The 56,225-nt window shown below is 55.4% G+C and carries 53 protein-coding genes, 2 tRNA genes, 2 rRNA genes and 1 pseudogene; 30 read left to right on the plus strand and 28 right to left on the minus strand.

Annotation, left to right across the window (positions count from 1 at the left end; translation table 11 throughout):
• From ABLV08_RS03540 to dkgB, 4 genes are all read left to right on the plus strand, one after another.
• A 23S ribosomal RNA gene (locus tag ABLV08_RS03540) occupies window positions 1–1,171 on the plus strand; the annotation flags it as partial.
• A 190-nt stretch (window positions 1,172–1,361) separates the two neighbouring features.
• Window positions 1,362–1,477, plus strand: a 5S ribosomal RNA gene (gene rrf / locus ABLV08_RS03545).
• Between the two features lie 56 nt (window positions 1,478–1,533).
• Window positions 1,534–1,610: transfer RNA gene (locus ABLV08_RS03550), tRNA-Asp, on the plus strand.
• Between the two features lie 167 nt (window positions 1,611–1,777).
• Window positions 1,778–2,581, plus strand: coding sequence for a 2,5-didehydrogluconate reductase DkgB (gene dkgB / locus ABLV08_RS03555; RefSeq protein WP_032712664.1), 804 nt, complete (start codon window positions 1,778–1,780; stop codon window positions 2,579–2,581).
• A gap of 48 nt (window positions 2,582–2,629) precedes the next feature.
• Here dkgB and yafC read toward each other — a convergent pair whose 3' ends face one another.
• Complete coding sequence (gene yafC, locus ABLV08_RS03560; protein WP_015368133.1) at window positions 2,630–3,532, minus strand: DNA-binding transcriptional regulator YafC; 903 nt, start codon at window positions 3,530–3,532, stop codon at window positions 2,630–2,632.
• A gap of 104 nt (window positions 3,533–3,636) precedes the next feature.
• Here yafC and ABLV08_RS03565 point away from each other — a divergent pair, with 104 nt between their 5' ends.
• The 3 genes from ABLV08_RS03565 (at window position 3,637) to ABLV08_RS03575 (ending at window position 6,585) form a co-directional block, all read left to right on the plus strand.
• On the plus strand, window positions 3,637–4,827 hold the full coding sequence (locus ABLV08_RS03565; RefSeq protein WP_015368132.1) for an MFS transporter: 1,191 nt from the start codon (window positions 3,637–3,639) through the stop codon (window positions 4,825–4,827).
• Between the two features lie 103 nt (window positions 4,828–4,930).
• Window positions 4,931–5,728, plus strand: a complete 798-nt coding sequence (locus ABLV08_RS03570; RefSeq protein ID WP_015704463.1) for an endonuclease/exonuclease/phosphatase family protein — start codon at window positions 4,931–4,933, stop codon at window positions 5,726–5,728.
• 86 nt (window positions 5,729–5,814) lie between these two features.
• Window positions 5,815–6,585 (plus strand): class I SAM-dependent methyltransferase, encoded by a 771-nt coding sequence (locus ABLV08_RS03575; protein WP_032707483.1) that lies wholly within the window; start codon window positions 5,815–5,817, stop codon window positions 6,583–6,585.
• Window positions 6,586–6,639: 54 nt separating this feature from the next.
• Here the strand turns inward: ABLV08_RS03575 and mltD are convergent, their stop codons facing one another.
• Window positions 6,640–8,007, minus strand: coding sequence for a murein transglycosylase D (mltD, locus tag ABLV08_RS03580; protein WP_032705449.1), 1,368 nt, complete (start codon window positions 8,005–8,007; stop codon window positions 6,640–6,642).
• Window positions 8,008–8,078: 71 nt separating this feature from the next.
• Window positions 8,079–8,834, minus strand: a complete 756-nt coding sequence (gene gloB, locus ABLV08_RS03585) for a hydroxyacylglutathione hydrolase (protein ID WP_015704465.1) — start codon at window positions 8,832–8,834, stop codon at window positions 8,079–8,081.
• 33 nt (window positions 8,835–8,867) lie between these two features.
• On the opposite strand from gloB, the gene ABLV08_RS03590 reads away from it, so the two are divergent.
• Window positions 8,868–9,590 (plus strand): class I SAM-dependent methyltransferase, encoded by a 723-nt coding sequence (locus ABLV08_RS03590; RefSeq protein ID WP_015704466.1) that lies wholly within the window; start codon window positions 8,868–8,870, stop codon window positions 9,588–9,590.
• On the opposite strand, the gene rnhA is transcribed toward ABLV08_RS03590, so the two are convergent.
• Window positions 9,587–10,054 (minus strand): ribonuclease HI, encoded by a 468-nt coding sequence (rnhA, locus tag ABLV08_RS03595; RefSeq protein ID WP_015368126.1) that lies wholly within the window; start codon window positions 10,052–10,054, stop codon window positions 9,587–9,589. The genes ABLV08_RS03590 and rnhA overlap by 4 nt on opposite strands.
• Before the next feature lie 64 nt (window positions 10,055–10,118).
• On the opposite strand from rnhA, the gene dnaQ reads away from it, so the two are divergent.
• Window positions 10,119–10,850, plus strand: a complete 732-nt coding sequence (gene dnaQ, locus ABLV08_RS03600; RefSeq protein ID WP_015368125.1) for a DNA polymerase III subunit epsilon — start codon at window positions 10,119–10,121, stop codon at window positions 10,848–10,850.
• A 133-nt stretch (window positions 10,851–10,983) separates the two neighbouring features.
• Window positions 10,984–11,060, plus strand: a tRNA-Asp gene (locus ABLV08_RS03605).
• A 60-nt stretch (window positions 11,061–11,120) separates the two neighbouring features.
• Here ABLV08_RS03605 and ABLV08_RS03610 read toward each other — a convergent pair.
• Window positions 11,121–12,002, minus strand: a complete 882-nt coding sequence (locus ABLV08_RS03610; RefSeq protein WP_348855577.1) for a LysR family transcriptional regulator — start codon at window positions 12,000–12,002, stop codon at window positions 11,121–11,123.
• A 103-nt stretch (window positions 12,003–12,105) separates the two neighbouring features.
• Between ABLV08_RS03610 and eamB the strand changes: the two genes are divergently transcribed.
• Complete coding sequence (gene eamB / locus ABLV08_RS03615; RefSeq protein ID WP_032707488.1) at window positions 12,106–12,696, plus strand: cysteine/O-acetylserine transporter; 591 nt, start codon at window positions 12,106–12,108, stop codon at window positions 12,694–12,696.
• Between the two features lie 30 nt (window positions 12,697–12,726).
• Here the strand turns inward: eamB and ABLV08_RS03620 are convergent, their stop codons facing one another.
• Together ABLV08_RS03620 and fadE are read right to left on the minus strand one after the other, a co-directional pair.
• Entirely contained in the window at window positions 12,727–13,497 is a 771-nt protein-coding gene (locus ABLV08_RS03620; RefSeq protein ID WP_182015136.1) for an amidohydrolase, read from the minus strand.
• A 168-nt stretch (window positions 13,498–13,665) separates the two neighbouring features.
• Window positions 13,666–16,110, minus strand: coding sequence for an acyl-CoA dehydrogenase FadE (fadE, locus tag ABLV08_RS03625; protein WP_015368121.1), 2,445 nt, complete (start codon window positions 16,108–16,110; stop codon window positions 13,666–13,668).
• A gap of 240 nt (window positions 16,111–16,350) precedes the next feature.
• Between fadE and lpcA the strand changes: the two genes are divergently transcribed.
• Both lpcA and ABLV08_RS03635 read left to right on the plus strand, forming a co-directional pair.
• Complete coding sequence (gene lpcA / locus ABLV08_RS03630; protein WP_004099149.1) at window positions 16,351–16,932, plus strand: D-sedoheptulose 7-phosphate isomerase; 582 nt, start codon at window positions 16,351–16,353, stop codon at window positions 16,930–16,932.
• Between the two features lie 96 nt (window positions 16,933–17,028).
• Window positions 17,029–17,796, plus strand: a complete 768-nt coding sequence (locus ABLV08_RS03635) for a class II glutamine amidotransferase (protein WP_015368120.1) — start codon at window positions 17,029–17,031, stop codon at window positions 17,794–17,796.
• On the opposite strand, the gene dpaA is transcribed toward ABLV08_RS03635, so the two are convergent.
• Entirely contained in the window at window positions 17,767–18,507 is a 741-nt protein-coding gene (dpaA, locus tag ABLV08_RS03640) for a peptidoglycan meso-diaminopimelic acid protein amidase (RefSeq protein WP_015704469.1), read from the minus strand. The genes ABLV08_RS03635 and dpaA overlap by 30 nt on opposite strands.
• Before the next feature lie 409 nt (window positions 18,508–18,916).
• On the opposite strand from dpaA, the gene ABLV08_RS03645 reads away from it, so the two are divergent.
• From ABLV08_RS03645 to nqrM, 7 genes are read left to right on the plus strand one after another with little or no spacing between them, the layout of a single operon-like run.
• A complete protein-coding gene (locus ABLV08_RS03645; RefSeq protein ID WP_047057049.1) occupies window positions 18,917–20,263 on the plus strand; it encodes a Na(+)-translocating NADH-quinone reductase subunit A in 1,347 nt (448 codons plus the stop codon).
• 3 nt (window positions 20,264–20,266) lie between these two features.
• On the plus strand, window positions 20,267–21,505 hold the full coding sequence (locus ABLV08_RS03650; RefSeq protein ID WP_047057051.1) for an NADH:ubiquinone reductase (Na(+)-transporting) subunit B: 1,239 nt from the start codon (window positions 20,267–20,269) through the stop codon (window positions 21,503–21,505).
• A complete protein-coding gene (locus ABLV08_RS03655) occupies window positions 21,498–22,292 on the plus strand; it encodes a Na(+)-translocating NADH-quinone reductase subunit C (protein ID WP_015704472.1) in 795 nt (264 codons plus the stop codon). The genes ABLV08_RS03650 and ABLV08_RS03655 overlap by 8 nt, the downstream gene beginning before the upstream one ends.
• Window positions 22,285–22,923, plus strand: coding sequence for an NADH:ubiquinone reductase (Na(+)-transporting) subunit D (locus ABLV08_RS03660; protein WP_002889716.1), 639 nt, complete (start codon window positions 22,285–22,287; stop codon window positions 22,921–22,923). The genes ABLV08_RS03655 and ABLV08_RS03660 overlap by 8 nt, the downstream gene beginning before the upstream one ends.
• A gap of 6 nt (window positions 22,924–22,929) precedes the next feature.
• Window positions 22,930–23,526, plus strand: coding sequence for an NADH:ubiquinone reductase (Na(+)-transporting) subunit E (gene nqrE, locus ABLV08_RS03665; protein ID WP_015368115.1), 597 nt, complete (start codon window positions 22,930–22,932; stop codon window positions 23,524–23,526).
• 12 nt (window positions 23,527–23,538) lie between these two features.
• A complete protein-coding gene (nqrF, locus tag ABLV08_RS03670) occupies window positions 23,539–24,762 on the plus strand; it encodes an NADH:ubiquinone reductase (Na(+)-transporting) subunit F (protein WP_049053753.1) in 1,224 nt (407 codons plus the stop codon).
• A gap of 2 nt (window positions 24,763–24,764) precedes the next feature.
• Complete coding sequence (nqrM, locus tag ABLV08_RS03675; protein WP_015368113.1) at window positions 24,765–24,980, plus strand: (Na+)-NQR maturation NqrM; 216 nt, start codon at window positions 24,765–24,767, stop codon at window positions 24,978–24,980.
• A 56-nt stretch (window positions 24,981–25,036) separates the two neighbouring features.
• On the opposite strand, the gene ABLV08_RS03680 is transcribed toward nqrM, so the two are convergent.
• Complete coding sequence (locus ABLV08_RS03680; RefSeq protein ID WP_063402672.1) at window positions 25,037–25,897, minus strand: glycerophosphodiester phosphodiesterase family protein; 861 nt, start codon at window positions 25,895–25,897, stop codon at window positions 25,037–25,039.
• A gap of 159 nt (window positions 25,898–26,056) precedes the next feature.
• Here ABLV08_RS03680 and dinB point away from each other — a divergent pair, with 159 nt between their 5' ends.
• Both dinB and ABLV08_RS03690 read left to right on the plus strand, forming a co-directional pair.
• The gene (gene dinB, locus ABLV08_RS03685; RefSeq protein WP_015704475.1) at window positions 26,057–27,112 is read left to right on the plus strand and encodes a DNA polymerase IV; all 1,056 of its coding nucleotides are present in this window, start codon (window positions 26,057–26,059) and stop codon (window positions 27,110–27,112) included.
• Window positions 27,113–27,114: 2 nt separating this feature from the next.
• On the plus strand, window positions 27,115–27,576 hold the full coding sequence (locus ABLV08_RS03690; RefSeq protein WP_077204116.1) for a GNAT family N-acetyltransferase: 462 nt from the start codon (window positions 27,115–27,117) through the stop codon (window positions 27,574–27,576).
• Between the two features lie 205 nt (window positions 27,577–27,781).
• On the opposite strand, the gene pepD is transcribed toward ABLV08_RS03690, so the two are convergent.
• Window positions 27,782–29,239, minus strand: coding sequence for a cytosol nonspecific dipeptidase (gene pepD, locus ABLV08_RS03695; RefSeq protein WP_032712675.1), 1,458 nt, complete (start codon window positions 29,237–29,239; stop codon window positions 27,782–27,784).
• Between the two features lie 257 nt (window positions 29,240–29,496).
• Here pepD and gpt point away from each other — a divergent pair, with 257 nt between their 5' ends.
• The 4 genes from gpt (at window position 29,497) to ABLV08_RS03715 (ending at window position 34,438) form a co-directional block, all read left to right on the plus strand.
• Window positions 29,497–29,955, plus strand: coding sequence for a xanthine phosphoribosyltransferase (gene gpt / locus ABLV08_RS03700; RefSeq protein ID WP_002889733.1), 459 nt, complete (start codon window positions 29,497–29,499; stop codon window positions 29,953–29,955).
• Between the two features lie 107 nt (window positions 29,956–30,062).
• Complete coding sequence (gene frsA, locus ABLV08_RS03705) at window positions 30,063–31,307, plus strand: esterase FrsA (protein ID WP_015368041.1); 1,245 nt, start codon at window positions 30,063–30,065, stop codon at window positions 31,305–31,307.
• Between the two features lie 57 nt (window positions 31,308–31,364).
• Complete coding sequence (gene crl / locus ABLV08_RS03710; RefSeq protein ID WP_045380819.1) at window positions 31,365–31,763, plus strand: sigma factor-binding protein Crl; 399 nt, start codon at window positions 31,365–31,367, stop codon at window positions 31,761–31,763.
• Window positions 31,764–32,173: 410 nt separating this feature from the next.
• Entirely contained in the window at window positions 32,174–34,438 is a 2,265-nt protein-coding gene (locus ABLV08_RS03715; protein ID WP_348855581.1) for an FdhF/YdeP family oxidoreductase, read from the plus strand.
• A gap of 77 nt (window positions 34,439–34,515) precedes the next feature.
• Here the strand turns inward: ABLV08_RS03715 and ABLV08_RS03720 are convergent, their stop codons facing one another.
• The 4 genes from ABLV08_RS03720 to ABLV08_RS03735 all read right to left on the minus strand — a co-directional run bounded on the left by ABLV08_RS03720 (window position 34,516) and on the right by ABLV08_RS03735 (window position 37,187).
• Window positions 34,516–34,728, minus strand: coding sequence for a DUF1471 domain-containing protein (locus ABLV08_RS03720; RefSeq protein WP_045388411.1), 213 nt, complete (start codon window positions 34,726–34,728; stop codon window positions 34,516–34,518).
• Between the two features lie 157 nt (window positions 34,729–34,885).
• A complete protein-coding gene (locus ABLV08_RS03725; protein ID WP_348855582.1) occupies window positions 34,886–35,302 on the minus strand; it encodes an SRPBCC family protein in 417 nt (138 codons plus the stop codon).
• A gap of 32 nt (window positions 35,303–35,334) precedes the next feature.
• A complete protein-coding gene (locus ABLV08_RS03730) occupies window positions 35,335–36,132 on the minus strand; it encodes an SDR family oxidoreductase (RefSeq protein WP_045380855.1) in 798 nt (265 codons plus the stop codon).
• Window positions 36,133–36,176: 44 nt separating this feature from the next.
• On the minus strand, window positions 36,177–37,187 hold the full coding sequence (locus tag ABLV08_RS03735; protein WP_049047569.1) for an aldo/keto reductase: 1,011 nt from the start codon (window positions 37,185–37,187) through the stop codon (window positions 36,177–36,179).
• 149 nt (window positions 37,188–37,336) lie between these two features.
• Here ABLV08_RS03735 and ABLV08_RS03740 point away from each other — a divergent pair, with 149 nt between their 5' ends.
• Window positions 37,337–38,230 (plus strand): LysR substrate-binding domain-containing protein, encoded by an 894-nt coding sequence (locus ABLV08_RS03740; RefSeq protein ID WP_047040554.1) that lies wholly within the window; start codon window positions 37,337–37,339, stop codon window positions 38,228–38,230.
• 108 nt (window positions 38,231–38,338) lie between these two features.
• Window positions 38,339–38,707: a hypothetical protein gene (locus ABLV08_RS03745; RefSeq protein WP_045380858.1), complete on the plus strand. Its 369-nt coding sequence runs from the start codon at window positions 38,339–38,341 to the stop codon at window positions 38,705–38,707.
• Between the two features lies 1 nt (window position 38,708).
• Here ABLV08_RS03745 and csiR read toward each other — a convergent pair whose 3' ends face one another.
• The 12 genes from csiR to ampR form a co-directional block, all read right to left on the minus strand.
• Complete coding sequence (gene csiR / locus ABLV08_RS03750; RefSeq protein WP_015368060.1) at window positions 38,709–39,401, minus strand: DNA-binding transcriptional regulator CsiR; 693 nt, start codon at window positions 39,399–39,401, stop codon at window positions 38,709–38,711.
• Window positions 39,402–39,446: 45 nt separating this feature from the next.
• Window positions 39,447–40,847 (minus strand): GABA permease, encoded by a 1,401-nt coding sequence (gene gabP / locus ABLV08_RS03755; RefSeq protein ID WP_045380860.1) that lies wholly within the window; start codon window positions 40,845–40,847, stop codon window positions 39,447–39,449.
• Window positions 40,848–40,960: 113 nt separating this feature from the next.
• Window positions 40,961–42,244 carry a 4-aminobutyrate--2-oxoglutarate transaminase gene (gabT, locus tag ABLV08_RS03760; RefSeq protein WP_015368062.1) on the minus strand — a complete coding sequence of 428 codons (1,284 nt, stop codon included), beginning with the start codon at window positions 42,242–42,244 and terminating at the stop codon, window positions 40,961–40,963.
• A gap of 14 nt (window positions 42,245–42,258) precedes the next feature.
• The gene (gene gabD, locus ABLV08_RS03765) at window positions 42,259–43,707 is read right to left on the minus strand and encodes an NADP-dependent succinate-semialdehyde dehydrogenase (protein WP_015368063.1); all 1,449 of its coding nucleotides are present in this window, start codon (window positions 43,705–43,707) and stop codon (window positions 42,259–42,261) included.
• A 22-nt stretch (window positions 43,708–43,729) separates the two neighbouring features.
• Complete coding sequence (gene lhgO / locus ABLV08_RS03770; protein WP_182015131.1) at window positions 43,730–44,998, minus strand: L-2-hydroxyglutarate oxidase; 1,269 nt, start codon at window positions 44,996–44,998, stop codon at window positions 43,730–43,732.
• Window positions 44,999–45,025: 27 nt separating this feature from the next.
• Complete coding sequence (gene glaH / locus ABLV08_RS03775) at window positions 45,026–46,003, minus strand: glutarate dioxygenase GlaH (protein WP_045380863.1); 978 nt, start codon at window positions 46,001–46,003, stop codon at window positions 45,026–45,028.
• A 262-nt stretch (window positions 46,004–46,265) separates the two neighbouring features.
• A complete protein-coding gene (locus tag ABLV08_RS03780) occupies window positions 46,266–46,970 on the minus strand; it encodes an EAL domain-containing protein (RefSeq protein ID WP_015704499.1) in 705 nt (234 codons plus the stop codon).
• A gap of 9 nt (window positions 46,971–46,979) precedes the next feature.
• Window positions 46,980–48,014 (minus strand): fimbrial protein, encoded by a 1,035-nt coding sequence (locus ABLV08_RS03785; RefSeq protein ID WP_047042450.1) that lies wholly within the window; start codon window positions 48,012–48,014, stop codon window positions 46,980–46,982.
• Window positions 48,015–48,033: 19 nt separating this feature from the next.
• The gene (locus ABLV08_RS03790) at window positions 48,034–50,559 is read right to left on the minus strand and encodes a fimbria/pilus outer membrane usher protein (protein ID WP_047054991.1); all 2,526 of its coding nucleotides are present in this window, start codon (window positions 50,557–50,559) and stop codon (window positions 48,034–48,036) included.
• Between the two features lie 90 nt (window positions 50,560–50,649).
• Window positions 50,650–51,333: a molecular chaperone gene (locus ABLV08_RS03795; protein WP_026612391.1), complete on the minus strand. Its 684-nt coding sequence runs from the start codon at window positions 51,331–51,333 to the stop codon at window positions 50,650–50,652.
• Between the two features lie 55 nt (window positions 51,334–51,388).
• Complete coding sequence (locus ABLV08_RS03800; RefSeq protein ID WP_015368070.1) at window positions 51,389–51,916, minus strand: fimbrial protein; 528 nt, start codon at window positions 51,914–51,916, stop codon at window positions 51,389–51,391.
• Window positions 51,917–52,373: 457 nt separating this feature from the next.
• Window positions 52,374–53,252: a LysR family transcriptional regulator AmpR gene (gene ampR / locus ABLV08_RS03805; RefSeq protein WP_348855585.1), complete on the minus strand. Its 879-nt coding sequence runs from the start codon at window positions 53,250–53,252 to the stop codon at window positions 52,374–52,376.
• A 142-nt stretch (window positions 53,253–53,394) separates the two neighbouring features.
• Between ampR and ampC the strand changes: the two genes are divergently transcribed.
• The gene (ampC, locus tag ABLV08_RS03810) at window positions 53,395–54,540 is read left to right on the plus strand and encodes a CMY2-MIR-ACT-EC family cephalosporin-hydrolyzing class C beta-lactamase (protein ID WP_348855587.1); all 1,146 of its coding nucleotides are present in this window, start codon (window positions 53,395–53,397) and stop codon (window positions 54,538–54,540) included.
• Window positions 54,541–54,805: 265 nt separating this feature from the next.
• Here ampC and ABLV08_RS03815 read toward each other — a convergent pair whose 3' ends face one another.
• Together ABLV08_RS03815 and ABLV08_RS03820 are read right to left on the minus strand one after the other, a co-directional pair.
• Window positions 54,806–55,156, minus strand: coding sequence for a DUF1493 family protein (locus ABLV08_RS03815; RefSeq protein ID WP_149270714.1), 351 nt, complete (start codon window positions 55,154–55,156; stop codon window positions 54,806–54,808).
• Window positions 55,150–55,257: pseudogene (locus ABLV08_RS03820) on the minus strand (STM2901 family protein); the annotation flags it as partial. The pseudogene ABLV08_RS03820 and the gene ABLV08_RS03815, both read right to left, overlap by 7 nt.
• A 152-nt stretch (window positions 55,258–55,409) precedes the next feature.
• Here ABLV08_RS03820 and ABLV08_RS03825 point away from each other — a divergent pair.
• Entirely contained in the window at window positions 55,410–56,036 is a 627-nt protein-coding gene (locus ABLV08_RS03825) for a helix-turn-helix domain-containing protein (protein ID WP_348855589.1), read from the plus strand.
• The last annotated feature ends 189 nt before the right edge of the window (window positions 56,037–56,225 follow it).

Here is a 56,225-nt window from a genome sequence, read left to right on the forward strand (position 1 = left end):
TGGAGCTGAAATCAGTCGAAGATACCAGCTGGCTGCAACTGTTTATTAAAAACACAGCACTGTGCAAACACGAAAGTGGACGTATACGGTGTGACGCCTGCCCGGTGCCGGAAGGTTAATTGATGGGGTTATCCGTAAGGAGAAGCTCTTGATCGAAGCCCCGGTAAACGGCGGCCGTAACTATAACGGTCCTAAGGTAGCGAAATTCCTTGTCGGGTAAGTTCCGACCTGCACGAATGGCGTAATGATGGCCAGGCTGTCTCCACCCGAGACTCAGTGAAATTGAACTCGCTGTGAAGATGCAGTGTACCCGCGGCAAGACGGAAAGACCCCGTGAACCTTTACTATAGCTTGACACTGAACATTGAGCCTTGATGTGTAGGATAGGTGGGAGGCTTTGAAGCGTGGACGCCAGTCTGCGTGGAGCCAACCTTGAAATACCACCCTTTAATGTTTGATGTTCTAACGTTGGCCCCTTATCGGGGTTGCGGACAGTGTCTGGTGGGTAGTTTGACTGGGGCGGTCTCCTCCCAAAGAGTAACGGAGGAGCACGAAGGTTAGCTAATCCTGGTCGGACATCAGGAGGTTAGTGCAATGGCATAAGCTAGCTTGACTGCGAGCGTGACGGCGCGAGCAGGTGCGAAAGCAGGTCATAGTGATCCGGTGGTTCTGAATGGAAGGGCCATCGCTCAACGGATAAAAGGTACTCCGGGGATAACAGGCTGATACCGCCCAAGAGTTCATATCGACGGCGGTGTTTGGCACCTCGATGTCGGCTCATCACATCCTGGGGCTGAAGTAGGTCCCAAGGGTATGGCTGTTCGCCATTTAAAGTGGTACGCGAGCTGGGTTTAGAACGTCGTGAGACAGTTCGGTCCCTATCTGCCGTGGGCGCTGGAGAATTGAGGGGGGCTGCTCCTAGTACGAGAGGACCGGAGTGGACGCATCACTGGTGTTCGGGTTGTCATGCCAATGGCATTGCCCGGTAGCTAAATGCGGAAGAGATAAGTGCTGAAAGCATCTAAGCACGAAACTTGCCCCGAGATGAGTTCTCCCTGAGACTTTAAGTCTCCTGAAGGAACGTTAAAGACGATGACGTTGATAGGTCGGGTGTGTAAGCGTAGCGATACGTTGAGCTAACCGATACTAATGAACCGTGAGGCTTAACCTTACAACGCCGAAGATGTTTTGGCGAAAGAGACACAAATTTCAGCTTAGATTCAGAGTCCGAAGTATTTTGCGCTGAGACAAGGCGGCAAACGAAGCGATGGAAGGAGCATACTGAAGTATGTGACTGACATTCGCGAGAGCAGCCAACGCAGTATGAGCGCAAAAGACACAGGACGAGCACAAAGAATTTGCCTGGCGGCACTAGCGCGGTGGTCCCACCTGACCCCATGCCGAACTCAGAAGTGAAACGCCGTAGCGCCGATGGTAGTGTGGGGTCTCCCCATGTGAGAGTAGGGAACTGCCAGGCATCAAATTTGCAGTAAAACCGGGGCATTAAACCGGTAGATGTAGAAAAAATTCGGTGGAGCGGTAGTTCAGTCGGTTAGAATACCTGCCTGTCACGCAGGGGGTCGCGGGTTCGAGTCCCGTCCGTTCCGCCACTTATTAAAAGCCCTGAGCATTTGCTCAGGGCTTTTTTGTTTTCTCCATTCCAATTATTGCTAAATCAGCAAAAATCCTCTGCATTTATCGATCTTTTTCCCAACCCAACCTTCACCCATAATGGCCTCAGTTAAGCGAAACGAATAATTAACGAGGAACATCAATCATGACAATCCCTGCATTTGGTCTTGGCACTTTCCGTCTGCAAGACGACGTAGTCATCAACTCTGTAAAAATGGCGCTGGAGCTGGGCTATCGTACTATCGATACCGCACAGATCTATGAAAACGAAGCCGCTGTTGGCCAGGCTATCGCGGAAAGCGGCGTGCCGCGTGATGAACTGTTCATCACCACCAAAATCTGGATCGAAAACCTGAGTAAAGACAAGCTGATCGCCAGCCTGAAAGAGAGCCTGCAGAAGCTGCGCACCGATTATGTTGATCTGACGCTGATTCACTGGCCGTCGCCGAACGATGCGGTTGCTGTTGAAGAGTTTATGGCTGCGCTGATGGAAGCGAAGAAGCTGGGTCTGACCCGACAGATCGGTATCTCTAACTTCACTATTCCACTGATGGAACGTGCGATCGCTGCCGTTGGCGCTGAAAATATCGCGACCAACCAGGTTGAACTGTCTCCGTACCTGCAGAACCGTAAAGTGGTCGATTGGGCGCGTGAACACGGGATCCACATCACCTCTTACATGACGCTGGCCTACGGTAAGGCGCTGAAAGATGAAGTGATTGCCCGTATCGCGGCGAAACATAATGCGACCCCGGCACAGGTTATTCTGGCGTGGGCGATGGGAGAAGGTTATGCGGTTATTCCATCTTCCACCAAGCGTGAAAATCTGGCGAGCAACCTGAAAGCGCTGGATCTGAAGCTGGATGATGAAGATCGTAAAGCGATTGCCGCGCTGGATTGCAACGACCGTCTGGTAAGCCCGGAAGGTCTGGCGCCGAAGTGGGATTAATCCACCGATTCCGGCAGGCGGTTGACGCCGCTGCCGGACGATAGTTTCTTACAGCTCCTTCGGGAGCTGTTTGACGTGCTCACTCAGAAAGTCAATAAATGCCCTGATACGCGTGCTGACGGCTCTGTCGCTGTAATACACCGCACTGAAAGGCATCTCCACCGGCAAGCGCTTGTCGGCAAGTAGCTCCACAAACTCCCCGCTGGCAATCTCTTTATCCACCATATAATCCGATAGACAGGCAATACCATTGCCGCCAAGACAGAGCTGTTTTAGCGTTTCGCCACTGTTAGAGGTAATTTCGCAACCGACTTCCAGTAATTGGCCATCGCTGGCGGCAATAGGCCAGGTATTTAACGAGACAGGCTCGGTGAACCCCAGGCAGAGATGATCCGCAAGATCTTCCGCATTCACCGGCGTGCCGTAGCGGGCGATATAATCAGGCGAGGCGATGATCTTGCGATAGCTGGTGAACAGCGGGCGGGCGCGCAGGCTGGAATCGGTTAGGGTACCCACGCGGATCGCGACGTCGACTTTACGTTCTATAAGATTAATGAAGGTTTCCGAGGAGACCAGCGAGAGCGTCATTTCTGGATAACGTTCGCGAAACGGTTTTACCAGCGGCATTAAAAAATGCAGCATCACCGGGGTGGCGGCATCAACGCGAAGCAATCCGCGAGGGGTGGTGCGCGTCTCCAGAAGCTCGTTCTCAGCAGCCGCCATCTCCTGCAACACCACCTGCATGCGGCGGAAATAACGCTCGCCTTCTTCTGTCAGGCTCAGCTGGCGCGTGGTCCGGTTTAACAAACTAACGCCTAGCTTTGATTCCAGCTTTTTGACTGCCCGGCTGACGGCAGAGTTTGCCTGCCCGAGCTGCTCGGCCGCCCGGCTAAAACTGCCGCTTTCCACTACGGCGACGAAGATAGCGATCTCTTCTGACGTGGCTCTCATTGTTGCACCTATAGCAAAATTCTATTGAGATTTTGATGGTTTTTGTTATTTAAACATCCCTTCATACTACGTGTCATCTTAATCCTGATGCTACGGAGTAAATTATGCCACTGGCGCTACTTGCATTAACCATCGGTGCCTTTGCTATTGGCACTACCGAATTTGTGATCGTCGGTCTGGTACCGACCATCGCCGAACAACTGGCTATCTCGCTGCCGTCTGCGGGCCTGCTGGTTTCCATCTATGCGCTAGGCGTGGCGATTGGCGCCCCGGTGCTGACCGCGTTAACCGGGCGTATGCCGCGTAAGCAGCTCCTGCTGGCGTTAATGGTGTTGTTTACCGCCGGTAACCTGCTAGCGTGGCAGGCTCCGGGTTATGGAACTTTGATTATGGCCCGCCTGCTGACCGGCCTGGCGCATGGCGTATTCTTTTCTATCGGCTCGACGATTGCCACCAGCCTGGTGCCAAAAGAGAAAGCCGCCTCGGCCATTGCTATCATGTTCGGCGGCCTGACGGTCGCGCTGGTAACCGGGGTGCCTTTCGGGACGTTCATCGGTCAGCATTTTGGCTGGCGGGAAACGTTCCTCGCGGTATCGATTCTGGGCGTCATTGCGCTTATCAGCAGCCTGATCCTGGTGCCGAATAATATTCCGGGCCGCGCCGGCGCCAGCCTGCGCGATCAGATGAAAGTCTTGACCCATCCGCGCCTGTTGATGATCTACGCGATTACCGCGCTGGGCTATGGCGGCGTGTTTACCGCATTTACTTTCCTCGCGCCGATGATGCAGGAGCTGGCTGGCTTTAGCCCGTCTGCGGTCAGTTGGATCCTGCTGGGTTACGGTATCTCCGTCGCTATCGGTAACGTATGGGGCGGTAAGCTCGCCGATAAACATGGCGCTGTCGCCGCGTTGAAATTTATCTTCGCTGCGTTGGTGGTGCTGTTGCTGGTCTTCCAGTTCACGGCCAATCTGCACTACGCCGCTCTGGCAACGGTACTGGTGATGGGCATTTTCGCCTTCGGCAACGTTCCGGGTCTGCAGGTCTATGTGGTACAAAAGGCTGAACAATACACGCCGGGCGCCGTTGATGTTGCTTCTGGTTTGAACATCGCAGCCTTTAATATCGGTATTGCCCTTGGTTCGGTCATTGGTGGACAGACGGTCGAGCTGTACGGTCTGGCGCAGACGCCGTGGATTGGCGCGCTGATTGTGCTGGTTGCTTTGCTACTGGTCGTACTGAGCGGTCGTTTAGATAAATCTCCACGCCGTTCGGCAGCCGTTTCTCTCGAAGGATAAGGCTTTCTCGCAAATTGCATTGAAAGTGTATGGGAAAATCCCTATAACAGAAGAACCAGCCGCAGTCGGGCTGGTTTCCTGTTATCGAGGTTGAATGCCCAAATTGCGAAAGAATACCTATGCCATGCGCTATGTCGCCGGACAACCCGCGGAGAGAATCTTGCCTCCGGGGGCGTTTGCGGGCGTCAGTCCGGTTTATCCCGCCGGCGCGCCATTAAGCAGCGATGAGAAAATTCGCGTGCTGGTGTGGAATATCTTTAAGCAGCAGCGTGCAGAATGGCAGTCAGTGCTCAAAAATTTCGGCAAAGACGCGCATCTGGTCCTGTTGCAGGAGGCGCAAACCACCCCAGAACTGGTCAGGTTCGCGACTTCAAACTATCTGGCCGCCGATCAGGTGCCGGCGCTGGTATTGCCGCAGCATCCTTCCGGCGTGATGACGCTGGCCTCCGCTCACCCCATCTATTGCTGTCCCTTGCGCGAGCGCGAACCTATTTTACGTTTGCCTAAATCGGCGTTAGTGACCGTTTATCCGCTGCCCGATGCGCGGCTGTTAATGGTGGTGAATATCCATGCGGTTAATTTTAGTCTTGGCGTCGATGTCTATAGTAAACAGCTGCTGCCAATTGGCGATCAGATTGCCCATCACAGCGGGCCGGTAATCATGGCTGGTGATTTCAACGCCTGGAGCCGCCCGCGGATGAACGCGCTGTACCGCTTTGCGCGTGAGATGTCGTTACGCGAAGTTCGTTTCTCTGACGATCAGCGCCGCCGCGCGTTTGGTCGCCCGCTCGATTTTGTGTTCTACCGCGGCTTAAGCGTGCACGATGCCTCCGTGCTGGTGACCCGCGCTTCCGATCACAACCCGCTACTAGTCGAATTCAGTCCCGGCAAGCCTGATTAATTAAGGTATGTCAGGCCTGCCATCGGGCAGGTCTGCGTTCAGCACGATGCTGCCCTTTATTACTCAAACCACCGAAGGACAACACAATGACAACACGCTCTCATCATGACAACGTCGAAAAGCAGTTTGGCTCACAGGCAAGCGCCTATCTGACCAGCGCCGTACACGCCTCCGGGCGCGATCTGCAGCGTCTGGCGGAACGGCTGGCGGATTTCCCGCAGGCAACGTTGCTGGATATGGGATGCGGGGCAGGGCACGCCAGTTTTACCGCTGCCGGCCAGGTAGCGCAGGTTACCGCGTATGATTTATCGAGCCAGATGCTGGAGGTTGTCGCTCAGGCGGCAAAAGACAAAGGCTTTACTAACATCGTCACTCAGCAGGGATATGCTGAAATGCTGCCGTTTGCCGACGCCAGTTTTGATGTGGTGATTAGCCGCTACTCCGCTCACCATTGGCATGATGTCGGCCAGGCGCTGCGCGAGGTGAAACGCGTGCTGAAGCCGGGCGGGGTGATGATCATGATGGACGTAATGTCTCCGGGGCATCCGGTACGTGATGTCTGGCTGCAGACCGTAGAGGCCCTGCGCGACACCTCGCACGTGCGTAATTACTCCAGCGGCGAGTGGCTGGCGCTGGCCAACGACGCAGGCCTGGCGATCAATCATTTATTGACCGATCGTCTGCCGCTGGAATTTAGCTCCTGGGTCGCGCGGATGCGCACGCCAGAAGCGCTGGCGGAGGCGATTCGCTTATATCAGCAGAGTGCATCGGCGGAGGTTAAAGCCTACTTCGAATTACAGCAGGATGGATCGTTTACCAGCGATACCATCATGTTTGAAGCGCATAAAGCAGTGTAGCGCTGGCAATAAAAAAGGCACCGGGGAATCGGTGCCTTTCTCATTATTCTGAAATCAGGATTCAGGTCTGTCGTTGTTCTTCACAAACAGCGTTAGCTGATCCCCAGGCTTCAGGTTATCGGTATCGCTGTTCCAGCGCATAACGTCGCGGATATTGACGCCGTGGCGTTTTGCGATGCTCGATAGCGAGTCGCCCTTACGAACACGATAGGTGATGCTATCATTGTTGTTCGCCAGACGTTGCGCGCTGCTGCCTGCGCCGACAACCAGATTCTGTCCAACTTTCAACCCTGAACCGCGCAGGTTGTTCCACTGCTGCAGATCCCTGGTGGTGACGCCGAGACGCGAAGCAATCCCGGAAATCGTATCGCCAGAACGTACCTTGTAGCTATGGCTGGTCAGCGGCGTATTGTCAGCTAGCTGCGTCGGCTGTACGGCGGCAATGTCGCCAGAGGCCAGAGACTCACGCAGTTGAGCCGCGTGCTTCTGAGGCACCATAACGTACTTTGGCCCGCTAGCGCCAAGCGTTGAACCCTTTACGCCGGCGTTAAAGGTTTTCAGCTTGCTGACCGGCATTCCTGCCATGTCCGCGAGCTGAGAAATCTCAACCGGACTATCGAGGCGAACGCGCGCCAGCGCACGGCTTTCATCAGCCGTTGGCAGCTTCACGCCGTAACGCTTGCTGTTTTTGAGAATATCGCTCAAAGCCAGCATTTTTGGCACGTAGACCTTGGTTTCACGCGGCAGCGAGAGCGACCAAAAATCGGTGGGTTTACCACGCGAACGGTTCGCCTTCACGGCCTTCATTACCCGGCCTTCGCCGCTGTTATATGCTGCGACGGTCAGTAACCAGTCGCCGTCGAACATTTTGTTCAGACGTTGCATCATGTCCAGCGCCGCGGTAGTGGACGCGACGACATCACGACGCGCATCGTAACTGCGGGTCTGTTTTAAACCATAATTGCGCCCTGTGCTCGGAATGATCTGCCAAATGCCTGCGGCATTGGCGCCAGACGTTGCGTGTGGGTCAAAAGCGCTCTCCACTATGGGTAGTAATACCAGTTCCATTGGCATGTTACGTTTCTTAACTTGCCCGGCTATCCAGTACATATACGGTTCAGCCCGTAAAGTTACATCGTGGAGATAGCTCTTATTACGTAAGTACTTCTGTTTCTGTTCGCGAATCCGGGGGTTTTCCGGAATACCCATCTTTAGCTCGTCGCTTATGGAAGTCCACAGATCCTGGTCTTGCGCGTAGAGGGTTCCATCATCTAACCATCGCGCCTGACTTGTGAACTTGCCTGCTTCCCCTTGACCAGCTGCAGAAAGGCTCTGTGCTCGCTGTTCTACGGTGCCGTCGTGCTTCGACGCCTGGCACCCTACCAGCAGGACAGAGGCGAGTAATATCGCTCGTGCCTTCATGTGTGTGTCAATAGTTGCTTAAAAGACGAGCAAGGATAACGGTGAAGGCCGAGGATGACAAGCGTTAAATCTCAGAAGTCATCTTTCTTTGACCTTAACCATGCAAATCTCTGCGCTGAGTGTTGCAAATTTGTTTCTTTGGATATTTCTTTAATTAAATCATTGTCATCCGTACGTAAAAATAAATTTATACGGCGTTCATTTTTCAGAGTAACGGGTAGTGTCTTTTGGTTTTTTGCGCGTAACTCCTTAACTTTATGGTAGTAATCCTTTATATCCATATCATCTGGCAGGATACTCAATGCAAACTTCATGTTTGCTAAAGTGTACTCATGTGCGCAACAAATTAGGGTGTCAGCGGGAAGCGCATTTATTTTCATAAATGATTGATACATTTGATCTGCTGTACCTTCGAACAGCCTGCCGCAGCCGCCGGAAAACATTGTATCGCCACAAAATAGATAAGGTTTGCTGTAGAAACAGATATGTCCTAATGTGTGACCTGGCGTGGCGAAAATAGAAAATTCGTGACCCAAAAGAGTAATGCTATCGCCATCAGATACAATATCCGTGCTTCCCTTATCCTGGGTTTCTGCCGGCCCGTAAACCACAAGTTGCGGAAATTTTTGCCGCAGTTCTTTCACGCCGCCAACATGATCATGGTGATGGTGGGTTAACAAAATCGCTTCTGGCTGCCAGTTGTTTTCTTCAATGGCCGCGAGTACCGGCGCGGCTTCACCGGGATCGACTATCACACAACGACGGCTATCGTCGCTAACAACCCAGATGTAGTTGTCCTGAAATGCAGGAATACTGATAAGATTCATAAATTACCTCTCAAAGCGTTGCGGAAGGTTGCGATGAAGCCGGCAAGGATACCTCATACAATTACAGCTCCAGAGCATTGGTCCAGTATGCCGTGGGGTGAATACTATCGCGAGTCGCTGGAACGGCATATGAAACCGTGGCTGGCTAAATTATATGGCTTTCATCTACTTAAGATTGGCAATCTGAGCGCGGAAATCAATACCGAAGCCTGCGCGATCTCCCATCAGGTGAACGTTTCGCTGGGGGGAAGTCCGATCCAGGTCAAAGCCGACCCGCTGTCTCTTCCTTTCGCCGCCAAATCGGTGGATGCCTGTTTACTGGCGCATACTTTGCCATGGTGCAGCGATCCGCACCGGCTGTTGCGCGAAGCTGACCGCGTGCTGATTGACGATGGCTGGATGATTTTGACTGCTTTTAACCCGCTGAGCCTGATTGGATTGCGCAAAGTGACGCCGGTTCTGCGAAAAACTATCCCCTATAACAGCCGGATGTTTACCATGACGCGACAGCTTGACTGGCTGGCGCTGCTCAATTTTGAGGTGCTGCACTACGGTCGCTATCAGGTGCTGCCCTGGTCGAAGCAGGGGGGAAAAATGCTAAGTACTCATCTGCCTGCTTTGGGATGTTTGCAAATGATCGTCGCGCGGAAAAGAACCATTCCGTTGACGCTAAATCCGATGAAGTCCGGGAAGGCGAAGACGCAGCTGCGTCCGGCCGTTGGCGCCACCAGGCAGTGGCGCGACGGGGGGAATTAGCTTTCCGGCTGGTAGCCGACGTCGTCCAGCGTGGGGTTAGACGCAGCGGCGCGCGCAAGTTCGTCGCAGCGTTCGTTTTCCGGGTGTCCGGCATGGCCTTTGACCCATTCCCATTTAATCTGATGCTGGCCGAGAGCGGCATCAAGGCGTTTCCACAGATCGACATTTTTAACCGGCTTTTTGTCCGCCGTTTTCCAGCCGCGTTTCTTCCAGTTATGGATCCACTGGGTTATCCCCTGGCGGACGTACTGGCTATCGGTACTTAGCACCACTTCGCAGTGCTCTTTAAGCGCTTCGAGAGCGACGATGGCAGCCATCAGTTCCATGCGGTTGTTAGTCGTCAGGCGGTAGCCCGCGCTGTAGGTTTTTTCATGCTGGCGATAGCGCATAATAGCGCCGTAGCCGCCAGGCCCTGGATTCCCCAGGCAAGAACCATCGGTGAAAATTTCTACCTGTTTGAGCATCTCTGGTAGACTTCCTGTAATTGAAATCGATATGTAAACGACAAGTCTGACATAAATGACCGCTATGAGCACTGCAATTACACGACAGATTGTTCTCGATACCGAAACCACCGGTATGAACCAGATCGGCGCCCACTATGAAGGGCATAAGATCATCGAGATCGGCGCCGTAGAGGTGATCAACCGTCGCCTCACCGGTAATAACTTCCATGTTTACCTGAAGCCCGACCGGCTGGTGGACCCTGAAGCCTTCGGCGTTCACGGTATTGCCGATGAATTCCTCATGGATAAGCCGACATTTGCCGACGTTGCCGATGAGTTCATGGAGTATATCCGCGGCGCGGAGCTGGTCATCCATAACGCATCGTTCGATATCGGCTTTATGGATTATGAATTCAAAAAGCTGAACCGCGGCATTGAGAAAACGGAAACCTTTTGTAAGGTCACCGATAGCCTGGCGCTGGCGCGTAAGATGTTCCCCGGCAAGCGTAACAGCCTTGATGCGCTCTGTTCACGTTATGAAATAGACAACAGCAAGCGTACGCTGCACGGCGCGTTGCTCGATGCCCAGATTCTGGCTGACGTCTATCTGATGATGACCGGTGGGCAGACCAGCATGGCGTTTTCGATGGAAGGAGAAGGCCAACAGCAGGCCGGCGATATTGGAATACAGCGCGTTGTCCGCGCCGCCAGTAAATTACGCGTGGTTTATGCCTCTGATAGCGAGCTGGCGGACCATGAATCGCGTCTCGACCTGGTGCAAAAGAAGGGCGGAAGCTGCCTGTGGCGTGCCTGATTGCCGGTAATATGCGCTAAAAATAGGCGGGCGGGCTAATTTTGCAGCAAACGATTCAAAAGTGAAGAAAAAGCGTTGACGACGATGTAGGGAAACCGTAATATTCGCCTCGTTCCCAACGGAACAACAACGCGGAGCGGTAGTTCAGTCGGTTAGAATACCTGCCTGTCACGCAGGGGGTCGCGGGTTCGAGTCCCGTCCGTTCCGCCACTATTCAGAAGGCCTGAATCAGCAATGATTCAGGCCTTCGTCGTTTGGGGGAATTATCATTTAATCCGCCCCTAACGCCTCCTCAACACACTGCATAAATACCCGCATTGCCGGGCTAATCACTTTACCGGCGTGATGGGCGCATATCGCGTTAATAGTGAGTGGAATATCGCTGAACGGGAGTTCAACCAGCGTACCGCGCTTAAGCTCTTCCTCAACGGCGAAACGCGGCAGATAGCTGACGCCAAGATTGCTCGCCACGCACTGCTTAATACTTTCGATACTCCAGAGCTCAATAGTATTTTCCAGGGTAATGGCGCGCTGGCGCAGCGTGCTTTCAAAAATTTGCCGAAATACGCACTGTGGCTCATTGATAACAAAGCTCAGCGGGATATGTTGCCCGCAGCGGGTAAAATCGACCGCCGGATGCCGCGGCGAGGCGACCAGCGTCAGCGGCTGCTGGCCAAAGCTTGTCATGGTTAACGCGTCATCGTTGCCAACCCGATAAAACACGCCCAAATCGGCGCTATCGTTGAGTAGCGCATCACGGATGACATAACAGTTAAGTGATTGCAATGATAAGCGTACCTGCGGCGCCCGTTGTTTAAAGCGCTGTAGCACCTGCGGCATTTTATAGGCCAGCAGGGTTTCCCCACAGGCAACGCGCAGCTCACCAGCCGGTTCGCTATCCTCGCGAGCCGCCTCACGAATGGTTTCCATCACCCTCGCCAGTTCATGGACGTGCGGCAGCACCTTTTTACCGGATTCGGTCAGGCACATGCGGCGACCAATTTTTTCAAACAGCTGAACGGCAAGCTCTTGCTCAAGCTGTTGAATATGAAAGGTCACCGTGGATTGCGTACAGCATAGTTTTTGCGCCGCGCGTAAAAACGAGCCTTCTTCCACTACCGTCTTGAGAGTAATAAAACGCCGCAGATCCATTTCGCCACCAACTATCGAAATTATCGAATTCAGAATCAGAAAACATTCATTTTTTTAAATGAATAGCTTCGGGTACTGTCTGCCAAAACGAAGGAGAAGACAAGTGACCCCAGCTTTGATTAGTGCTTTTTTGACTTATACCCTGATAACCGCGCTGACTCCCGGCCCCAATAATATTCTTGCCCTCAGCAGCGTCACCGCCCATGGCTTACGCCGCAGTCTGCGGGTGCTGGCGGGGATGAGCATTGGTTTTATTATCACTATGCTGATTTGCGCGGCTTTAACCTTTTCGCTGGTGGAACTCGACTCGCGATTTACCCGGATATTGGGATGGATTGGCGCGGCGTATATCCTGTGGCTGGCCTGGCAGATAGCCAAAAGCAAACCGGGGGCAGGCGCGCTGAGTACAGAGCCGGTGGGTTTCTGGGCGAGCCTGGGCCTGCAGTTCGTCAACGTAAAAATTATTCTCTATGGCATCACCGCGCTCTCTACCTTTGTCCTGCCCGTTACCCGCGAGCCGATTTGGCTCATCAGCGTGAGTCTGCTGCTGGCGGCGATTGGCGCGCTGGGAAATCTATGCTGGGCTCTGGCGGGGCATCTGTTTCAGCGCCTGTTTTTGTTGTACGGGCGGCAACTGAACTGGGTATTGGCAGCGTTATTGGTCTACTGCGCTTTGCGGATCGTAGTGGAATAAAAAGGGAGCGCAGCGGCTCCCGAAAAGTGTTTAGCCGATTGTGAAGGGATCGGCATCCTGCCAGGCCGGAAATTTCTCGCGATACTCCTGCAGCGCGGCCAACGACAGATCGGCATCGAGCCGCGTCGCCTGATGCGGTTCGGCGGTAGCGATAATCTCTCCCTGTGGGCTGATGATACGGCTATCGCCCCGATAATGGTGGCCGTTACCATCGGTGCCGACGCGGTTGCAGCCGGCGACGTAGGCCTGGTTTTCAATTGCTCTGGCGACCAGCAGCGATTGCCAGTGCAGCGAACGCGGGGCTGGCCAGTTAGCGACATACAGCGCCAGGTCGTAATCGTTGTGGTTACGCGACCATACCGGGAAGCGCAGGTCATAACATACCAGCGGCAGAATTCGCCAGCCGCGCCATTCAAAGACCACTCGCTCAGTACCTGCCTCATAATGGTGATGCTCATCCGCCATGCGGAACAGGTGACGCTTATCGTAAAAGTGCATTTTACCGCCGGGCTCTACCAGCAGAAAGCGGTTCACCGGGCCACGTTCGGTCTGCAAGGCCGCGCTACCGGCAATCATTGCGTTGGTCTGCTCCGCTTTCGCCAGCATCCACTCAACGACCTCTCCCTGCGGCATCGACTGCTTCGCCGCTTCCATGGCAAATCCGGTAGTAAACATCTCAGGCAGCACAATGATGTCGCGCCCGCTCACTTCTTCCAGCTGACGATCGAAATGGCGCAGGTTGGCGGGACCATCCATCCACACCAGCGGTTGCTGCAACAGCGTAATTTTCAAGCCAGACACAGTGGTGAACTCCATTATGAAGAGGGCATAAGCTAATTTTAATACCATATCAGCAGCGGGAGGCGGCATGGAATATTTTGTTAAAAAAATGCTACTTTGGCGGGGGAGTAACAAAAGAAAAGGCGGGGAAATTCCCCGCCTTCGTCGTGATGTGGAGTATTGCTGCTATTATGCCGCTTCAATCTTGCGGATTTTTTCCGGCAGCTTTACCGGTTTGGTCGCCAGTTCATCCGCCGCGAAATCATCAACGTTAATACTGCGCAGACGGCTGGTTTCCGCACGGGTCAGAATCGAGGCTTCCTCCTGATTAATTAACCCTTTGGCCAGCGCATTAGTGGCCAGCTCATCCAGGCGGGTGAACGGCAGATTTTTACCCAGCTCTTTGCAGATGCGCTGGTGGATTGGGTCCGCCGCCATCACATCCAGCAGCGCCTCTTCCAGCAGGCCAACCGGGTTATGTTCGCTTGGCGTCAGGTACTGGCCGCGACCGATACGAGAGCGGGTCGCGCTCGGAACCTGCAGAATTTTCGCCACTTTATGATCCAGCTTGTCGGACGGCGCATCGTAGTGACGGCCGGTCGGGAAGATGGCGAGACGCAGCGCGCCGGCGACAAAGCGGTTCGGGAAGTTCTTCAGCAGGTCATCGATAGCCTGCTCTGCCTGATACAGCGCATCCTGCACGCCCCAATGGACCAGCGGCAGATCCGCTTCATTACGGCCTTCATCGTCATAACGTTTCAGCACCGCCGATGCCAGGTAAAGCTGGCTCAGCACGTCGCCGAGACGCGCGGAGATACGTTCGCGACGCTTCAGGCTGCCGCCCAGTACCGCCATTGATACATCCGACAGCAGGGCCAGGTTGGCGCTCAGGCGATTCATGTGCTGATAGTAGCGGCGTGTAGTATCACGGGTCGGCGCGCTGCTGGTGCGGCCGCGAGTCAGGCCCAGCCAGAAGCTGCGTACTTTGTTGCTACCGACATGGCCGATATGTTTAAACAGCAGCTTATCGAAGGCGTTAACGTCATTGTTCTGCGCGGCGGCCATCTCATCCAGTACATACGGATGGCAACGAATCGCCCCCTGACCAAAGATCATCATGCTGCGGGTGAGGATATTCGCCCCTTCAACGGTAATGGCGATCGGCGCGCCCTGATAAGCGCGGGCAAGGAAGTTGCCTTCGCCCAGCATGATGCCTTTACCGCCGGTAATATCCATAGCGTCTATGATTGAACGCTGGCCGCGGTGGGTACAATGATATTTAACGATCGCCGACAGCACCGCCGGTTTCTCGCCAAGCATAATCCCGTAGGTAATCAGCGAAGCGGCGGCGTCCATTACGTAGGCGTTGCCTGCGATACGCGCCAGCGGCTCTTCGATCCCTTCCATTTTACCAATCGAGATTTTGAACTGACGGCGAATGTGGGCGTAGGCGCCGGTCGCCATAGCGACTGATTTCAGGCCGCCGGTGGCGTTGGACGGCAGAGTAATGCCGCGTCCCACGGACAAGCACTCAACCAGCATACGCCAGCCCTGGCCGGCCATGCTCGGGCCACCGATGATGTAATCGATCGGTACGAAAATATCTTTACCGCGAGTGGGGCCGTTCTGGAACGGTACGTTCAGCGGGAAGTGACGACGGCCAATTTCCACGCCCGGCGTTGAGGTAGGGATCAGCGCGCAGGTGATACCGAGTTCTTCCTCGCCGCCCAGCAGACGGTCCGGGTCTGAGAGTTTGAAAGCCAGGCCCAGTACGGTGGCGATTGGCGCGAGGGTGATATAGCGCTTGTTCCAGGTCAGGCGCATCCCCAGCACCTGCTGACCCTGCCAGTCGCCCATACAGACTACGCCGGTATCCGGGATCGCGCCGGCGTCGGAGCCCGCTTCCGGGCTGGTCAACGCGAAGCATGGGATCTCCTGACCACGCGCCAGGCGCGGCAGGTAGTGATTTTTCTGCTCTTCGGTACCGTAATGTTGCAGCAGTTCGCCCGGCCCTAAGGAGTTAGGCACGCCGACGGTGATCGCCAGGATCCCGGAAACGCCGGACAGCTTTTGCAGTACGCGAGACTGGGCATAGGCGGAAAACTCCAGGCCGCCGTACTCTTTCTTAATGATCATCGCAAAGAAGCGATGCTCTTTCAGGTACGCCCACAGCTCCGGCGGCAGATCCGCCATTTCATGGGTAATTTCGAAGTCGTTCGCCATGCGGCAGGCTTCTTCTACCGGGCCGTCGATGAAAGCCTGCTCTTCGGCGGTGAGGCGCGGCTGCGGATAGTTATGCAGCTTGTGCCAGTCCGGGTTGCCGCGGAACAGATCGCCTTCCCACCAGGTGGTGCCGGCATCGATTGCTTCTTTTTCCGTACGCGACATCGGCGGCATTACTTTGCGGAAGGCGCGGAATGCCGGGGCGGAGAAAAGGGATTTACGCATCGGCGCAAAGTTGAACGGCAGCAGGATAATCGCCAGCGGCAACAGCAGCCAGATATTCCACAGCCCCGCCACGCTGAGCGCCGCGGTCCAGGCGAGCAAAATCACGCTGCTGAGAAGCAGGCTGACTCGGTGATAGAAGAGCACGCCGAGTAACACTACGGTTGCAACAATACTCAAAATCATCATAGAGAAATGCTCCCTTATCTTGTAGGAGGTCTGACCACTTGTGATGTATTGGTTGTAGTGGATGTAATTTGTTTTAGCAATGTGTTTACAAAATAATTACAACCTTGCTCACATTGTTGGCTGGAAAAGCGGCACGTAAAATCAAAAGGACGAGGGATAACGTTGCCTGCTGCTTCTCGCTTCGGCGGCTATCCGGTACACTGCCAGGGTTATTCCAACCAATACTGAAGGATTATCCTCATGTACCAGGATCTTATTCGTAACGAACTGAACGAAGCCGCGGAAACGCTGGCCAACTTTCTGCAGGACGAGGCCAACATTCACGCTATCCAGCGCGCGGCGGTACTGCTGGCGGATAGCTTCAAAGCTGGCGGTAAAGTGCTTTCCTGCGGCAACGGCGGTTCTCATTGCGATGCGATGCATTTTGCGGAAGAGCTGACCGGGCGTTATCGCGAGAACCGCCCTGGTTATCCGGCGATCGCTATTTCTGACGTCAGCCATCTGTCCTGCGTGAGTAATGATTTTGGCTATGAATATGTCTTCTCCCGCTATGTTGAATCTGTTGGCCGCGCAGGCGATGTTCTGCTGGGCATTTCCACCTCCGGCAACTCCGGCAACGTGATCAAAGCGATTGAAGCCGCGCGCGCGCAGGGAATGAAAGTGATCACCCTGACCGGTAAAGACGGCGGCAAAATGGCGGGTTCCGCCGATGTGGAAATTCGCGTACCGCATTTCGGTTACGCCGATCGCATTCAGGAGATTCACATTAAGGTGATTCATATTCTGATTATGTTGATCGAAAAAGAGATGGTTAAAGCTTAACTTGCCATGATGACGGCGCCGTGGCTTCCATGTTGAGGAGCCGCGGCGACAAGGCTTTAGCGGCAGGATATTTTGTGCAGTGGTATGAGGTGATCTATGTGCGAATTGCTCGGGATGAGCGCCAATGTGCCGACCGATATCTGTTTTAGCTTCTCCGGGCTGGTTCAGCGCGGGGGCGGCACCGGGCCGCATAAAGACGGCTGGGGTATTACCTTTTACGAAGGGAAAGGGTGTCGCACATTTAAAGATCCGCAGCCGAGCTTTCAGTCGCCAATAGCCAAACTGGTACAGGATTATCCCATTAAATCCTGTTCCGTCATTGCCCATATCCGTCAGGCCAACCGTGGCGAAGTGGCGCTGGAGAACACCCATCCGTTCACCCGCGAACTGTGGGGCCGCCACTGGACCTACGCCCATAACGGGCAGCTCAAGGGTTATAAATCGCTGAAGACGGGAAATTTCCGCCCGGTGGGCGAGACCGACAGCGAAACGGCTTTCTGCTGGCTGTTGCACCGTTTAACCGAGCGCTATCCGCGCACGCCTGGCAATATGGTCGGCGTGTTTAAATACATCGCGACGCTGGCGGGCGAAATGCGCGAGAAGGGCGTGTTTAATATGCTGTTATCGGACGGGCGCTATGTGATGGCGTACTGTTCAACCAACCTGTACTGGATCACCCGTCGGGCGCCGTTTGGCGTGGCGAAGCTACTGGATCAGGATGTGGAAATTGATTTTCAACGTGAGACCACACCAAACGATGTGGTCTCCGTTATCGCCACTCAGCCGCTGACCGGCAATGAGGCCTGGAATAAAATCATGCCAGGCGAGTGGGCGTTATTTTGCCTCGGGGAGCGTATAGTTTGAGGCCAGCTGCGGCTGGATAACCTCGTGGCTGAGCGGCTTGCTGACGATATAGCGGCCATCCATCACCGAAACCACCGGCGGTTTGTGGGTCTGCTGGAAGTAATCATAGCCTGGCTTCAGCTGCTTCCAGAAATCCGCATAGTACGAGAACTTATGTCGCGCCATGTTGGCGTCGGTCATGCGGAACGGGTAGATGCTGACCTGCACGCTTGGCTGGCCAAATACCAGCGCGCCGGTGACAAACTGGAAGATCTCGTCAATGCCGGTATCGGTCATCGCGTAGCAGCCGACGGAAACGCAGGCGCCGTGGATCATCAGGTATTTACCTTCATAGCCGTGCGCGCGATCGTAGGCATTCGGGAAGCCGATATTGATCGCTTTATAAAAGCGGCTGTCTGGTTTTAGCTGACTGCGCGAGACGTTATAAAATCCTTCCGGACTTTTGAAATCGCCCTGGCGTTGCTTCGGCCCGAGGCCGCCGGAGTAGTTACAGATCCGGTAGCTATCGAGAAGCTGGTAGGTTTCGCCCATTTTGACGTAGAGATCGAGCATCCGCTCTTCTTTGAAGATCTCGATATAAACGGGAGAGCCCATTAACTGCTGTTTATATTCTTTGCTAACCGGCGTTGTCGGGCTGTTACTGCTGAGTAACCCAGCAAATGACACGCACGGCAACAGAAGCATCGCAATAAAGAATGCGATTTTGCGCATACTGCTTGTTCCTTGATAAAACAAAAAACCACATGCCAGGACGGCAAGAGATACCCGAAATCAGAGTTTTCTGGATTTAGAGCGCTCACATTAGCATCACGGCAGTTTTTCGCAAGCACGGTGTGGCTGCGTTTACAATTTAATGTTCCTTTATAGCGAATATTGCCGCAAAGCGCAGTGAGAACTTTGCGCAATAGCTCGCATTTTAGAAGCACTTATTGGCGCTTTTCCTACTTCTGCCACTCACAAAATGTTACACTCCCGCCGTTTATGACCAGGGTAAGAAAGGATGCTTCTCTCCCGTCTTGTGCCCCCGTGGCACCGCTATTCCTTTCTTATTCTGATATTCCATCAATAATGCTGGCCTCGGCTTGAGCCGGGGTTTAGGTTACGGATACCTGCTAACGATATGATTAAAATCACGAAAGGGCTGGATTTGCCCATAGCTGGCATGCCATTACAGCAGATCTCGCCCCGGCCTGCGGTGAAACGCGTCGCGCTGCTCGGCGAGGAGTACGTCGGCATGCGCCCCTCGATGGCCGTGAGCGAAGGCGATCGGGTGCAAAAAGGCCAGGTGCTGTTCGAAGATAAAAAGAACGCCGGGGTACGTTTTACCGCGCCAGCCAGTGGGGTGGTCAGCGCCATTCATCGCGGCGAGCGCCGGGTGCTGCAATCGGTGGTGATTGATATCGACGGCAGCAATGAGGCGGTGTCGTTTACCCGCTATGCATTAGAAGATCTTAACGATTTGCCACGGGAAGCAGTGCAGCAACAGCTGCTGGAATCCGGGCAGTGGACGGCGTTTCGTACCCGTCCTTTCAGCAAAATTCCCGCGCCGGGTAGCGTTCCGGCGGCTATTTTCGTCACTGCTATCGATACCAACCCGCTGGCGGCTGAACCGCAGCCGATTATCCTCGCCCAGCGTGAAGCCTTTGATGCCGGTCTGACGGTGCTAACGCACCTGACGGACGGTAAAGTCCACGTCTGTCAGGCCAGCGGCGGCAAGCTGGGCGGCCATCCCGCCGGGCAGGTGACATTCAACCAGTTTAGTGGCCCGCATCCGGCAGGGCTTGCCGGTACGCACATTCACTTCCTTGAGCCGGTCAGCCTGACCAAACTGGTCTGGCATCTCAACTATCAGGAGGTCATTGCCATCGGCAGACTGTTCCTCGACGGCGAGCTGTACAGCGAACGCGTCATTGCCCTTGGCGGCCCGCAGGTAAAACAGCCGCGATTGCTGGAAACCTGTCTCGGCGCCAGCCTCGATGAGCTGCTGGTGGGCGAGCTGGTGGATGATGAAAACCGGGTTATTTCCGGTTCTGTCTTGAGCGGCACCCACGCCTGCGGCCCTCACGCCTTCCTCGGGCGCTACCATTTGCAGGTCAGCGTGGTACGAGAAGGCCGTGAAAAAGAGCTGTTTGGCTGGGTGATGCCGGGCAAAGAGAAGTTCTCGATTACCCGCACCACCCTTGGTCATTTCTTTAAGCGCAAGCGCTTTAATTTTTCCACTGATACTAACGGCGGCGAGCGGGCGATGGTACCGATCGGCAACTATGAGCGGGTAATGCCGCTGGATATTCTGCCGACCATATTGCTGCGCGATCTGCTTGCCGGCGATAGCGATAGCGCCCAGGCGCTGGGCTGTCTGGAGCTGGATGAAGAAGATCTGGCGCTCTGCACCTACGTTTGTCCGGGCAAATATGAATACGGCCCGGCGCTGCGCAGCGTGTTAACCCAGATTGAGCAGGAAGGATAAGAGATGGGCTTAAAGCACCTGATTGAGAAACTTGAGCCGCATTTCACCCACGGCGGCAAGTTAGCAAAATATTACCCGCTGTATGAAGCGGCGGCGACGATCTTCTACACCCCGGGTTTAGTCACCCGCGGCGCCGCGCACGTACGTGACGCCATTGACCTCAAGCGGATGATGATCCTCGTCTGGTTTGCGGTGTTCCCGGCGATGTTCTGGGGCATGTACAACGTCGGCTTGCAGACAATTCCGGCGCTGCACAAGCTATATGGCGCCGAACAGCTGCAGCAGGTCATTGCCAACAACTGGCACTATAGCGTTGCCCAGTGGTTAGGGGTGAGCTTCAGCGCCGATGCCGGGTGGCTTAGCATGATGACGCTGGGGGCGGTGTATTTCCTGCCTATCTACCTCACCGTATTCATCGTCGGCGGTTTTTGGGAAGTACTGTTTGCGATTGTGCGCAAACATGAGATCAACGAAGGCTTTTTCGTTACCTCAATTCTCTTCGCGCTGATTGTGCCGCCAACGATGCCGCTATGGCAGGCGGCGCTGGGGATCTCCTTTGGCGTGGTAATTGCCAAAGAGATTTTCGGCGGCACCGGGCGCAACTTCCTCAACCCGGCGCTGGCGGGGCGCGCGTTCCTGTTCTTCGCCTACCCGGCGCAGATTTCCGGCGACCTGGTATGGACGGCGGCGGACGGTTTTTCCGGCGCGACGCCGCTCTCCCAGTGGGCCAGCGGCGGCGGTGAAGCGCTGGTTAACGTCGCCACCGGCATCCCGGTGAGCTGGATGGACGCCTTCCTCGGCAACATTCCCGGCTCGATTGGCGAAGTGTCGACGCTGATGATCCTCATCGGCGGCGCGTTCATTATCTTTGCCCGTATCGCTTCCTGGCGCATCGTCGCCGGGGTGATGGTCGGTATGATCGCTACCGCTACGCTGTTTAATTTCATCGGTTCTGATACCAACCCCATGTTCTCGATGCCGTGGTACTGGCATCTGGTGCTCGGCGGTTTCGCCTTCGGCATGATGTTTATGGCGACTGACCCGGTATCGGCTTCCTTTACCGATAAAGGTAAATGGAGCTACGGCCTGCTGATTGGCGTGATGTGCGTGCTGATTCGCGTCGTCAACCCGGCCTATCCGGAAGGGATGATGCTGGCGATTCTGTTCGCCAACCTCTTTGCGCCGCTGTTCGATTACCTGGTGGTGCAGGCCAATATCAAGCGGAGGAAGTCGCGTGGCTGAGAAGAAAAGTAACGATAGCATCGGCAAAACGCTGCTGGTGGTGCTGGTGCTTTGTCTGGTGTGCTCCATTGTGGTCGCCGGTTCCGCCGTGGGCCTCAAGTCGCGTCAGCAGGAACAACGCGCGCTGGATAAACAGCGCAATATCCTGGCCGTCGCCGGCCTGATGCAGCAGGGGATGGATGCTGACGCGGTGGCGGAAACCTTCGCCGCGCGCATTACCCCGCGGCTGGTCAATCTGGCGACCGGCGAACTGCTGGATAAAGACCCGGGCAAATTTAATCAGGCTCAGGCGCTGAAAGATCCGCAGCAGAGTATCGCGCTCGACGCCAGCCAGGATCCGGCCGGGATTAAACGCCGCAGCAACCTGGCGGAAATTTACCTGGTGCGTGACGCGCAGCAGCAGATTCAGGAAGTCGTGCTGCCTATCTATGGCAATGGCCTGTGGTCAATGATGTACGCCTTCGTGGCGCTGGACGTCGATGGGCGCACGGTGAAAGGCATTACTTACTACGATCAGGGCGAAACGCCGGGGCTGGGCGGCGAGGTGGAAAACCCGAACTGGCGTCAGCAGTTTGTCGGTAAGCAGGTGCTGGATGACAACGGCATGCCGTCGTTGAAGGTGGTAAAAGGCGGCGCGCGCGCAGGCGATCTCCACGCGGTTGACGGTTTATCCGGCGCCACGCTGACGTCAAACGGCGTGCAGCATAGCTTTGATTTCTGGATGGGCGAACTGGGCTTTGGTCCGTTCCTGAAAAAGGTTCGTGAGGGAGAGCTGAATAATGGCTGAACAGAGCGATATGAAAGAGGTGAAGCGCGTGCTGGTGGGGCCGCTTATCGCCAATAACCCCATCGCCCTGCAGGTGCTCGGCGTCTGCTCCGCGCTGGCGGTGACCACCAAACTGGAAACCGCCTTCGTGATGACCATTGCGGTGACGCTGGTAACGGCGTTCTCCAGCATGTTTATCTCTATGATTCGCCACCATATTCCCAATAGCGTGCGCATCATCGTGCAGATGGCGATCATCGCCTCGTTGGTTATCGTGGTGGATCAGCTGCTGCGGGCTTTCGCCTATGAGACCTCTAAGCAGCTGTCGGTGTTCGTCGGGCTTATCATCACGAACTGTATCGTGATGGGGCGTGCCGAAGCTTATGCCATGAAATCGCCGCCGCTGGCCAGCTTTATGGATGGTATCGGTAACGGTCTCGGTTACGGCGCGATCCTGATTATCGTCGGTTTCCTGCGCGAGCTTATCGGCAGCGGTAAGCTGTTCGGTATCACCGTACTGGAAACGGTGCAGAACGGCGGCTGGTATCAGCCGAACGGCCTGTTCCTGCTGGCGCCGAGCGCGTTCTTCATTATCGGTTTGCTGATTTGGGCCCTGCGTAGCTGGAAGCCTGAACAGCAGGAAAAGGAGTAACCGATCATGGCTCATTACATTAGCCTGTTTGTCCGCGCGGTGTTTGTTGAGAACATGGCGCTGGCGTTCTTCCTCGGGATGTGTACCTTCCTCGCGGTGTCGAAAAAGGTCTCCACCGCGTTTGGCCTCGGCGTTGCGGTCACGGTGGTGCTGGGTCTTGCCGTACCGATCAACAACCTGGTCTATAACCTGGTGCTGCGCGACGGCGCATTGATGGAAGGCGTAGACCTCAGCTTCCTTAACTTCATCACCTTTATCGGGGTGATTGCGGCGCTGGTGCAAATACTTGAGATGATCCTCGATAAGTACTTCCCGGCACTCTATAACGCGTTAGGGATCTTCCTGCCGCTTATCGCCGTTAACTGCGCTATTTTCGGCGGCGTGTCGTTTATGGTGCAGCGCGATTACAACTTCCCGGAATCGATTGTTTACGGCTTTGGTTCCGGCATCGGCTGGATGCTGGCGATTGTCGCGATGGCGGGGATCCGCGAAAAAATGAAGTACGCCAACGTGCCCGCCGGTCTGCGCGGGTTAGGGATCACCTTTATCACCACCGGACTGATGGCGCTCGGCTTTATGTCATTCTCCGGTGTGCAGCTATAAGGGCGGAAAAGTATGGAAATTATTCTTGGCGTGGTGATGTTCACGCTGATCGTGCTGGTCCTGTCGGGGCTTATTCTGGTGGCGCGCTCGAAGCTGGTGAACGCGGGCGACGTGGTTATTGAAATCAATAACGAAGCGGATAAACAGATCCGCACGCCGGCGGGCGACAAACTGCTGAACACGCTCTCCAGCAACGGTATCTTCGTCTCTTCCGCCTGCGGCGGCGGCGGCTCCTGCGGCCAGTGCCGGGTGACCATCAAAGAAGGCGGCGGCGATATTCTGCCGACAGAGCTTTCGCATATCACCAAACGCGAAGCCAAAGAAGGGTGCCGCCTGGCCTGCCAGGTGGCGGTGAAGCAGAATATGAAAATTGAGCTGCCGGAAGAGATTTTCGGCGTGAAAAAATGGGAGTGCGAGGTTATCTCTAATGATAACAAAGCGACCTTCATTAAAGAGCTCAAATTACGGGTGCCGGATGGTGAAGCGGTGCCGTTCCGCGCCGGCGGTTATATTCAGATCGAATGCCCGTCGCATAAAGTGGCCTATGCCGACTTTGATATTCCCGATGAATATCGCTCAGACTGGGATAAGTTCAACCTGTTCCGCTATGTCTCTGAGGTGAAAGAGCCGACCCTGCGCGCCTACTCGATGGCTAACTACCCAGAAGAGGAGGGCATCATTATGCTCAACGTGCGTATCGCCACGCCGCCGCCGAAGGTACCGGATGCGCCGCCGGGGATTATGTCGTCCTATATCTGGTCGCTGAAGCCTGGCGATAAGGTGACGATTTCCGGGCCGTTTGGCGAGTTCTTTGCCAAAGAGACCGACGCCGAGATGGTGTTTATCGGCGGCGGAGCGGGCATGGCGCCGATGCGTTCACACATCTTTGACCAGCTTAAGCGCCTGCACAGCACGCGTAAAATCAGCTTCTGGTACGGCGCGCGTTCGCTGCGCGAAATGTTCTATGACGATGAGTTTGAACAGCTGGTGCGCGAAAACCCCAATTTTACCTTCCACGTCGCGCTCTCCGATCCGCTGCCGGAAGATAACTGGACCGGGCATACGGGCTTTATCCATAATGTTCTGTATGAAAACTATCTGCGCGACCATCCGGCGCCGGAAGATTGCGAGTTCTATATGTGCGGGCCGCCGGTGATGAACGCCGCGGTGATTAAAATGCTCAAAGATCTGGGCGTCGAAGATGAGAACATCATGCTCGACGACTTTGGAGGCTGATGATGTGGACGGTATTTGTCGCGACCTTTGTGATTTTTGCGCTGGTGATCCTCGGCATGTCCCTGGGCTACCTGGTGAAGCGTAAGAGTATTCAAGGCAGCTGCGGCGGGATCTCCTCGCTGGGGCTGGAGAAAGTCTGCGACTGTCCGGAACCGTGCGATGCGCGTAAGAAACGTCTCGCCCGCGAGGCGCAGCGCCAGCAGCAGCGCATTCTCTAATGCGCCGACGGCGCTACGCTTGCGTTTTTCAGGCCGCTTTCGCGGCCTTTTTTATCTTACTGCCAGTTTTTCGCCTGCGCCGGAGAATCCACCATCACGCCGTCGGCGCCTAATTCTTTCGCCGTTCGATAATCTTCCGCGCTATTGATGCCGAAGAAAATGATGTGGGCCTGGCCCTGCGAGCGGAAGCAATCCATCGCCTCTTTATCCCAGGTGAGCGTCGCCGGAGAAACGCCTTCACCCAGGGTAAACTTCTCGACTACCTCCACCTTGCGCTTTAGTTCCAGCCCGTACCACTTATCGCCGTCGCGCTGGCTGTCTTGCTGGCACTGGTGGCTGAGCGAAACGTTTGCAAGCCTGGTTCGGGTTTCGCTGCGGCTAACAAAGCGGGGGATCGGTTGCGGCAGAGCGGCGATATAGCGGTCTTCGGTGGAATAAATCCGTACCCGGTCGAGGCTATGGGTATTTTTTAACACCTCCAGCAGGCGTTCGCCCATCACCGCCGGATCGGCATCCGGTGATTTTATATCGATGTAGAAGAAGGTCTGCGGCCACTGCTGCAGCACGCTTTGTAAGGTCGGGATCGTGGCCTGCTTGCCGCGCCACGGATGGCTGTCATCGCCCCATTTCCAGCCGGCATCGACTTTTGCCAGCTCGGCGGCGGTTAAGCTTGAGACCTTGCCCTCGGCGTTGGTCAGGGCGGAGAGATCGCTTGAGCGATAGAGCACCGGTACGCCATCGCGGCTTAGCTGTACCGTAATCCAGATGGCCTGTGCGTGATTTTCCAGCGCCAGTTTGATGGCCGGTTGGGTGTTTTCCGGCGCATCGCCGGTACCGCCGCGGTGGGCAATCAGCTGCGGATTGGCGAAAACGCTGCCGGTCGCCAGCAGACAGAGTACCGTGAGTATTTTCTTCATGATTGTATCTTCCTGATTCATTATTTAAATGTATGAAAATAAAGGTGATTTGTTTCACTTTTATGTTGTAACAGCTTTTTTGGCGGTTGAATTAAAAAAAGAATAAAATTTGCGTGTAGTTTTGCTATGCTGTATGGGTATACAGTGTTGGGCAAGGCGATGCGTAAAATTATCCATGTCGATATGGACTGCTTCTTCGCAGCGGTGGAAATGCGTGACAACCCGGCGTTGCGCGATATCCCCATTGCAATCGGCGGCAGTCGGGTACAACGTGGCGTGATTAGTACCGCGAACTATCCTGCGCGTAAGTTTGGCGTGCGCAGCGCGATGCCGACGGCGACGGCGCTTAAACTGTGTCCGCACCTCACGCTGCTGCCGGGGCGCTTTGATGCCTACAAAGAAGCCTCGAACCACATCCGCGAAATTTTCTCCCGCTATACCTCGTTAATCGAGCCGCTGTCGCTGGATGAAGCCTACCTTGACGTGAGCGACAGCGTACACTGCCACGGCTCTGCCACGCTGATGGCCCAGGAGATCCGCCAGACCATCGAGCGTGAACTGAATCTCACCGCTTCAGCGGGCGTGGCGCCGGTAAAATTCCTCGCGAAAATTGCCTCAGATATGAACAAGCCGAATGGCCAGTTCGTCATTGCCCCGCATCAGGTGGCGGAGTTTGTGCGGTCTCTGCCGCTGGCGAAAATTCCCGGCGTCGGGAAGGTGTCGGCGGCGAAGCTGGAAAATATGGGGCTGCGTACCTGTGGCGACGTGCAAAACAGCGATCTGGCGATGCTGCTTAAACGTTTTGGTAAGTTTGGCCGTATTCTGTGGGAGCGCAGCCACGGCATTGACGAGCGCGAAATCCATAACGATCGTCAGCGTAAATCGGTCGGCGTCGAGCGCACTCTGGCGGAAGATATTCATGAGTGGTCAGACTGCGAAGCGATTATCGAAAATCTCTATCCCGAGCTGGAACGCCGTCTGGCGAAGGTAAAACCGGATCTACTGATCGCGCGTCAGGGCATCAAACTGAAGTTTAACGATTTCCAGCTCACTACTCAGGAGCACGTCTGGCCGCGGTTAAACAAAGAGGATTTAATCGCGACCGCGCGCAACGCCTGGCTTGAGCGTCGGGGCAGCCGCGGCGTGCGGCTGGTGGGGTTACACGTAACTCTGCTCGACCCACAGCTTGAACGACAACTGGTACTTGGACTATAACGATGTTAACGATCAGGGCGTATTTAGAAGATGATTTTCCGGCGCTGTGCGCCATTTTTTTGCGTGCGGTTAAAGAGACCGCCAGCCGGGATTATTCTCCCGCGCAAATTGCCGCCTGGGCGCAGGTTGATGAATCCCGCTGGCGGCAGAAACTTGCCGATTCGCAAGTGCTGGTGGCGGTTATTGATAATCAGCCGGTTGGATTTATCACTGTTGTTAATGATTATATCGACCTCTTTTTCGTCTCGCCGGATTATACCCGTCGTGGAATCGGTCATGCGCTCATCGGGGCGGTCTGCGCCAGCCTTCCGGGAAAGATATTGTCGGTTGATGCGAGCATAACGGCACGATTCAGTTTTCTTCGTCAGGGATTTCGTGTCGTCGCTGAGCAGCGAGTAGAATCGCGTGGAGAGTGGTTCACCAACTATCGAATGGAAAAACGCGGTTCGGGTAAGGCTGAATAGATACTGTTATCGGTTTGCGACTTTTTTAGCTTGAGAAAAGCCTTTATCTCAAAACGCTAAGAGTCTGTTGCGGTCCAGTCGCCGCCAGGGATTTTCCCGGAGACTACCAAACTGCACATTACTGTAGCCCCGGTAAGCGGTAGCGCCACCGGGGATTTTGAGGCGGCGTGGTGAACAAATTAACGGTAGGCCGCCGGTGTATGGCTTACTTCGCCGGAATGGCTTTCAGCAGCTCGGTCAGCAGCGTCCAGTACTGGCCGACGCTCTCGATATGAACCTGCTCATCCGGAGAGTGCGGGCCGGTAATGGTTGGGCCGATGGAGACCATGTCCATGTCCGGATACGGTTTTTTGAACAGACCGCATTCCAGACCAGCATGGATAATCTGGATGTTCGGCGTCTTGTTGAACAGACGCTGATAGGTCTCGCGCACCAGGTGCATAACCGGAGAGTTGGCATCCGGCTGCCAGCCTGGGTAAGCGCCTTTGGCTTCGGTTTTCGCCCCGGCCAGTTTGCCCAGCGAATCCAGCATGCTGACGACGTAGTCTTTACCGCTGTCGATCAGCGAGCGAATCAGGCAGTGGATCTGTACGTTGTCGTCGGTCATGGTGACAACGCCGACGTTCAGCGAGGTTTCAACCACGCCTTTGGCGACGTCGGAGTTGCGGATCACGCCGTTCGGCGTCGCGTTCAGCAGGTGGATGAAACCGTCGCGGGAAGCCTTAGCCAGCGCCGCTTTGCCGTTATCGACCGCTTCCAGCAGCACCACCAGGTTCTTCTCTTTGGCCTCCAGCTCGTTTTTCAGCAGCGCCTGATAAGTACTCACCAGCGCTTTCAGCGCATCGGCTTTATCCGCAGCCACGGCGACGGTCGCGTATGCTTCACGCGGGATGGCGTTGCGCAATGTACCGCCGTTGAAATCGACCAGACGCAGATCCAGCTCATCGGCGTGGCCGGCGAGGAAGCGCGACAACAGCTTGTTGGCGTTGCCCAGACCAAGGTGAATGTCACCGCCGGAGTGTCCGCCTTTCAGCCCTTTCAAGGTCAGTTTAAAGCTCTGGAAACCGGCAGGAATCGCTTCGCGAGTCAGCGCCAGGTTAGAGGTGAAATCGATACCGCCGGCGCAACCCATGTAGATTTCGCCTTCTTCTTCCGAATCGGTATTGATCAGGATATCCGCCTGCAGCCAGTTAGCCTGCAGACCGAACGCGCCATCCATGCCGGCTTCTTCGGTCATGGTCAGCAGCACTTCCAGCGGGCCGTGGGCAACGCTATCGTCGGCCAGCACCGCCAGCGCGGAGGCCATACCGATGCCGTTATCCGCGCCCAGGGTGGTGCCGCGCGCTTTAACCCACTCGCCGTCGATGTACGGCTGAATCGGGTCTTTGGTGAAATCGTGGACGGTATCGTTATTTTTCTGCGGCACCATATCGAGGTGCGCCTGCAGAACTACCGGCTTGCGGTTTTCCATACCGGCGGTCGCGCCTTTACGAATCAGAATGTTGCCAACCTGGTCGCGTTCCGCGTGTAAACCTTTCTCTTTTGCCCAACCCATGATGTGCTCGGCGAGCTGTTCTTCGTGATAGGACGGGTGTGGGATGGAGCAAATTTTGGCAAAAATATCCCAAAGCGGTTGCGGGGATAATTGAGACAATTCAGACACGATGAGTCTCCTTACAGTCACCTGCAAAAGTCGTTTACAGGTCGAGGGTTAGCAATAAGATTCACTACAAGCTCGGGCTTGCGCGATGTGGTTGAGAATACCACTTTCCGCGCGCTCTGCTAGTGTAAAGCACGCAAAAAGCGTTGCCGGAGGCGCTTAATACTGGTTTTTAGCGCGTCAGGTCTCTATAATCTCGCGCAACCATTTTCCCCTTCGAACAATATTTAAGCCGTTATACACAGGCTGGGACAATTCACATGAGCGAAAAATACGTCGTCACCTGGGACATGTTGCAGATTCACGCCCGCAAACTGGCAAGCCGTCTGCTGCCGGTTGAACAATGGAAAGGCATCATTGCCGTTAGCCGTGGCGGTCTGGTACCGGGAGCTTTACTGGCGCGTGAACTGGGTATTCGTCATGTTGATACCGTATGTATCTCTAGCTACGATCACGACAACCAGCGCGAACTGAAAGTACTGAAGCGCGCTGAAGGCGATGGCGAAGGTTTCATCGTTATTGATGACCTGGTCGATACCGGCGGCACCGCCGTCGCTATCCGCGAAATGTATCCTAAAGCGCACTTTGTCACCATTTTCGCTAAGCCGGCGGGACGTCCGCTGGTTGATGATTATGTGGTTGATATCCCGCAGGATACCTGGATTGAACAGCCGTGGGATATGGGCGTCGTCTTCGTCCCGCCAATCGCTGGCCGTTAATTCCCGCCAATCGTGAATAATTACCACGCCCGGTTATGCCGGGCGTGGTTTTTTTTACCCTGACGCGGGTTACAATAGCGAAAGCAGCAACATGATGGAGGCGGCACATGTCACAGGCTAACCTTAGCGAAACGTTGTTTAAACCCCGATTCAAATATCCGGAAACCTCAACGCTGGTCCGTCGGTTTTCATCCGGCCAGCATCAGGGCATGCAGACCGCGCTGAGCGGTAATCACGTCGACCACTGGTATCGCTTAATCAATCGCCTGATGTGGATCTGGCGCGGCGTCTCGCCGCAGGAGATATGGGATGTCCAGGCGCGCATCGTGATGAGCGATGCCGAGCGCTCCGACCCGGAGCTCTACGATACGGTGATTGGCTATCGCGGCGGCAACTGGGTGTATGAGTGGACTAAACAAGCGATGATGTGGCAGCAAAAAGCGACTCAGGAAGCCGATCCTTTGCAGAGCGGTCGCCACTGGCTGCACGCCTCCAACCTCTATAGCATCGCCGCCTACCCGCATATCAAGGGCGATGGGCTGGCCGATCAGGCGCAGACGCTGGCCAATCGCGCCTATGAAGAGGCGGCGCAACGTCTGCCGGGCGAGCTGCGGGAACTGGAATTCGCTATCCCCGGCGGCGCCCCGGTGACGGGCTTCCTGCATATGCCGAAAGGCGAAGGCCCGTTTCCGACGGTGCTGATGTGCGGCGGTCTTGATTCGCTGCAAACCGATTATTACAGCCTGTATGAGAAGTATTTTGCCCCGCTGGGGATCGCCATGCTGACGCTGGACATGCCGTCCATCGGTTTCTCAACCAAGTGGACGTTGAGCCAGGACACCAGCATGCTGCATCAGTACGTGCTACAGCATCTGCAGAATGTCCCCTGGGTTGACCATACCCGGGTGGCGGCATTTGGTTTCCGCTTCGGCGCCAATATTGCGGTTCGTCTGGGGTATCTGGAGTCGCAGCGGCTGAAGGCGGTGGCCTGTCTGGGGCCGGTGGTGCACAACCTGCTGGTGGATCCGCAGCTGATGGCGCGGGTGCCGGAGATGTTCCTCGATGTGCTGGCATCGCGTCTTGGCATGCACGATGCTTCCGACGAAGCGCTGCGCGTCGAACTTAACCGTTATTCATTAAAAACTCAGGGCTTGCTGGGCCGCCGTTGCCCTACGCCGATGCTCTCCGGCTACTGGAAAGATGATCCCTTTAGCCCCGAAGAGGAGTCGCGGTTAATCACCTCCTCCTCGGCGGATGGCAAGCTGCTGGAGATACCGTTTAAGCCGGTTTACCGTAATTTCGATCACGCATTGCGTCAGATTGCCCGCTGGATCAACCATAGATTTGGTTAATATATTGCTAAATTTTATTGGTTTGGTAAAACAGTTGCATCACTAAAGGAGATCGCAATGACGTTACCGAGTGGACACCTGAAAAGTAAGCTGATTAAAAAATTCACGGCGCTAGGCCCCTATATCCGTGAAGGGCAGTGTGAAGAGAACCGCTTTTTTTTCGACTGCCTGGCAGTTTGCGTCAACGTTAAACCAGCGCCGGAGAAGCGGGAATTCTGGGGCTGGTGGATGGAAATGGAAGCGCAGGAATCTCGTTTCACTTATAGCTACCAGTTCGGCCTGTTTGATAAAGAGGGTAACTGGCAGGCGGTCGCTATCGACGACCCTGAAGTTCGCGAAAGACTCGAAAAAACGCTGCGTGAGTTCCACGAGCGCGCCGCGGCGCTGCTGACAACGTTCAATCTCAAACTCGAACCGGCTGACGATTTCAGTGAACCGGTTCGCCTGCGCGCGTAATTTCTCCCCGGTGCCTGTTGCCGCAGGCACCGTCCGATAAAAATCGATACCAATTGTAAATAACCGCCGCACCAATCCGCCTCTCGTTATACGAGGCGGCAATATAGTAGGTAGTTAAACGAAAATATTATTTACCCCTTCCTGGGGGGCTACTGTTGTGGTTTTACGTTCTGTTTACCATGTAATGATATTTGGGTGACATATTACAGCCTGAAACAATGCTTTAAATAAATATAACTATTTGTTTGTTAATGGTTAATTCGTGTTTGATTAATGCTGAGCGCTATTCGAATTATAATTCTACTTCTTTTTTATTATTTATCCGCTTACCGTTACTCCATGGTGGGAATCAGCACATCAGAAACGCTGTGTTAATAAAGAGCGATTGAAAATAACGCTGATGTATTCTGATGACTAATAATACCCGAGGCCTGAAACAATACGCCGGAGCCGCCGGCGGATGGGGGGCCGTTAAAGCTTGTACCACCCACGTTTTGGGGCAAAAAACGCCGCTGCGCGATACCATCGCGCTATTTAAAATGAACCAGGTTAAAGGGTTTGACTGCCCTGGCTGCGCCTGGCCGGACCCGGAACACCGCTCGCCGATGGAGCTGTGCGAAAACGGCGTCAAGGCCGTTTCGTGGGAGACAACGGCAAAGAAAGCGACGCCTGAATTCTTTGCTCATCATACGCTTGCGGAACTGTGGCAGCGCAGTGATTATGAGCTAGAAAATTACGGTCGTCTCACTCATCCGATGAAGTACGACATCATCAGCGATACCTATCAACCGGTCGCCTGGGAACAGGCCTTTGCCGAAATCGGCGAGGTCATGCGTGGTTTTGCGCCGGACGAGATGGAGTTTTATACCTCGGGACGCACCTCCAACGAAGCGGCGTTTCTCTATCAACTGTATGCCCGGGAATATGGCAGCAACAATTTCCCTGACTGCTCTAACATGTGCCATAGTCCCACCGGCACGGGGCTGGGCTCGTCTATTGGTATTGGTAAAGGAACCGTTGAACTTAGCGATTTCGAGGCGGCCGATCTGGTGATTTGCGTGGGTCATAACCCCGGTACGAACCATCCGCGAATGCTCTCTACGCTACGGGAAGTGGCGCAGCGCGGCGGTAAAATTATCTCGGTTAATCCGCTGCGTGAGCGTGGTCTGGAACGCTTTAGTTTTCCGCAGTCGCCGTCCGATATGTTGTTAGGTCAGCATACCGACCTTTCCAGCGACTATTTCCAGATCCGCGTCGGCGGCGACGCCTGGTTCTTCCGCGGGGCGATGAAAGCGCTGTTGGCCTTAGATGCGCAGCATCCGGTCATTCATCACGACTTTATTGCCGGGCACACTTCGGGCTATCCGGCGCTGTTGGCCGATCTTGAAGCGCTATCGTGGGACGATATCGAGCGCGGTGCGGGGGTTAAACGCGAAGTGGTCGAATACTTCGCCGGGATCTACAGCCGTCATCAGCGGGTGATCATTAGCTACGGTCTGGGTATCACTCAACATCGCAACGGCACGCAGAACGTACAACAACTGGTTAATCTACTGTTGATGCGCGGTAATATGGGGCGCAAAGGGGCGGGCATCTGTCCGTTGCGCGGTCACTCCAACGTGCAGGGCGACAGAAGCGTCGGCATTAACGAAGCCCCGAGTGAAGAGTTTAATCTGCGACTGGAGAGCTACTTTGGCATCAAGGCGCCGCGCCAGCATGGCCGTTCCTCGGTCGAAAGTATCAAAGCGATTGAGGATAAACGCGCGCGCGGGCTGATCTGCATGGGCGGTAATCTGGCGGTAGCGATGCCGGATCCGCTGCGTACGTTCCCGGCTATGCGCCGCCTGGAACTGCAGGTCCATATCGCCACCAAGCTGAATCGCTCGCATCTGTTGGCGGGCAAAGATACCTTTTTATTCCCGGCGCTTGGCCGCAGCGAACGCGATCTGCAAATCTCGGGCGTACAGTCGATCACCGTCGAAGATTCAATGAGCATGGTACATGCCTCTACCGGTTCGCTGAAACCTGCTTCTCCGCATCTGCTTTCCGAACCGGCCATTGTCGCCGGACTGGCCCGCGCGACGCTGCCGGATAGCCCAGTCTCCTGGGAGCGGTTGGTGGGTGATTACCGTCTGATCCGTGACGCGATTGAAGCGGTGATCCCGGAATTCCATCAGTTTAATGCGCGCATTGCCGCGCCGGGTGGCTTCCGCCTTGATAACCCGGCTTCGCGTGGCGAATACCGTACCGAATCGGGTAAAGCGACGTTCCACGTCTGCAATCTGGCCGCCGTTGATGATGCGCTACCGGTGGATAGTCTGGTATTGACTACCATCCGCAGCCACGATCAATACAACACCACCATCTACGGCATGGATGACCGCTATCGCGGCGTAACCGGCCGTCGCGATATTATCTTCCTCAGTGAGGAAGAGGCGCGTAAGCGTCAGTTGAGGCAGGGGGATCGGGTCAATATCATGGCGCTGGATGCGCGGGGCGAACCGGACGGCGAGAAAGCGCTGTTGAATCAGACGGTGTTTATCGTACCGATGGCGGCGTCGTCGATTGCCGCTTATCTACCGGAGGCCAATATTTTGCTGTCGTTGGATGCGGTCGATAAAGAGAGCCTGACGCCGGCTTATAAGAGCGCACCGGTACTTATAATCCGGGCGTGAGGAATAACGGAGCCGAAAGTTGGCCCCGGTTCTGGGATATCATTTTTTATGAATTCCTGCCAGGAATACAGAAGTAATTACTTATCTAACACAGCGCTCATCGTCACTTTATTCCCCATATGGGCGCTGGTGATTTTATAATCAGTCGCATTCAGCTCTTTCGCTTTTTTGGCAATCACCGCTTCAGCGGAGTCAAGCGTATTACCGGTTGCAGTCACGCTATGCGCGGAAGCGGTAAAGGCAAAAAGTGAAAGTGCGGCTGCGGAAAAAATAGTCGATACGGTTTTCATGTTCATAATCCTGGTAAGTTGTTTCGTTAACGTTGCCCGTTGCAACGTAATGGCGTAAAGGATATGTCCCGCCCGTTGTCTGAAAAAGAGGGCAACGGGCAATAGACTTTTCTTGTTTTGTTCATAAAAGGAATGGCCCGGCCATTCCTGGCAACAATCAGGCGCTAAAGTTATTTTTCAACGCCTGCAGGCCGTCGCGATAAATACCGCTGAACAGCGCTTCGGCATCCGCGTCGCTGACGTTAACCGGCGTGAAGCTGCCGGACCACTCAACGCGGGTGATATTGCTATCGGCAGTTGCCACTACCGCGATAGTGGAGAGGTAATCCACTACCGGGAACGGCGCCTGGATGATTGAGTAGTTATAGCTGCGCTGGCGGTTATCAAACGCTTCCAGACGTTCAATGACCGTGCCGCCATCGGATGTGGTCAGCGTACGCACGCGTCCCCCTTCGCTCACCACGCTTTTCGGGATGAACGGCAGCCAGTCGGGCAGCGAGTCAAAGCCGCCCATCAGTTGCCAGACCTGGTCGACAGTAGCCGGGATTTCGATAGATACAGTGGTAGTAGCCATTTTATTTCTCTCTTTATTTCAGATAATTAGAATTACATTGCCAGGGTGTCGACGACGCCGCCATCGACGCGCAGCGCCGCGCCGGTGGTGGCCGATGAGAGCGGCGAGGCGAGATATACCGCCAGGTTCGCCACTTCGTCGACGTCCGCCGCCCGCTGGATAATCGAGCTTGGGCGTGCGGTCTTCACAAATTCATCAGCCTGTTCACGGGGGCTGCGGCCAGACTGCATAGCAGCCTCCGCCAGCATCTCCTGCAAACCTTCAGTGAAGGTGGGGCCAGGCAGAATGGCGTTAACGGTGACGCCGGTACCGGCGAGCCGTTTCGCCAGCCCGTGGGAGACCGCGAGGTTGGCGCTTTTAGTCACGCCGTAGTTGATCATGTCGGCAGGGATAGCTACGCCGGATTCCGAGGAGACGAAAATAATGCGTCCCCAGCCGTTGTCGATCATCCCCTGGGCGTAGTGGCGCGACAGGCGCACGCCGGAAAGCACGTTGACGTTATAAAAGTGCATCCACTCGCTATCCGGCACGCTAAAGAAATCTTTATCGTTAAAGATGCCGAGGTTGTTAACCACCACATCAGCATGCGGCTCGGCGGCGAGCAGGGCGCTGACGCCTTCCTCGGTGCTGAGGTCGGCGACCACCCCGCGCAGCTGCGCATCGGGGAGTTCGGCATTAATTGCCGCCATGGCGGTATCAACACCGCGCCGTTGACGGCCGACGATGACCACGGTCGCGCCCGCCTGAGCAAGGCCTTTAGCGATGCCAAGTCCGATGCCGGAAGTGGAGCCGCTCACCACGGCGACTTTATGGGTTAGATCCAGTTTCATGTTGTCTCTCTTGTTTTAAGAGGGGCCCTGCGGCCCCGCTAAAATTAACGAATCGGCAGCGGCGCGTTATCAGCCACCAGATTCTGACTGCGCATCTCATCCCAGAAAGCGGCTGGGATGGTCGCTTTCAGCGCGGCCAGATCTTCCGCCATACGGCCAGGACGGCTGGAGCCTGGGATCACGGCGGCCACCGCCGGATGGGCCAGAGCAAACTGCAGCGCAGCGGCTTTCACGTCCACCTGATGACGAGCGGCAACGGCCTTGATCTGCGCCACCTGCTGGTGGATCGCCGCAGAGGCTTTCTGATATTCGAAGTGTTCACCACCGGCGAGAACGCCCGAGCTGTAAGGGCCGCCGACGACAATATCGACATTCTGTTCCAGCGCTTCCGGCATCAGGCGCTGCAGGGCGCGTTTGTGGTCCAGCAGCGAGTAGCGGCCAGCCAGCAGGAACGCATCAGGCTTCGGCTCGTCGAGCGCTAAGGTCAATTCGCAAGGTTCGACGCGGTTCACGCCCAGCCCCCATGCCTTAATTACGCCTTCTTCACGCAGGCGGGTCAGCGCGCGGAAGGCGCCGGTACGGGCGATGTTGAACTGCTCCAGCCAGCTGTCGCCGTAGAAATCCTGCGCCGGATCGTGGATCCATACGATGTCGAGATGGTCGGTTTTCAGCCGTTTTAAACTGTCTTCAATAGAACGCAGGGTGGCGTCGGCCGAGTAGTCGTTGAGGATTTTGTTCTTCAGGCCGTATTCGAAAAGACCGCCTTTCTCACCAAAATCACGCGTCGCCGGGTCTTCCATTTCATCAAGCATGATGCGGCCGACTTTGCTGCTCAGAACGAACTGGTCTCGAGGGTATTGCGAGAGCGCTTCGCCCATCCGGATTTCAGAAAGACCGGACCCGTACAGCGGTGCGGTATCGAAGTAACGAACGCCCAGATCCCAGGCGGCGGCGACGGTGGCGTGCGCCTCGTCTTCCGGGATGTTACGGAACATGTTACCCAGCGGCGCGCCGCCTAAACCAATGTTGCCTGGCAGAATATGTTTGATGCTCATCTAAGATGTCCTCGATATTGGGTTCCCGTCTGGGAAGGGTTCTGTGCGGGCGATTTGTGCTGTCGCCCTGTGACGGAGATCACAATACCTTGCGGTGTTATGACTTGATAGGACATAATTCGTCTGACTTAAGTCCTTTGAGGTCTCACATGATTGATTTACGCCAGTTGAAGTACTTTGTGGTGGTAGCGGAAGAGGAGCATGTTGGCCGTGCCGCCGAACGCTTACATATTTCACAGTCGCCGCTCAGCCGCCAGATAGCCCAGCTGGAGGAGCGCCTAGGGCTGATGCTGTTTGAACGTAACCAGCAGCGTATTCGCCTGACGGCGGACGGGCAGACGTTTCTGGCCGAAACGCGCTCGTTGCTGACCCACGCCAACCGTCTCGAATCATTAGGTAAACGGCTGGGGCGCGGCGAAGATGGCGGGTTGTGTATCGGTTATATCGAAAACGCCATGCACTCGGGCGTGCTTTCTACCGCGCTGCGCACCCTGCGAACGTCGCGCCCGGACGTGCATATTGCGCTGTATAGCCAGCCGCCCGCCACGCAGATTGAGGGCCTGCGCCAGCGCAGCCTGGACTTCTCGCTGGTGGACATGCCGCCTTCGGCGGGCGAACAGGATCTGGAGTATACCCAGGTGCTTGATGACCGGATGCTGCTGGCTTTGCCGCATAATCACCCGCTGGCCGCTGCGGAAAACTTGCAGCCTGCGCAGCTGGCCGATCAGCAGTGGATCGCGGTTATCCATAACGACGATGCCCATTCGCGCGATGATTTCGTCGCCGCCTGCGTGCGTGCGGGCTTTAATCCGGATATTCGTCTGGAAGCCGGAGAGCCATTAACGGCCCTGGGGCTGGTGGCGGCGGGACTGGGCGTGGCGCTGATCCAGAACAGCCTGCGGCATAACGCCCCTGAGGGGGTCGTGCTGCGGGAAATTCCGTGGATGAGCTATTCGACCCAGCTGTGGGCGGTATGGCACAAAGCCAACCAGCGCCCGTTGGTGATGCATTTTCGCGAGGTGCTACGCGGCGAGAATAATTAGGAATATTCCTGGAATAGGGTGCGGCGGCAAGAAAATGCGCCGCGATCCCTGTCTGCGCAGGCAAATCATGTTACCGTCAAATATTGACCCTAAAATTATAAGACCTTCATGAAATTTCTATTATCTATCAGTTTATTAAGCTTCTTCTTTTCTCCGGCTTTCGCCGGCACAGCGGTAAAATTATCCTGCTCTTTACGCAAAAATGTGACCATCTCGCGTTTCCATTACCAGCTATCGACCATGAAGTGGGGCGACCATTTCCAGGTGGCTTCCGGCATGCGTCAGGCGCAGACCAAAAATCATATTCCCTATCGGGTAACCAGCTTTCGCAACGGTGACGATCTGGTCTTTTTCCCGGACAGTCAGGAGTACTTTTTCTTCTACTCGGGAATGGCGACGCCGGACCGTTGCGTGGTGGAGGAACACTACGAGTATCCGGTCACACAACTGCCGTATTATAAAAAGCCCGCTGCCTGAATCAGGATTGCTGCGACAGCAGTTTGCCGGCCATCGCCTGCTGGATAATCGGGATGGGGGTAAGTAAGTGCTCGCGCATGAGCGCGCTGGCTCGCTCGGCATCGCGCGCCAGAATGGCTTCCAGCAGCGTCTGGTGCTGGACATGTTTATCTTCCAGCATTTCTACCGACAGCACGGTGGTGCGCAGCCAGATGAAGCGGTAGCGTGCCGCCAGATCGAAGAGCCGCTCGCGCATCTGCAGTAAATACTGCGAACCACAGCCGGCGACGATGGCGGTATGAAACGCCTGATGGCGCTGATCCCACTCATCGAGTAAGCGCTCACTAGCTTCGCTGGATTCCAGCTTATTAAGCAGATGCGCGCGGGCAAGCAGCTCGGCTTCCCACTCATCGCCGCCGCGCTCAATGGCGAGGCGCACCAGCATGGCTTCCATATTGGCGCGGGCATCGAAGATATCGAGGAGTTCCGCCTCGGACATTGAGGCAACGCGATAGCCTTTTTGGTTGACCACCGTCACCAGCCGCTCGGCCACCAGCTGCGAGAGCGCTTCCCGCAGCGGCCCAACGCCAAGCTCATAGCGCGACGTCAGCAGGCTCATACGCAGTTTTTCATCAGGCTGATAAACGCCGCGGATGATGTCGTTCTTCAACCAGCGGTATCCATCAATGGCCGTCGCTTGGGGAATGGCGGTCATAGTCTTGCTCCTGAATACATTTCCCGGCCTGCGCCGGGAACAGGGTTAACGCGTATTTTGTAGCGGCAGTTTTTGCCACAATAGCAGCTTTTTCCAGCGCGACATAATCGGCACCGTGCAGATGATAGCGATCGCCAGCGCGCCGGTGGAAATGACCTCCAGCTGCTGCGCCGGACGGAACAGCATTACCACCAGTACGAAGGTGATAAAGGCGATAACCAGCCAGGTGAGCCACGGATAGAGCCACATCTTAAGGCGAATTTCGCCGCCTCTCGCCAGCAGGATTTTGCGCATCCGCAACTGAGATACGGCAATGACCAGATAGACCAGCAGGGCGATGGCGCCGGAGCTATCGATGAGGAATTTAAAGACTTTCGCCGGGGCATAGTAGTTCACCACCACGGTTAAGAAGGCCGCGCCGGTGGAGAGCAGCACCGCCACATACGGCGTTTTACTGCGGTTGGTTTTGCCCATTATGGCTGGCGCATCGCCGCGGCGGCTCAGGGAATAGAGCATTCGGGAAGCGGTATACAGCGCCGAGTTCAGGCAACTGGTCACCGACAGCAGGATCACGCCGTCCATAATCAGTTTGGCGTAGGGGATATGCAGTAACTCCAGTACCGAACGGTATGAACCGACATTCTTCAGCCCCGGCATGTTCCACGGGATCAACGAGACGACCACGAAAATGGAGCACAGATAGAAGATAGAGATGCGCCAGATTACGGAATTCGTGGCGCGAACGATGTGCTTATCCGGGGTATCCGATTCGGCGGCGGCAATGGTGACGATCTCCGCGCCCATAAATGAGAACATGGTAATGAGCATTGCGCTGAGCACCGCGCCGAAGCCGTTAGGCATAAAGCCGCCGTGATCCCACAGGCGCGAAATCCCGCTCACTTCGGCATAGGGATAGAAGCCGGTGATGGCCACCGCGCCCAGCACGATAAAGGCCAGAATGGCGATAACTTTGCAGATAGCCAGCCAGAACTCGAATTCGCCGTAGTTTTTGACGCTCAGCAGATTACTGCCGGTGAGGGCAAGGGTGATGACCAGCGAGAATAGCCATACCGGTACGCCGGGGATCCACGAGTTGAGAATAATGGCGGCGATATTGGCTTCCAGGGGAATCACCAGTACCCAGAACCACCAGTACAGCCAGCCGATGGTATAACCCGCCCAGCGACCGATCGCTTTGTCGGCGTAGGTCGAAAAGGAGCCCGTATCCGGGGTGGCGACGGCCATTTCGGCCAGCATACGCATAATCATCACCACCAATAACCCGGCAAACAGGTAGGAAAGCAGAACCGCCGGGCCCGCTTCGGCAATGGCGACGCTGGAACCGACAAACAAACTTGCGCCGATAACGCCGGCAATAGATAGCATGGTGACGTGGCGTGATTTCAGCCCGCCCCCTAAATCATGTGATTGCGACAGTTGCCCCATCATTAACCCCTTTTATTGTTTTTTGGCACCGTTTGCCGGATGGCGATTGCGCCCAATCCGACCGACAGGCAACCGGACGGGGCGCATGAGCGTCGCCATCCGGTGCAGGAGTGTTAGCCTTGTTTAGCTTCGTTAAAACAGTCGGCGATAATCTTCAGTCCCTGCGCGATCTGCGCATCTTCGATAGTCAGCGGCACCAGAATACGCAGCACGTTGTAGTACGGCCCGCAGGAGAGCAGGATCAGGCCTTTATCCCGCGCGCGGGCGACGATATCCGCCGTCAGTTTGGCGTTGGGTTTGCTGTGATCGCCCTCTTCAAAGAGTTCAATGGCGATCATCGCCCCCAGGCCGCGGACGTCGCCGATCTCGCGATGTGTTTCAGCGATATTGAGCAGGCCTTTACGCAGCTTGTCGCCGAGCTGATTGGCTTTTTCCAACAGGTTTTCCTGTTCGAAAACCTTGAGTACCGCCAGCGCGGCGGCGCAGGCAATTGGGTTGCCGGCATAGGTGCCGCCCAATCCGCCCGGCGCGATGGCGTCCATGACTTCCGCCCGTCCGGTGACGCCCGCCAGCGGGAAACCGCCGGCGATGGATTTGGCAAAGGTGGTGATATCCGGCGCCACGCCCATCTGCTCCATCGCGAACAGCGTGCCGGTACGGCCCGCGCCGCTCTGGACTTCATCGGCGATCAGCATGATGCCGTGCTCGTCACACAGCGCGCGCAGGCGCTGCATAAAGGCCGGGGAGGCGGCGTAGAAACCGCCTTCGCCCTGGACGGGTTCGATAACGATAGCGGCGATATCTTCCGGCGCGGCGTCATTTTTGAAGATGCGATGGATACTGGCGATCGCGTCATCATCGCTTATGCCGTGCAGCGCGCACGGGTAGAGCGCGCGATAGACGTGGCCCGGCATTAACCCCATGCCCGCGGAGTAAGGGTTCACTTTACCGGTTAACGATAGGGTGTAATGGGTACGGCCATGATAGGCGCCGGTAAAGGCGATAGTGCCGCTACGCCCGGTCGCCGCGCGGGCGATTTTGACCGCGTTTTCCACCGCTTCTGAACCGGTGGTCACCAGCAGGGTTTTCTTGGCGAAATCGCCGGGCACTTTCTGGTTCATCATTTCGCACAGCTGCAGGTAGGGCTCGTAGGCCAGAACCTGGAAGCAGGTGTGGGTCAGCTTCTTCAACTGGCCTTCCACCGCGGCGATCACCTCAGGATGCAGGTGGCCGGTATTTAACACCGCGATACCGCCGGCGAAATCGAGATATTCACGGCCTTCAACGTCCCATACCCGGCAGTTCTCCGCACGGTCGGCAAAGATAGGGTGAATTTGTCCGACGCCGCGCGGCACCGCGTCGCTACGGCGCTGCATTAACGCTTTATTGCTGGTCATGTCCTGCTCTCCTGTTAAAGGCCGATACACATATATTTGATTTCTAAATAGTCTTCGATGCCGTACTTCGAACCTTCGCGGCCCAGACCGGAGGCTTTAATGCCGCCGAATGGCGCGACTTCGTTGGAGATAATGCCGGTATTGATGCCAACGATGCCGTACTCCAGCGCTTCGCCGACGCGGAAGACGCGGCTCAGGTCGCGGGCGTAGAAATAGGCGGCGAGGCCGAATTCGGTATCGTTGGCCTGGGCAATCACATCGGCTTCATCTTTAAAGCGGAACAGCGGCGCCAGCGGGCCGAAGGTCTCTTCTTTCGCCACTTTGGCGCTGCTCGGGACGTTGACCAGGATGGTGGGCTGGAAGAAGTTGCCGCCCAGCGCGTGCGGTTTGCCGCCGGTGACGATGCGCGCGCCTTTCGCAAGGGCGTCGGCAATATGTTCTTCGACCTTAGCTACCGCTTTATCATCGATCAGCGGGCCGGTGGTGACCCCGTCCTGCAGGCCGTCGCCGATGCGCAGCTTTTCCACCGCCTGCTGCAGTTTCTCGGCGAAACGGTCATAGACGCCGTCCTGTACATACAGACGGTTGGCGCAGACGCAGGTCTGCCCGGCGTTGCGGAATTTCGACGCCAGCGCCCCTTCGACGGCTTTATCGAGGTCGGCGTCGTCAAAGACGATAAACGGCGCGTTGCCGCCGAGTTCTAACGACACTTTTTTGATGTCTTTCGCACACTGTTCCATCAGCTGGCGGCCAATTTCGGTCGAGCCGGTGAAGGAGAGCTTGCGTACCAGCGGGTTGCTGGTCAGTTCGTTGCCGACGGCCCCGGCGGAACCGGTGACCACGTTAAATACCCCGGCGGGAATACCGGCGCGATTCGCCAGTTCGGCCAGCGCCAGCGCGGAAAACGGCGTCTGGCTCGCCGGTTTCAGAACCATAGTGCAGCCGGCGGCCAGCGCCGGGCCCGCTTTACGGGTGATCATCGCCGCCGGGAAGTTCCACGGGGTGATGGCGGCGGTAACGCCGATGGGCTGCTTGATGACGATCAGGCGCTTGTCGGCCTGATGACCGGGAATGGTATCGCCGTAAATACGCTTACCTTCTTCCGCAAACCATTCGATAAAGGAGGCGGCGTAGCTGATTTCGCCTTTGGCTTCCGCCAGCGGTTTCCCTTGTTCGAGGGTCATCAGGCGGGCGAGATCGTCCTGGTTCTCCATCATAAGATCGAACCAGCGGCGCAGAAGCGTGGCGCGCTCTTTGGCGGTCAGGGCACGCCAGGCTGGCAGGGCGCGGTTGGCGGCTTCAATGGCTTCGCGGGTTTCGTCGGCGCCCATTTTCGGCACGCTACCCAGCTGCTGGCCGTTGGCGGGGTTGGTCACCGCAATCACGTCACCGTTTTGCGCATCGCGCCACTGGCCATCAATTAGCGCCTGCTGGCGAAACAGAGTTGCATCTTTAAGTTGCATAATCGCTTCCTGTCTTAAGGGGTTAACGAGTAAAAGCGGCGTGTAGTGTCTCCACGCTACGTGCCGCACGCAGCGTGCGTCCGGGATTGCTCTGGCTTGCCAGCAGGGTTTGCACCTTGCTGACGATGTGCGCGCCGATCGGGATAGCCGACGTGGCCGCCGGCGACGGCGCGTTACAGGTGTGGATGGAACGCGCGGTAGTGACAAAGAGGAAATCGTCGATCAGCTTGCCCTGCGGCGATACCGCCTGTGCCCGCACGCCGGCAGGCCACGGGCGCAAATCGCTTAATGTCAGGCTCGGGCAGTATTTCTGCACCAGCCGCAGATAGCCGCTTCTGCACAGCGAATTCTTCATTTCGCCAAGCCCGGAGCGCAGGTTGTTTTGCAGTACCCGGCGTATACCGGGCGAGGTCAGGATCTCAAGGGTATCGGTCAGCGAGATATCGCGTTTACGGTAGCCTTCGCGCTTCAGCGCCAGCACCGCGTTAGGGCCGACGGTGACGCTACCGTCGATCATGCGGGTCAGGTGGACGCCGAGGAACGGCATCGCCGGATCGGGGATCGGATAGATCAGATGATTGACGATCTGGTTGTGCTGCGGCGCCAGTTGGAAATATTCGCCGCGGAACGGGCAGATGATAAAGCCGGGATCAACGCCAATCATTTTCACCAGCCGATCGGCCATCAGCCCGGAGCAGGTGATCAGCGTCGATGCTTCATATTCACCGCCCTGCCGGGTGTGGACTACCACGCCGCTGGCGTGCTCTTTTAGCGCGCTAACTTCGGCATCGTAAACGATCGTTCCGCCTTTGGATTCGAAGATCTTCGCCATTGCCGCCGCCACGTCGCGATAGCTGACAATGCCGCTCGAAGGAACGAAGATCCCGCCCAGTCCGCTGATGTTCGGCTCGCGTTCGCGCAGCTCGCTCGCGCTCAGCCATTCGCGCTGCAGGCCGTTAGCGGCGGTGCGATCCCACAGCGCGCGCATCCGCTCCATTTCCAGCGGCGAGGTGGCAACCAGCATCTTGCCGCAGACGTCGTAGCGAATCGCATTCTGCTCGCAAAAGGCTTTGGTGGCGCGGTTGCCGGCGAGGCAAAACTGCGCCTTGAGGCTGCCGGGAGTATAGTAAACGCCGGCGTGGATAACTCCGCTGTTGTGACCGGTCTGATGGCAGGCCGGACCGGACTCTTTTTCCAGCAGGGCAATGCGGGCGTCCGGGTAAATCTCAATTAACTGCATGGCGGTCGACATGCCGATAATGCCGCCGCCGATAATCACGAAATCATACATCCGCTCAATTCCTTCGCCTGAGAACCCTTATTGATGAGTCTGGTAATGATTCGTGGAATACGCAAAGTAGCCGCGCTGGCGCATCAGTTCGCGACGCAGATCCGGATGCGGCGTAAAGCGGTCGCGACCGTGCAGCCAGAAAAGATTGTTTATCAACAGGAATTTCCCCACCGGCACCGGTACGGAAAGAATGTTTTTACTGGTTTCCAGCGCGTCGGAGAGGCGGCTCAGCCAGGTGCCTTCTTCGAAATCTTTCGGCTGCACAAACTGGTCGATATAGCGCATTACCGGGCGGCCCTGCTGGTCGACGTCGAAAACCGGATGGAAGACGTCTTTGCTGACGTTTTTGCTCGGCGGCGCGGCCCAGCGCATCGGACGGCGGGCCAGCGGATCGCGGAAGAATTCGTCGAGATGTTCCCAGTCATCCAGATGCAGCAGCAGTGAATTGCCGCCCTGCATGTTCTGTTCATCGATCTTCATCATCAGCACGTAGTCGGTAATTTCTTCGACATAGGTACCGTCATTGTGCAGCTCCATCACGCGGTGCGGCTGACGCAGATAGCTGTCTGAGTTATCGACGTTTTTCACTACAAAGCGGGCGTAATACTGGCCGCTCATGGCATCAAAGTTGGAACGGCCGATCAAATGCGCCACGGCGGTAGCCAGCTTGACCATCTCATCGGCCTGAGAGACGTTGTCAATGCCGATACCGTTGATCAGCAGCGCGCCCTCCGCGCGATTGAGCAGGGTGTTGATCAGCAGCGGCTGCAGCTGGTTGCCGCACAGATCATCGAGGATCTTCCCGACCTGAAAGCGCAAGAAGGATTTGTATTCCAGCGCCTGCACCGGCCACTGCGCGACCTGTTGAAGAAATTGCGCGGTCGTTTCGGCGGTGAAGGTCAGCTCCAGCAGACGCGGCGATTGCGCAGAGGGAGCGAAGGAAAAACCGGTGTAGCTGTGGGCCAAATCATCAGCATGAGGTTTTACGGCGGTCAGTGCATTCATCAGAATCATTCCTCGGGTAGAGTCAGAGAGTCGGGGTGATGCTCATTTCGTAGCCATAAATTAAAAATATCTACATTTTTGAAAAATGCGTATGAAATAGCCATATTGTTTAATTTTTGTGATCACTAGCAACAATAAGTTAACAATATGAGAAGCGAGGACAGACGAGGTGGGGAAAGAAAAATGCCAGAAAATTAATAAGTTGAAGAGAGGACGGACAGCCCGGATAGCGGGGGGAGTGGATATCCGGGGAAAAGCGGGGTTATTTCTCGACGCTGGCCACCAGGGCTTCAATGGTTTGTTCCCGCCAGAGAAGCCCCTGCAGGGCAAACCACGGCATGTTTTCCAGCCACTGAAGATGGGCTTCGGTTTCAATACCTTCGACGATCACCTGATACTGATTCGCCTGAAAATAGTGCAGGAGTGAGTCCATCAACTGCTGGCCGTTTTTCTTTTCCAGCAGGCTCCATAACAGGTTCTTGTCGGTCTTGATAAAACGAAAGGGTTGCGCCGTCAGGGCGGCGAACCCGGCGTAACCGGCGCCAAAATCATCCAGCCAGAAGGAGTATTTGTCCGTCAGGGCATCGATGGTCGGGGTGCGTTTCACCAGCGTGTTGGAAAATTCATTGACCTCAAAATGCAGGCAGCCGATGGTTTTCACACACTCGGCGATAAAATCATCATGCAGCATATGCAGCGTCGACTCGTCGACGTTGAGTGTGACCATGACGTCGTTCTGGCGGAACCACTGCTGATGCTGCCTGACCAGCTCAATTTGTTCGAGCAGGATGCGGGCGCGCAGTGATTCCGATGCCTCACTGAAAAACCGTTCTATATCTTGCGGACTAGCAGGCTCGTGATGAGCAAACCGGGTCAAACATTCTACCGCGATCATTTTGCCTTCGCGGTTGAACATCGGCTGAAATACATAGCGTAACCCGGTCGGTTCGGTGTTGGTCAGCGGCATTTTGCTTCACTATTTAAAGGTAACGTCGATATTGGCCGTCGCATTAAAGGTGCCGATTTTGGGCTTAACGCTTAGCCATTTCAGGCTGGCCAGGAAGTTGCTTTCTACCACGCTGCCGTTAATCATGCCCAACTGCGTCGGGGTATTCATGGAAAGCCAGGTCGTCGGCGCATCGGCGCGCGAGAGCAGGATGCCAAAACCGCTATCGTTGGATGGCAGAATGGTGTTGGTGTCCTGAGTCGGCTGCTGGGTGCTGAAGCTGGCCATTAAGGTCTGACCCTGGCAATCCTGGCCGGCGCCGGTCAGGTCGGCGCGGACGCTGAACGGAACCTGTTTCTCAATGGCGCCGACCACGGCATTGCGCGCCGGGATGCTGCCGAAGTTGACCGTTGAACCATTGTTCGCCGAGACGGTGATTTTCGGGTTGCAGGCGATAAAGCGGATGTTGCCAAGCCCGTTCACATAGGCTCGGAAGTTACTGCCTTCTTTATTATTCAGCCCGCCCACGCCATCAACCTGAAAGATAGCATAGGTGTTGGTATCGTTAATGGTGCCGTTGGACGGCGGCGGGTTACCGGTCGCCTTAATGTAGACCGAATAGGTCACCGTGAAGGTCTGCGAGATAGCTGGCGGTCGGCAGCGCCCGTTGCGGCGGTCGCAGACTGTGCCAGGGCCGATGTCGGTACGGCTACCTTTCACCGGTTTAATATCCGAACTCAGATAGGTCACCCCGACCTCCAAAGAGTTATGGATGCTCTGCATTCGGCCGAGCGGATCCCAGTACAGATAGGCATCTTCGCCTTCCGGATGGTTCTCGGTATCTTTACAGGTAAACGTCGAAGTAAACGTCGGTGAACGCCACAGCAGGGTTCCCGGCTTCAGGTTAGCGGTCGAAACGTTAATTTGATCGTTCAACGTAATAATCTGGCTGACTTCGGTACCGTTCTTCTTACAGCTCAGCGCAAAGCTGCTGGTGGAGAACAGCGCGCTTGAGAGTACCAGCAGCGTCAGCCCGGTGCGGGATAAGAGGTTAAACTTCGACATAACTAATTGTCCTTTCATGTTATTTACAGGTCAGGGAGACGACCTGATAACCACCGGGTTGATCGGCTTGAATAGCAGGTAACTCTGGCACCGTCAGGCTGCAGGAGGCGTCGGCATCGTCGCCCCATTTCATCTGCAGACGGTCGCCGCTCTGAACGCCGGACACGTAGGCTTCACCGCGGGTACCGACCACGCCGACATGTTCGCCGTTCTGGCCGAAGATATTGGCGCCAATCACCGGCACGCTGCCGTCCGCCAGTTTGGCGTGGATAAGCAGGCTCTGGCCGAGATGCGTTTCAAAGGTCACGCGGCCGATGGCGCGCTCGGTCGGCACGATATCTTTCGCCGCCAGCGGAATTTCAAGGCCGTTGCCGATATCCGAAGTACGCAGCGCGACGCGGTTGTGGCGATACGGCATCGCAGAAGTGAGCACCGCGTAGCCGAAGCGGTCAATTGCTACCCCTGGCTGGTTTTCCAGACGCACACCCTGCGCCCCTTTCGCTTTCACCACCACGAAGGTGTTCTGTAGCGGCTGCGACAGGGTGACGCCGCCGGAGTGCGCGACCACGCCGCCGGAGACGTTCAGCGAAGTCTGCTGATAGTTGTTGTTGTAGCTGTAGCCCAGATCGACGTTACCCATGCTGCCCAGATAACCCAGGTTGACCAGGCTGGTATCGCCGCCGTGCTGGGTGTGACCGCTCTGCACGAAGTAATTCATGCGGTTGTCATCAAGCAGCGTACCGCTCATCCCGGCGCTATAGCCGCTACCGCTCTGCTTGCTGTTAGAGGCGTTAAAGTTAACCGTGCTTTCGTGGTCCGGGCCAAAGATGTTGATTGGCACCGAGACGTTCAGGTTAACGCTGTTGTCGCTATAGCCGTAGTTACTGCGGCTGTTCTGGTAAAACACGCCGACGCTGACGCGATTCCAGGTGGTGTTGAAACCGGTCTGGATGGTGCGGTCGTAAGCGGAAGTGTTCCAGTAGTTCTGACGAATAAAGGTCGCGTACAACGAAGCGCCGGCGATGTGCTGGTTGACCGTCATCTCGACGCGCTGGCGTTTGTTGTTGTATTGCTGCGAGTCGTAGTAACGACGGCGCTGGTTTTGCGTCGCCCAATCCGGCGCGCCGGTTTTATCGTCGCTCTGATCGTAATACTGGGTGTGGTAGAAACCGTTCTGCCAGTTGTTACGTTCAGCTACCGCGTCGGAGAAGTCATAGAAGCCTGACGTCGAATAACGGTAGCCGGCGATCTGCACGTCGGTACCGAGGGTGTTGAGCGATTTGGAATAGAGGAAGCGCACGCTGGCGCCGCGTTTGTTCTCGCCGGAAGCCAGATCGGTATCAGACCATGAGGCGTCAACGGAGGCCGCCCCGTATTCGCCCATGTTTTTACCCAGCCCGACCACGCCGGAGCGATAGTGCTCGGCCATGATAATCCCGCCATATGGCGTATAGTCGGAGCCGGCGCCATGCGCGACGGTGCCCTGGATAAATTGCGGCTGATAATTATTGGTGCCGTCGTGATATTTACCCGCGGTCACCTGATACTCCCAGATCCCGTCGCGCAGCATATTCGGCACGGAGGAGTAAGGCAGGGTGAAGCTATGGCGTGAGCCATCCGCCTCGATGACCGTTACGGCTAAGTCGCCGCTGAGGGTGCTTGGCGAAATATCGGTCAGCGCGAACGGTCCCGGCGGCACCACGGTGCTGTAGACGGTATAGCCGTTCTGGCGCACTTCGACGCGGGCGTTGGTATTGGCGACGCCGCGTACGACCGGCGCGTAGCCGCGGCGGCTGTCCGGCAGCATTTCCGGGACGCTGGAAATCTGCGCGCCGCGGAACTGGAAGCTATCGAACACGTTATTATTAGTGTTGCTCTGGCCAATCTGAATACGGCTGCGCCACGAGGCGATATCGGTTTCCGCCCAGGTGGAAATCGGGTTCCACTGCTCTTTTTGCCCGGTCTGTTTTGACAGGGAAGAGTTGTTGCGAAAACGCCACGCGCCGACGTTAAGGCCGTTATTGAGGGTCAGGAAGTAGTAGTCGCTGTCCTGTTTGCTGCTGCCGCTGGAGAAACGGGAGTGGCTGCCGCTGAAAGCGTAGTTAACGAAACCGGCGTTGATGCCGTCGTCATAGACCAGCGGCGAAATCTCGCCCTGTGGTCGCGCTTCGAGTTCGGTTTGCGGTACGGAAATGTTCAGCTCCTGCAGCGCGGCGTTCCAGCTCACGCTACTGCCTGGGATATTTTTTACCAGATCGTAGCAGGCGCTACTGCCGGCGGTGTCCGGTACCAGAACGCCGTATGAACGGTAGCTGTCGGCATCTAAACAGAAATAACCCGGGGTGTTAGGCGTATCTTTTTTAAATTCGATTTCCCGGTGATCGACGCGATTTTTATTCAGGTAAATATCGAAGGCATATTTACCTGGTAAAATATCGTCGCCGGTAGAGAGGTTTTGCACCAGCGAGGCGTTATTCGCCCCGCGGATGAAAGAGGTATTGAATTGCTCTTCGGCATTGACAAATGGTGTCGCCAGTAATGACATTGTCGAGGCGTAAACAGCAAAGCGAACGTGCTGCGCCAGACATCCAGGGATCGTCCTTATTTTATTATGGCTAGCCATTGTATTGCTCTCTTACTGAATGCGGATATCTTTAATTTCCGTATGTCCGCCAAAATCATTGATAAAAGTGAATGACATCTGATCCGCTGCCGCCGCGCCGGCTGGCAATTTGATGTTCAGAGAGTCCATGGGTTTAACCATGTCAGCATTCACTTTCCAGGTCTTCGCGCCGCTCTTCAGCGTCAGTACGCCGAAAGTCACGTGCAGCGGACCTTTGTTAGTCACGACCAGATCGTTACCTTGCTTACGCCAGGTCAGGGCCTGCGCTTCCTTTTGCAAGGTGGTTTTCAGCGTGGTAGGGCGGTAGAACAGCTTCACGCGGGTACGGATCGCAATCTGCAGTACGTTTTCTTGTTTCGCCGAAGGCGGAATTTCCTGCACGTTAATCCAGTACACGGTTTCGCGGTCGGTCGGTAATCCGCTGCCGGAATAAACAAAGCGCAAAATAGCGTCTTTATTGCCCGCCAGTTTTAAAATCGGCGGAATAGCCTGCATCGGTAAATTGGTTGGCGTTGCGGTGGCGTCACCGGTATCAAGCCAGGTCTGAACCATCCATGTTTCATCGGTATCATTGTGAATGGATAACGCCGCAGATTTTTCCCCGCCGTTATAAATAACCCGAGTCTGATCGACCTGAATACCCGCAAAAGTATCCAGCGAGACAAATAACAATAAAGCGGTTAATAACTTTTTCATTTCACGTTCCAAATAATGGTACCGGCCATCCATGGCCAAAAACATTTATCCGTAATTATTTGTACTCGATGGTAAAGGTGGCGTTTGCGTTAGCAGAGCCAGCTTCCACGGTTTTCAGGAAAGATTTGTAGCGAGCTTTCAGATTGAATACCGCAGTGCCGCTGTTGTCGTCAGACGCTGCAACGTTAACCCACGGGGAGTTGTCGTCTGCGCTCTGGTTGATCGGGACGATTTTTTCGTCGTTGGTCAGGATTTCGATACCTACGCCTTTCGCGTTATCAACGGACAGCAGGTTCGGGTTACCGGCAACGGTCGCACCGTCGAAGCGCAGGGAGTAATCACCGGCTTCACATTTTTCCAGGTTGATGGTGAACGCTTTAGAAGCGGTAACATCGCCAACAGCGTTGAACGCGGTAGTCGGGTATTTACCGATGAAAACGTCTTTGTTCTGGTCGGTAGAAGTCACAGTACAGGTTGACTGGATGATTTCACCGGTGAAGTTGACCTTGCCGTTAACTGCGTAAGCACTGGTGGCGGACGCGGACAGGATCAGTGCTACAACAGGCAGTAATTTCTTATTCATTTTAACTCCATGTACTTAAGGGGATAACCATAGTGGTAATCAAACACGGCAAGCGAATACCGTGCAGATGGGTATCCAGATAACCTATGTTGGCGTGTTGATCGCGATGAAATATACAGCAACAGTTTTCGCGTTTTGATTGCTTCGGTGACTTAATTACAGAAAATTAATAGACATAAACGATGCACTTGATCGGACTTATCTGATATTGGCAACCATAATAATTTTATGGTCAGCGGGTGGCTGGAGAGGATGTTATGGGGACGGGTAATTAATTAAAATGTTGTTTTTAAAGTTTTTTATTGTTTTTGTTTATCAGGGGGAAAACGTTTCTGCGCAGGCAAGGGCAAATTAAAAACGCTGCATAATCCAGCGCTATGCATAATGTGTAAGCGTTATTTCCAAATGTTTCCTATTTCCTTCGGGAGCTCTTCTGATGGCGCATTACTCCGCCGAATTAACCCCCTTTTAAGGCCTCCGCCAGCCAGCGGGAAAAATGCAACATTGCCGGCGTTTCCGGACGCGATTGCAAACGTGTCAGCCAGTAGTTGCCGAGATCGATATGAATCTTAAACGGCTGCACAATGCGTTTTTCTTCCAGCAGATGGCTGAACATTTTTACCGGGGCGATAGCCACGCCTAAGCCTGCCTGCGCCGCTTCCAGCATGGTCACTGATGAGTCGAAGACAATAACCCGATGGGTTGGCGAAGGCGGAAGTTCTCCCGCTGCCTGCATCCACGCCGACCATTCGTCGCGGCGATAAGATCGCAGCAGGGTAAACTGCAAAATATCCTTCGGATGATGTATCCGGGCGGCTAACGACGGGGCGCACAGTGCGGAGAGCGGGGCGGCGCACAGATACTGCGCAGCGGTATCGTGCCAGGCGCCGCCGCCAAAGCGAATCACATAATCCAGCCCCTCGGCGGCAGGGTCGACGCGATTATTATGGGTGGATATCTGCAAATCGATATGCGGGCACTCGCGCCAGAAGGTTGGCAGCAGCGGGAACAGCACGCCTGTGGCGAAAGTGCCGACTACGCCGATCTTGAGCTTCTCCCGCGCCTGGTGACCGGTGAAACGGTCTAGCATCCCGGCAATCCTTTCAAACGACTCATTGAGTACCGGTAACAGGCCTTCGCCTTCGGTGGTGAGCTTGAGGCCGCGCGACACGCGAACGAACAGCTGACAGTTAAGATGTTCCTCCAGCGTCTTCACATGCTGGCTGATAGCGGAGTGGGTGACGTTGAGCTCAATCGCCGCGCGGGTAAAACTGAGATGCCGGGCGGCCGCTTCAAACGCCCGCAGTGAATTGAGAGGAAGATAGCTGCGCGTCATAACATTATCCGTTAGAAAAACTAAAGCCTGCTGCTAAATTTAACAGTTTGTCAGCGCAGTGCAAAACACCGACACTGAGCGCGTCTGAAGGGCCCGGACGAGAATGGATATTGAGCGAGAACCGATAATGGAAAAATACTTCATGATGAAAAAATCCCTTACAGGCGTACTGCTGCTGGGCGCCTCATTTTCGACTTTTGCCGCGCCGCAAACGGCGGAGCAGCTGCGCGAAATGGTCAATCAGACCATCACGCCGTTAATGAAAGAACAGGCGATACCGGGCATGGCGGTGGCGGTGATCTATCACGGCAAACCCTACTATTTCACCTGGGGCCAGGCCGATGTTGCCGGGCAGCGTCCGGTGACGCGACAGACGTTGTTTGAGCTGGGCTCTGTTAGTAAGACTTTCACCGGCGTGCTGGGCGGCGATGCGGTGGCGCGCGGTGAAATTAAGCTCAGCGATCCGGCGCAGAAGTACTGGCCGCAGCTCACCGGCCAGCAGTGGCAGGGGATCTCGCTGCTGCATCTCGCCACCTATACCGCAGGCGGTCTGCCGCTGCAGGTGCCGGACGAGGTGACGGATGAAGCGGCATTACTGCGTTACTATCAGAACTGGCAACCGCAGTGGGCGCCGGGTAGTAAACGGCTGTACGCCAATGCCAGCATTGGCCTGTTCGGCGCGCTGGCGGTGAAACCTTCCGGCATGAGCTTTGAACAGGCGATGAGCCAGCGGGTATTGCAGCCGTTAAAACTGAGCCACACCTGGATTAACGTACCGCCCGCCCAGAGCAAGGACTACGCCTGGGGTTATCGTGACGGTAAAGCGGTACATGTTTCGCCGGGGCAGCTGGACGCTGAGGCTTATGGCGTGAAGTCGAGCATTGAGGATATGGCGCACTGGGTGCTGGCGAATATGAACCGCGAGGCGGTGCAGGATAAAAACCTGCGGCAGGGGATCCAGCTGGCGCAGTCGCGCTATTGGCGGGCTGGGGAGATGTATCAGGGGCTCGGCTGGGAGATGCTGAACTGGCCGGTGCCGGCCGAGGTGCTGATTAACGGCAGCGATAATAAGGTAGCGCTTGCCGCGACGCCGGTAACGGCGGTCAAGCCGCCCGCGCCGCCGGTGAAGGCCTCCTGGGTACATAAAACCGGCTCCACAGGCGGATTCGGCAGCTACGTGGCCTTTATCCCGCAACAGGATCTCGGCATCGTGATGCTGGCGAATAAAAGCTACCCCAACCCGGAGCGGGTGAAGGCGGCGTATCATATTCTTGAGGCGCTGCAGTAAGGATGTTTGTGCTGCGCTTAGCGGGGCCAAGGTGGCGCTAACTGAGGAAAACCCCGGTGGCGCTTACGCTTACCGGGGCTACGGGTTGGCACTAGCTGGGAAAACCCCGGTCGTGCTTACGCTTACCGGGGCTACGGGTTGGCACTAGCTGGGAAAACCCCGGTCGCGCTTACGCTTACCGGGGCTACAGGTTGGCACTAACCGGTAGCCCGGATAAGGCGCAGCGCGCCGCTATCCGGGACAGGGCCACTTTATTTTCAAACAACTAACGATACAGCCATCTCCCAGCCTGTGCTGACGCAATGAGCGTCGCGAGTGTTAACGGCTCCGGTTTGTGCGGAGAAATGCGTTTGGATTTCGGTAATAGGAAATTAGGGAGGAAACCCTGTTCGGGAGGCCAATAATTAAAAAAATCAAATGTATCTTGCTTCACATTAAACTGGAGGAAATAGGATTTCATGATGTCATCGCCACTTTCTCTGGCCCAGGGATAATCGCCCGTATTGAGTGATAAATCCGCATTCACCTGCTGCTTTTTGCCGGTAAGTGTCGGCTTGTTCCATTGTGTTTCATACCATGCCAGAACGGCTGCTGCGATATTGTCTTGATCTACCATAATTTATCGTCACCTCTGGCAATGGCGTTGTATCTAGTGGTTGCTTTTATTGATACATAAATTACATCCCCTGTCAGGTAAATAATCCCGAGGATGGGTATCGATAAAAATGTCTTTTCTCATCTCTTTTTATTTGTTCAGCTAATATTCCCTGGTTAAGTTAACTCACGATGATCTAAAGCGAACTGCTACTTGCGAATAGACGCAATCTGCTGAAAACTATCAGCGAGATGGTGAACCACAGGGAACGGCAATGGCTGGACGTATTGACTATCAGATTGAAAAATTTCAGTTCATCGAGCGCAACGAATCCCCACGTATTACCCGCCAGTGGGCGGAAGTCACTGCTGAATGTCAGCAGGAAAAGGCGAACAGTGAAACGCGTTTGCGTACTGCATTGCTGAATGTCGACTACACCACCAGCTTCGAACTGCCGTTTCGTTTATTGCTTATTCGCGCCCCGCAGCTGGTGGATCGCTTACGCCATGCGCTGGCGCTGAATCAAAAGAACGTGGTGATTAATGGTAAGAAGCGCGGCTGCGTTTACAGCCTGAAAGCCGATCTCAGCGCCGTTCCAGATGAGTTTCGTTATCGCTTTGTGAGCCGGATTATTCGCAGCGGGCCGGATGCGGTTTCCGCCGCGCCCTATCAGCAGCTGGCAAAAGAGATAAAGGCGCCGCGCGAGCGGTTACGTTTGGCGCTGGAAAGTGGCCTGCAGGTCAATGCGCTGGATGGGCTGTTCTGGTTTGGTATCCAGCGTATCGCCGCGGATATTTCGGCACTGCGTTCTGCGGGAATGGCGATTACGACTGCGGAAGTGGAGGTGGCGGATAGCCTGACCAGAACGACGCGAATGATAGCGGCGTATCAGGTGGGGTGAGTTTTTGTCAGTAACCGGGATAAAGTGTTTCATAAAAGTTAGGTGGAAACCATATCCCGATATTGATGATACATATTTATCGACGTAACCCGAATCCATTCTATAAATTAATGGTTTTTGTATTTGTTAAAGTGGTAGGGAGAATATTAATGTTTTTCTGGGAAATAAATTTGATGTTGGTTTGCTTTG

The sequence above is a fragment of the Klebsiella sp. CN_Kp088 genome (assembly GCF_040064335.1).
In the GTDB taxonomy this organism is placed as follows: Bacteria; Pseudomonadota; Gammaproteobacteria; order Enterobacterales; family Enterobacteriaceae; genus Klebsiella; species Klebsiella aerogenes.

Bases quoted from the DNA above. Each gene is read 5' to 3' on its own strand.
- dkgB (WP_032712664.1), top strand. From the start codon at position 1,778: ATGACAATCCCTGCATTTGGTCTTGGCACTTTCCGTCTGCAAGACGAC.
- yafC (WP_015368133.1), bottom strand. From the start codon at position 3,532: ATGAGAGCCACGTCAGAAGAGATCGCTATCTTCGTCGCCGTAGTGGAA.
- ABLV08_RS03565 (WP_015368132.1), top strand. From the start codon at position 3,637: ATGCCACTGGCGCTACTTGCATTAACCATCGGTGCCTTTGCTATTGGC.
- ABLV08_RS03575 (WP_032707483.1), top strand. From the start codon at position 5,815: ATGACAACACGCTCTCATCATGACAACGTCGAAAAGCAGTTTGGCTCA.
- mltD (WP_032705449.1), bottom strand. From the start codon at position 8,007: ATGAAGGCACGAGCGATATTACTCGCCTCTGTCCTGCTGGTAGGGTGC.
- gloB (WP_015704465.1), bottom strand. From the start codon at position 8,834: ATGAATCTTATCAGTATTCCTGCATTTCAGGACAACTACATCTGGGTT.
- ABLV08_RS03590 (WP_015704466.1), top strand. From the start codon at position 8,868: ATGAAGCCGGCAAGGATACCTCATACAATTACAGCTCCAGAGCATTGG.
- rnhA (WP_015368126.1), bottom strand. From the start codon at position 10,054: ATGCTCAAACAGGTAGAAATTTTCACCGATGGTTCTTGCCTGGGGAAT.
- dnaQ (WP_015368125.1), top strand. From the start codon at position 10,119: ATGAGCACTGCAATTACACGACAGATTGTTCTCGATACCGAAACCACC.
- ABLV08_RS03610 (WP_348855577.1), bottom strand. From the start codon at position 12,002: ATGGATCTGCGGCGTTTTATTACTCTCAAGACGGTAGTGGAAGAAGGC.
- fadE (WP_015368121.1), bottom strand. From the start codon at position 16,110: ATGATGATTTTGAGTATTGTTGCAACCGTAGTGTTACTCGGCGTGCTC.
- lpcA (WP_004099149.1), top strand. From the start codon at position 16,351: ATGTACCAGGATCTTATTCGTAACGAACTGAACGAAGCCGCGGAAACG.
- ABLV08_RS03635 (WP_015368120.1), top strand. From the start codon at position 17,029: ATGTGCGAATTGCTCGGGATGAGCGCCAATGTGCCGACCGATATCTGT.
- dpaA (WP_015704469.1), bottom strand. From the start codon at position 18,507: ATGCGCAAAATCGCATTCTTTATTGCGATGCTTCTGTTGCCGTGCGTG.
- ABLV08_RS03645 (WP_047057049.1), top strand. From the start codon at position 18,917: ATGATTAAAATCACGAAAGGGCTGGATTTGCCCATAGCTGGCATGCCA.
- ABLV08_RS03650 (WP_047057051.1), top strand. From the start codon at position 20,267: ATGGGCTTAAAGCACCTGATTGAGAAACTTGAGCCGCATTTCACCCAC.
- ABLV08_RS03660 (WP_002889716.1), top strand. From the start codon at position 22,285: ATGGCTGAACAGAGCGATATGAAAGAGGTGAAGCGCGTGCTGGTGGGG.
- nqrE (WP_015368115.1), top strand. From the start codon at position 22,930: ATGGCTCATTACATTAGCCTGTTTGTCCGCGCGGTGTTTGTTGAGAAC.
- nqrF (WP_049053753.1), top strand. From the start codon at position 23,539: ATGGAAATTATTCTTGGCGTGGTGATGTTCACGCTGATCGTGCTGGTC.
- nqrM (WP_015368113.1), top strand. From the start codon at position 24,765: ATGTGGACGGTATTTGTCGCGACCTTTGTGATTTTTGCGCTGGTGATC.
- ABLV08_RS03680 (WP_063402672.1), bottom strand. From the start codon at position 25,897: ATGAAGAAAATACTCACGGTACTCTGTCTGCTGGCGACCGGCAGCGTT.
- dinB (WP_015704475.1), top strand. From the start codon at position 26,057: ATGCGTAAAATTATCCATGTCGATATGGACTGCTTCTTCGCAGCGGTG.
- ABLV08_RS03690 (WP_077204116.1), top strand. From the start codon at position 27,115: ATGTTAACGATCAGGGCGTATTTAGAAGATGATTTTCCGGCGCTGTGC.
- gpt (WP_002889733.1), top strand. From the start codon at position 29,497: ATGAGCGAAAAATACGTCGTCACCTGGGACATGTTGCAGATTCACGCC.
- frsA (WP_015368041.1), top strand. From the start codon at position 30,063: ATGTCACAGGCTAACCTTAGCGAAACGTTGTTTAAACCCCGATTCAAA.
- crl (WP_045380819.1), top strand. From the start codon at position 31,365: ATGACGTTACCGAGTGGACACCTGAAAAGTAAGCTGATTAAAAAATTC.
- ABLV08_RS03715 (WP_348855581.1), top strand. From the start codon at position 32,174: ATGACTAATAATACCCGAGGCCTGAAACAATACGCCGGAGCCGCCGGC.
- ABLV08_RS03720 (WP_045388411.1), bottom strand. From the start codon at position 34,728: ATGAAAACCGTATCGACTATTTTTTCCGCAGCCGCACTTTCACTTTTT.
- ABLV08_RS03725 (WP_348855582.1), bottom strand. From the start codon at position 35,302: ATGGCTACTACCACTGTATCTATCGAAATCCCGGCTACTGTCGACCAG.
- ABLV08_RS03730 (WP_045380855.1), bottom strand. From the start codon at position 36,132: ATGAAACTGGATCTAACCCATAAAGTCGCCGTGGTGAGCGGCTCCACT.
- ABLV08_RS03735 (WP_049047569.1), bottom strand. From the start codon at position 37,187: ATGAGCATCAAACATATTCTGCCAGGCAACATTGGTTTAGGCGGCGCG.
- ABLV08_RS03740 (WP_047040554.1), top strand. From the start codon at position 37,337: ATGATTGATTTACGCCAGTTGAAGTACTTTGTGGTGGTAGCGGAAGAG.
- ABLV08_RS03745 (WP_045380858.1), top strand. From the start codon at position 38,339: ATGAAATTTCTATTATCTATCAGTTTATTAAGCTTCTTCTTTTCTCCG.
- csiR (WP_015368060.1), bottom strand. From the start codon at position 39,401: ATGACCGCCATTCCCCAAGCGACGGCCATTGATGGATACCGCTGGTTG.
- gabP (WP_045380860.1), bottom strand. From the start codon at position 40,847: ATGGGGCAACTGTCGCAATCACATGATTTAGGGGGCGGGCTGAAATCA.
- gabT (WP_015368062.1), bottom strand. From the start codon at position 42,244: ATGACCAGCAATAAAGCGTTAATGCAGCGCCGTAGCGACGCGGTGCCG.
- gabD (WP_015368063.1), bottom strand. From the start codon at position 43,707: ATGCAACTTAAAGATGCAACTCTGTTTCGCCAGCAGGCGCTAATTGAT.
- lhgO (WP_182015131.1), bottom strand. From the start codon at position 44,998: ATGTATGATTTCGTGATTATCGGCGGCGGCATTATCGGCATGTCGACC.
- glaH (WP_045380863.1), bottom strand. From the start codon at position 46,003: ATGAATGCACTGACCGCCGTAAAACCTCATGCTGATGATTTGGCCCAC.
- ABLV08_RS03780 (WP_015704499.1), bottom strand. From the start codon at position 46,970: ATGCCGCTGACCAACACCGAACCGACCGGGTTACGCTATGTATTTCAG.
- ABLV08_RS03785 (WP_047042450.1), bottom strand. From the start codon at position 48,014: ATGTCGAAGTTTAACCTCTTATCCCGCACCGGGCTGACGCTGCTGGTA.
- ABLV08_RS03790 (WP_047054991.1), bottom strand. From the start codon at position 50,559: ATGTCATTACTGGCGACACCATTTGTCAATGCCGAAGAGCAATTCAAT.
- ABLV08_RS03795 (WP_026612391.1), bottom strand. From the start codon at position 51,333: ATGAAAAAGTTATTAACCGCTTTATTGTTATTTGTCTCGCTGGATACT.
- ABLV08_RS03800 (WP_015368070.1), bottom strand. From the start codon at position 51,916: ATGAATAAGAAATTACTGCCTGTTGTAGCACTGATCCTGTCCGCGTCC.
- ampR (WP_348855585.1), bottom strand. From the start codon at position 53,252: ATGACGCGCAGCTATCTTCCTCTCAATTCACTGCGGGCGTTTGAAGCG.
- ampC (WP_348855587.1), top strand. From the start codon at position 53,395: ATGATGAAAAAATCCCTTACAGGCGTACTGCTGCTGGGCGCCTCATTT.
- ABLV08_RS03815 (WP_149270714.1), bottom strand. From the start codon at position 55,156: ATGGTAGATCAAGACAATATCGCAGCAGCCGTTCTGGCATGGTATGAA.
- ABLV08_RS03825 (WP_348855589.1), top strand. From the start codon at position 55,410: ATGGCTGGACGTATTGACTATCAGATTGAAAAATTTCAGTTCATCGAG.